Genomic DNA, 41,047 nt, shown 5'->3' on the forward strand with positions numbered 1-41,047 from the left:
ATGGGGATAAACTCGTCGGGCGGGATCAGGCCAAACTCGGGGTCACGCATGCGCACCAGCGCCTCGCAGGTGGCAAAGCGCCCCTTGGGAATGGAGTAAATGGGCTGGTAATGCACCTCAAAGCCGTCGTTTTCGAGGGCGGTGGTGAGCATGGAGCGGATATGGTTCTTGCGCTTAAATTTCTCGTTGAAGATTTCACCGCCCCGCACCACACCGTTTTCGCGGTGCTTGGATTCCTGAATGGCAAAGTCGATGGCGGACACGATCTCGTCGGCGGTCTCGGTGCCGCTCTGGCCCACGGGCACCACGCCCAGGCCGCAGCTCAGGCTGTAGTCAATGCCCTGGTAATGCCAGGGCTTTTTGAACCGCTCCACGATGATGTCCACAGTTTGGTCGGCGCTCGCCGCGCCGCCGGAGGCCGCGAGGCAGAACACGTCGCCGTCGAAGCGGTAGACCCGCCCGGTGCTGGCCAGCTCCTTTAAAAACCCGGCGACTTCCTTGAGCAGGCGGTCACAGGTCTTGACGCCGAACACCTCGTTGGCAAACTTGAAATCCCGCAGGGCAAGGGCGATGACATCGCCCCTTTTCCCCTCCTTGAGATGCATTTCGATCATCTGCAGAAAGACCTGCCGCTTAAAGGTGCCGGTGAGCTCGTCGCTGACCAGGCTGTTGCTCTGGGTGGAGAGGTGCACCAGCAGAATACAGCAGGTGCAGGCCACACCGGTCAGGATATAGCCGGTAAAGACGAACTGGAGCAGGATGGCCGCCAAAGACAGTGCCAGAAAGGCGCAGAGCGCCACAAAAACCGAGTGGGACATCTTTTTGCGGTTGTAGATGGCCACGACTGCGGCGCACAGGATATAGGAGATGGTAATGACATGGCTGAAGGGATTGCCGATGCCGCGGGCATAGCCGTGTTCCAGGTCCAGGGAAAAGTAAAAATGCGTCAGCGGGTTGGACAGGGCCAGCAGCAAGTAAACAAAATACATTGAAAAAACCAGAATGACCAGGGCCCTTTTGTGCCAGAATTCCTGATAAATGATGGAAATCACGTACAGCAGCACCATCATGGGCATGCTGGGCAGAAAAATCAGATACAGGTTGTTGAAGAAAACGGCCAGGCCGAAGTTGTCGGGCGTCAGGTTTTCCAGCAGCAGCGTGGCGGCGATATTGGTGGCGATAAAGGCAAAGGAAATGACAAGGGTCGCACCATAGATACGGTTCTGCCAGGTGGGAACCCGCGGCCCTCTGTAGTAGTAAACCATGATGATACCGATGATTACAGCTGAATAGATTTCAAATTCCAAGTGCCATGTCATTTCTTTTACCTCTATTTTTAAATTACCGTTTCAGCGTCGATGGAAAAGTAATCCTTGCGGATATAAAACTCATTGTAGCTGATAGGCATGCCGTCCTCCACTGACAAAATACATTGGGAGATGAGGAAAACGCTCTCCTCCCGCGGGATTTTCAGATAACCCCGCACCTCGTGGGCCGGTTTTACAATTTCGATGTGCAGCTTTTTCTTGAGCTGGAACTGCAGCTTTGCCTTTTCCATGATGCCGTGGAAATTGGCGAAGTTGATGACGTCCTCCACGATGGGGTTCCCCTTCTGGTAGGGCAGGTAGATGTTGCTGTACTGCACCACGTCCTTGCCCATGTAAAAGGCTTTCTGGACGCGGATAACCTTGTCGAAGGACCCGACCTTGAGCTCGCGCATGAGCCGGCGCCCGGGCGATACCACGCCCACCTTGATGAGCTTGACCTCGTCGATCTGCCCCTTCAGGCTGTCTACCTCGTCAAAGTAGAACTGGTAATGGTTGGAGGTGGGCTCACAGACAAAATTGCCCTTGCCCGGTATGGTGTAGATATAGTTCTCGTTGACCAGCAATGCCAGGCTTTTGCGCAGGGTGGTACGGCTGACGTCATAAAATTCCGACAGCTCGTGCTCGGACGGCAGGATGTCGCCGGGCTTCATCTCACCTTTTTCAATTTTTCCTTTAATGTCGTTTACGATATCGAGGTATAAAATTTTACGCATGGCTTCCTACTCCTGGGTAAGCCATTCTCTGCAGATGGAGACACCCTCGATGGCGTCGCTGGAAAAGGCGTCGGCTCCCACGTATCTGGCGTATTCTTTGCCCGCGATGGCGCCGCCCAGAATGATCCGGATATCCTCCCGGAGGCCGGCGGCAGTGATGGCCTCCACCACCACGCGGATGTTTTCCACCACGGAGGTCAGTATCCCGCTGATGCCCAGTATCTGGGGCTTTTCTTTTTTGATGGCCCGGATAAATTCCTCGGTGGGGACGTCTGTGCCCAGGTCGATGACATCAAGGCCCTCGGAATGCAGCATGCTGACAAATATGTTTTTGCCCACGTCGTGGATATCGTCAAACACGGTACCCACCACGATCTTGCCCGCCGGGGCCTCGCGGCTGGAGCGCTCGGATTCCATGCCGGATATTTTGAGCAGGCTGGACACCAGCTCGCCGGCCATGATGAGGTCTGCGATGTAGTACTCGCCCTTCTCGTACCGGTTGGCCACGCGCTGGAGGGCGAAATTCAGGTCGTTGGATATCTCCTTTGGGTTTTCCCCTGATGCGAGCAGGGTTTTTACCTGGCGGATGGCCAGGGGCTCGTCGATGTTTTCGACCGCTTCGATTAATTTTTTCTCCATGATAACTCCGTCTACAATCAATCTATTTTAGTATGAATCATATCATAAAAACCGGTCTGTGACAATCGTTTAACCACTGGATTTACACCAATTAATAGTTTTTCTTTGATCAACCTTTCGTTAAAGAATTGTCAAGGAATTCTTCTTTATTCTATTGGAATTTTAATGAAAAAGGCGTATAATGGGTATATATATTGCAAAGGTTCCCAGAAATATTGTGAAAATACAGAGAATTTTAAGGAGCATTCTATGGAAAACTTTACAAAAGCCGAGCTTGAAAAGAACAAAAAATACCTGGAGCTGCTGTCCGGTAACTTTCCAAACATCACCACCGCCGTGGGCGAGGTGGTCAACCTGACGGCCATTTTAAACCTGCCCAAAAGCACGGAGCACTTCCTGACCGATATCCACGGTGAGCACGAGGCCTTTAACCACGTGATGCAGAACGCCTCGGGCGCGATCCGCCGCAAGGTCATGGACGAGCTGGGCAGCACGGTCAGCCTTGAGGATCTGGAGGAGCTGACCACGCTCATCTATTACCCCAGCGAAAAGCTGGACTTGATTAAAAAGGAAAAGAAGGGCCCTTACCTGGACAACTGGTATGAGCTTACCATTTACCGCCTGGTCAAGGTCTGCCGGGCCGCCGCCTCCAAATACACCCGTTCCAAGGTGCGCAAGGCCCTGCCCAAGGATTTCGCCTATGTGATGGAGGAGCTTTTGCAGGAGGACGAGCACCGCTTTAACAAAAAGGAATACTATAACCAGATCATCGCGAGCCTGGTGGAATACGGCCGGGCCGAGCACTTTATCATCGAGATCTCCGGCGTCATCAAGCGCCTGACCACCGACCACCTGCACATCATCGGGGATATCTTTGACCGTGGGCCGGGGCCGGACGTGGTCATGGACACCCTCATGAAGCACCACTCCCTGGATATGCAGTGGGGCAATCACGATATTCTGTGGATGGGCGCCGCCGCGGGCAGCGCGGCCTGCATCGCCAACGTGGTGCGTATCGCCCTGCGCTACGCCAACATGGATGCCCTGGAAACCGGCTACGGCATCAACCTGCTGCCGCTGGCCACCTTTGCCAACCGCGTATACCGGGAAGACCCCTGCCAGCAGTTTACCCCCAAGGTGAGTCCGGACGACATCGAGACCGACGCGGAAATCATGCTCATGACCCGCATGCACAAGGCCATCAGCATAATCCAGTTCAAGCTGGAGGACCAGCTGATCTCCCGCCACCCCGAATACGAGATGGACGACCGCCTGGTGCTCAGGGGCATCAGTGAGGACAACAAGACCGTTGAGGTGGACGGCGTGGTCTACGAGCTCAACGACACGAACTTCCCCACCCTGAACCATGAAAAGCCCTGGGAATTGAGCGAGGAGGAGCAGATCGTGGTGGACAAGCTGTGCTACACCTTCCGTCACAGCGAAAAGCTTCAGAAGCATATCCGCTTCATGTACGCCAAGGGCAGCATGTATCTGGTCTACAACAACAACCTGCTGTTCCACGCCTGCGTGCTGCTGAACGAGGACGGCACCTTCAAGGTCAAGAAGATCAACAACAAATATTATTCGGGCCGCTCCCTCATGGATAAATACGACCAGATGGCCCGGGAGGCCTATTTCGGCGACATTGAGGAATGCCCGAACAAGTCGGATTTCCTGTGGTACCTGTGGTGCAACAAGGATTCCCCGCTTTTCGGCAAGGACAAGATGGCCACCTTTGAGCGGTACTTCATCGACGACAAGACCCCGCATAAGGAGCGTTACACGCCTTTCTACACCCGGATCGACGACAATGAGAACATTGCGGTCATGATCCTCAAGGAATTTGGCGTGGACCCGGTGGAGGGCCACCTGATCAACGGCCACGTGCCCGTCAAGGCCGGCTCGGGCGAAAGCCCCATCCGCGCCAACGGCAAGCAGCTGGTCATTGACGGCGGTTTTGCCAAGGCCTATCAGAAAACCACGGGCATTGCCGGCTATACTCTGACCTACAACTCCTACGGCCTCACCCTCATCAGCCACCGCCCCTTTGAATCGGTGGATATGGCGATCCGTGAGGGCGTGGACATCAAATCCACCCGGCAGGTGGTGGAAACCACGCTGGAACGCAAGCGCGTCAAGGACACGGATATCGGCAAAACCATCCAGGCCCAGGTACACGACCTGGAAATGCTGATTTCGGCTTACCGGAAAGGGATTATTAAGGAAAAATCTTATTAAAAAACGGGCTCTGCCCGTTTTTTTAGTTGAGCGTTGCTAAATCCCTTTCCTTATGATAAACTAAAACTACTATTAAACATGCATACTTCAATAACATTCGGAGGGGAAACCATGAGCTTTGAAATTGTAACAGATTCTTCCTGCAACCTGCCTGAGGACATCATTGACCGTTACGGTCTGCACATTCTGTCTTTACGCTTTTTAGTCGGGGAAAAAGAATACTACAGCTATACCAAGGGGGAGATCACCGATCTAGCCCAGTTCTATACTATGATGCGCAACAAGGAGGAAATCACCACCTCACAGATCAGCAGCGACATCTGCACCCGTCTTTTTGAAGGGCTGCTGCAGCAGGGCAAAGATGTTCTGTACATCGGGTTCTCCTCCGCGCTCAGCGGCACTTACCAGGTGGGATACCTGGCCCTTGAGGCGCTGAAAGAAAAATATCCCGACCGCAAGATTTACGCGGTGGATACCCTGGGCGCTTCGCTGGGCGAGGGACTTCTGGTTTACCATGCCGCGAACCTGCGGGATGCCGGAAAGAGCATTGAGGACGTCAATGCCTGGCTTCTGGACAACCGCCTGCACCTCTGCCACTGGTTTACGGTGGACGATCTGTTCTTCCTGCAGCGCGGAGGGCGTGTGTCCGGCACGGTGGCCATCTTCGGCACGCTTTTAAACGTCAAACCCGTTATGCACATGGACAACGAAGGCCGGCTGATCTTTGTGACCAAGGTGCGCGGCCGCAAGCGTTCCCTGGACGCGCTGGTAGAACGGCTGGACCAGACCGCCATCAACCCGTCCGAGCAGTCCATTTTCATCACTCACGGCGACTGTCTGGAGGACGCCCAGTACGTGGCTAAGAAGATCGAGGAAACATACCACCCCAAAGAAATTGTCATCAACTGGGTGGATCCGGTCATCGGCGCACACTCCGGTCCCGGCACCGTGGCGCTGTTCTTTCTGGGAACCGAACGGTAAGGCTTTAACCCGCCCGCTGACACAGCCGGGCGGGTTTCTTTTTTACCGAAACCGTTCCCTTTCTACTGAAAACGTTCTTCTTGCTTTTCTCTCCTGTGGTATACTTTAATTAAACATTTGTTTCGTTTAAAATTGAGCCCGGGAGGTTTTTGTCATGGGAAAATTTGTTATCAAACCGGTTAAGTCCGGTTATACCTTTCATCTGAAAGCCAGAAATGGCGAGGTGATCGCAACGTCTGAGGTGTATTCCAGCCTGACGACCTGCAAGCACGGCGTCGAATCTGTCCGCAAAAACGCGGAAGGCGCGCACCTGGAGGATCAGACCGCCAAGGAGCCTGTCCCCGCGAAAAATCCAAAGTTTGAGATGTACCAGGATAAGGGTGGTAAATACCGCTTCCACCTAAAGGCCAGCAACGGCGAGATCATTGCTGTTTCCGCCGGCTATAAAGAAAAGGGCAGCTGCCTGAAGGGCATCGAATCGGTCCGGCGCAACGCTCCCGAGGCCGAAGTCATTGTTGAAGAAGCCTGATCCTAACCTTTCATATATTTTATAGAAGCCCCCCGGATACTCTTATCCGGGGGGCTTCTTACTGCCTGCCATCAATAGCTGACGGGCGCAAAAAATTCATACTTTTTTCTGATTTATCCAAAAAAACAAGGGAAGCCGTGCGGCTTCCCTTGTTTTTATTTGTTTCTGTTTTTCTCATTTACTGTCTTAACGGTGTTTTTTCCGGAGGACCAGGGTGCCGCAAAGCACGAGCACAGCCACGGCCAGCATGGCCATGATCCCCCAGAAGCCGGAGCTTCCGTTAAAGATACCGGTGGCGGCTCCTGCGGAGCCTTCCGGTGTATTGGGCTGCTGCGGTGTTGTGACGTCTGGCGTCTCTGTCTGCTCAGCTGGTTTATCCTGCATGCGGACAATGTTGCCCTCGCAGGCTTCGCCGCCCACGGTCACGGTGCCGTCTGGCATGAGAGTGAAGGTGATTTCCTCCGCGACCTCGTAGCCGTCCGGCGCGGTGGTTTCCCGCAGAACATAGGTGCCAGTCTTCAAGCCCTCGATCTTTTTCATCTCGGTGCCGGAGGTCCAGCTCAGGCTTTCGCCTGTGATCGTCTGTGCGATGACTTCGTTTCCCGCCTCGTCACGGGCAATGCTGCCATCCTCCTCGGTATTGTAAACCGCCAGAACTGCTCCAGGCAGCTCGTTCGTTTCGTTGATGATGGTTTTGCTGATGTAGAACGCTGTAAGCACATCGGTCATCACCAGCTTGTCGGTGAAGTTTTCACCTGGGCCCACGTCTTTGACTGTTACTTTGAAGGGAATCGGTTCTGCCAGGGTATAGCCGTCCGGCGCTTCGATTTCTTCGAGATAATACTGCTTGTCTGCGTGAAGCTGGTTCTTGATGAGCATGGCCTCACTGCTGGAGGTCCATTCTTTCAAGCCTTCAATGGGCTGGTGGTTTTCATCGGTTATGCGCAGCTTGGCGCCGGACAGCATTTCTTCATTGATATCTTTTTTGGATACCTCTACCATGATCGGCGGCTCATACCAGACAACATTGCCGTCCTTGTCGAGGGCCGCAGTTCCTTCTCCGTTGTCAAAACTTTCAATGTCGGGTTCCAGGCTGCCTCTTTCCAGTTTGAATTTAACTGTAATGGGTTTTTTTGAAACCTGGCTGCCATCCGGGGCTGCTAACTCTTTGACGATGTATTCCACGCCGGTGATCAAACCGTCAAAAAGGATTTCGCCCTTTTCATCGGTCACAGCAGTGGCGACAAGCACCTCCTCGTATTGGGCTGCGGCTCTGAAAAACCGGGCAAAGGTGCTTCTGCTCTGCGGCTCTGTCTTTTCAACTCGTTTGTAGAGCCCGTAGGTGGAGCCTGGAAGCAGTTTGGTAGGATCCTGCTCATCAACCTTGACCAGCTTGATCTGACCGCGCACTGCGTCGTCCAGAACAGTATTGTCTTTCACATCGCTGCCGTCTGCGGTCTTGAGGCCTTGGAACCGGCCGGTTTCATCCACTACTGCCCGATAGACAGTTTCGTCCACTTTGTAGCAGTGCGGAGCTTCCAGCTCTCTCACAAAATAGGTACCTGGGGTAATATGGTCAAATACTACCTGGCCCCCGGCATTGCTGACCGTTTCCTGTACCAGCTGATTATCCTGCGTGTACAGGCCAAATTTTGCTCCCTCGAGCGGTTTGGAAGCGCCTAAAATTTCATCGGCGTTGTCACCGTTCGCGCAAAGCTCACCAGTGTGGCCGGTCTTGTTAAAGACAATCTCAGCCGTTTGGTTGACAAGCGTGTATTGGCTGTTTTCATCAGGCTTCAGCACTTCTCCATTTTGAACAGCGCTGACCTGTACGATATTGTCCTGGCCGACAGTCACGCTGACATCCAGGCTTTCAGCCAGGCGCTCATAGCCTGCGGGCTGTCTGGTTTCAGTCAGAGTGTACGCGCCGGGCGTCAGGCTGTCAAAGACAGCAAGGCCGTCTGTGCCAGTGGTTTTGACAATTGGTGTGATGTCGTCGCCGTAGCGGTTCTTACCTGTCAGCGTAAATTCCGCACCACTCAGCTTCTGGCCATCCGCGTTGGTTTTCACCAGCTTGAGGCTGCCTGTGGCCGGACTGTTATTGATAGCCGCACTGGCCATTATTTCCTGCCCGTTTTCTGTGATACTGATATCAATTGTCTGGCTACCGTTGAGCACATAGCCTTCCGGCGCAGTGATTTCTTTTAAGGTATAGCTGCCATAGGGAATGTTATCGAAACGGTACGCGCCGTTTTCATCGGTGGTGGCTTCGGCTACCTTCTGGCTGTCCTTAAACAGCCCGATGACCGCGCCTTTAACCGGATAAGTGACGCCTTGTTTTGTGTCGGTGTCAATTTTGACACCAGAGATGGTGCCTCGTTTGAGGCGGTTGATAAACTGATTCTGTTTATCGCCGTTGTCCACACTTCCGTCCTCATGGATGGTAATTGTCTGGGCAACCGGCATCACATATGGCTCAGTTAAGCCCTCAACCAAAATCTCAGTGATTTGATACTGTCCAACTGGAACATTGTCAAAAATGGCTTTTCCATCTTCTCCGGTTGTTGCTGTTCCAGTATAACCAAACCGCAGGTCTGCTCCATTCGCTTCCTTTATACGTTCCAGTTTAAACTGATATCCCGCTCCGGCATTCTTGGTTTTTACATCAATCGTGCCGTCAGCTGTGGTTTCAATCTGTTTTTCGATGGATACTGAACTTCGGCGGACTGTGTTTGTAATAACTGCCTGCGTGGTCTCTTCTCCATCGACAGTCGTTATAAGTTCTGCAATATGAAGTGCTGCCACTGCTTCGCCCGGCTGGAGATAACCGCCTGGCGCTGCCGTTTCATAGACGTCATATTCGCCAGCTAACAGCTCTCCCTCGTAAAGGTATGGAATGCCAAAGCGATTCAGTTTTTCTTCGGTGTATCCGTCACCCAGGGCCAGCTGATCGGTGGACTGAAGCCCGTATTCTCCAGAGGCTCCGCTCTTTTCAATAATAGCAGCTACTACGGTTTTAGTACCTTGCAAACACACAGCAAACTGCGCGCCGCTGAGTACAAGATCTGTTTCATTTCCATCCGCGCCTGTTGTCTTAAAGGTGTCGTCTATCTTTTTGAGTGTCATGCTGCCACGGATGGCAGTGTTGATAATGGTTTCGGGTTCAATGCTGTATACTTCACCAGTATTTCCCGGTTTGCTGCCGTCAATATTGGCTTTGTAAACTACTTTATTGGCTTTGTAATATTGCGTTACATCTCCAGCCTGTGTCATTTCCTGGATGTAGTATTCACCTGCCGAAATATCCTTAAATTCGACCTTTCCGTCAGCACCGCTGACCGCAGCCGTTTTAAACTTCTTGCAGTCGGCATCGCTGTATAAACCAAATGTTACGCCTTGCAGATTGGTCGGATTTTGGTCATCGCTGTTATTTACAGCCTGTTTCGTAAAGACAATGCTGCCCAGCTTAAGCTTATTCTGGAAAGTAATAACATTATCCCTAATGCTGATTCCTTCATGGTTCCCAATAATCGTCAATGTTTTTCCATTGTCATTCACATTAATTTCGACTTCTGTTTCATAAACCTGGTATTGCGGCGGCGCAGCTGTTTCTTTGAGTTTATAGGTCTCTCCGGCCACTATCTGGGTATCCAGATTATAGGTCCCGTTATCGCTGGTGAGCGATTTCGTGATCGTTTCACCCGGATTATCCGCAAATTTCCCGGTCAGATTAAAGGTAACGCCGGATAACAGCGCGCCTTTTTCGTCAGTCTTTCTTAATTCCAGTTTAATAGGCGTATCCTTAAAGGTCATTGTTATTTCGTCTGTGTCAATATCTGTCACACCGGGTATGTCCTTTCCTGAAACAAAATGGACTTTAGCCTGAGGACAGATAAAGAATTGGGCTTCGCTTTCCTCCTTTTGATAACCGTCTGCTGCGCGGATTTCCTCCAATTTATAAACATGGTCGGGATTGTCTTTGTTTGAGCTTTCGATCAGGTTCAGAATTTCCGCCGCGCTGTTGGCTGTCGGTTTGACAATCTGTGATGTCTCGACATCAGGTGCATCTTTAAACTTACCGGTGATCTTAAATTCCGCACCGCCTATCAGATTTCCATCCTCATCGGTTTTTTTGATCATTGTCTTGACCAGATCATCCTTGACAGTGATCTGAGTAACTGTATTGTTCTGATCGTTTTGCACAACCGAGACATAGCTTTCTGATCCCTCAGACGGCGTTATTGTACCGTCGATATTGGCGGTGATGGTAAATGGAGCGGCCTTTTTATATCCCTTGGGCGGTGTGGTTTCGGTGACGGTATACTGCCTGCCCGCGACCATTTTGGCGCTGAGGGCAGTGGCCGCGCTGCTGTCTGTAATTTTAACAGAATTTGTTCCATCAGAGAAATTACCTGTGATTTCAAATTCCGCGCCATTCAGCGCAGCTCCGTCCATATCGGTTTTATTAAAGGCAACTTCGATGGGTTGGTTTTTAATGGTCAGGCTAGTTGAGTCATCTCCTGTTTTCACCAGACCATTCTGGGTGTTATCTTCTGTAATGCTTATTTTTCCGTCTGCACCCATCATAATTTTTGCCAGATAACTATTATCGCTGTTTTTAAGCGCCGGGGTTTCATAACCCTCCGGCACGTTTTCTTCATATAAGAAATATTCTGTACCAGCGGTCAGGGCACCTGTAATAGTCCAGGTATCCGCAGCTTGATTTAAAACAGCTTCGGCTGCCGGCGTCCCATCACTCGTTGCAATTTTAAGCTTAGCACCAGACAAAGGCATATTGCCATCCATTGTTGTTTTCTTTAATGTCAGGCTGTTCTGGGCGTTTGTAATGGCCGCATCACTCACCCATTTTACTTCAAGGGCAGTTGCCCCCACGGTAAAAGCTTTAGCGGTATTGTCCGCTGGCAGCTGATAGCCTGCCGGCGGCACGGTCTCGATGATCCAGTAATCGCCCCAGGGCAGATTGTTGAGCGCAAGCTGACCCTCCGTGCCATCAGTTCCTGTTATATTCGTTTGCGAACAGTCATAAGTTTTTCCGGTTTCCGCGGTTAAGACTGGCTTTTTGCCATTGTCGCCTGCAAAATCTTCTGTAGTTTTGGTATAAATTTCAAATTTCGCGCCGCTCAGCTTTGTATCGCCATTCTGGCTGTCGATTTTTTCCAGAATAAAGCTGGCGGGTTTGCGGGTGTTGGCAACTCCTTCAGCGATTACCGCGCTCTGGTTCTCTGTAATGCTTAAGCTAAAGGCATTATCGTTGGCCGCATTCTCCGCGATGGTCAGTGTCTTGTCCTGAACTGCGTCGGTAACGTCAAATTCACACTCAAAGGGTTCTGTTCCGAGGTCATAGCCTTCTGGAGCACCTGTTTCTTTCAGGGTATAGTGTCCTTTTTTCAGGTTTTCTGCTTTGACAGTCCCATTGCTGTCTGAAATGATTGTTTCTGCTTCCGATACCGTATTTCCCGTTCCGTCTTTTACGCGCGTCAGAGTAAACTGCGCGCCTGCAAGACCTGCGGCTTTGCTCTCAGCGTCAACCTTTTTGAGGGTAACCCCAGCGGTCATCGGTGCATTTTTTGCACTTGTCTCAATTGTCTTTTTATCCTGTGATTCTGTTACTTCAAAGCATGTCACGCGCCCGGCCATATCGGCCGGCAGATAATAGCTGTCGGTGGCGTCGGTTTCGAGGAAATAATATTTTCCTATGGCCAGTCCTTCGTTCAGTTTTTGCTTCGTATCCGAATTCTCTGCCGTTTGTTCTGTACTTTTCCAGACGCCAGCGGCATCCAGGGTAAAGGACGTAATCGCACTATCTCCATTGCTGCCATCTTTAAGATCAGGCGCATCTCCAATCTGTTTGTACAGTGTAAACTGCATACCGCCGATTGGCTGATTGCTGGTATCCGTTTTTGCCAGTTGTACATGCGCCATAATACGGTCATCGGTCATCGTGAGGGTTTCACTCAGGGTTCCACTACTGTTGATTTTTCCGTCATCGGTAATGGTAAAATCAATGGCTGCGGCCGTTGTGTAGCCTGCTGGCGTGTTTTCCTCTGTCAAACGGTATTTTTGTCCCATGCTCAGCTTCGTGCTGACCACGTGGCTGTTTTGGTCGGTTGTCCAGGTTTCGATGGCATCGCCCTCTGGATTATCACTGGCACCCAGCTTGTAAATGGCAAGCGTTGCTCCGGTTACCGGCTGCTCATACTGGTCTTTTTTATCAAAAGATACTTCCACTGGATTGTCGCTTAAGTGGTATTGGTTATTATTAACCTTCTGCCAGTTTGTGCCGCCATCTGTGCTGGCGTACAACTGCCCCGACGCGTCGACTTTCAGTTTCACATCCGCGGCTTTTTCGTAGCCTGCGGGCGGGGTTACTTCGGTCAGGGTGTAGACTTCATCGGCAATCAGCTTTCCGGAAAATACTTTAAATTGATCACTGTTGGTCGTCCAGGTAATACCATTAGCTGTATCTACCGAATCCACAAATTTCCCGGTCAGCTTTAATTCTGCACCGGATAAATTTTCGGTCGTTCCCACTTTTATTTTGGCGATTTCGATTTTTGTCTGTTCATCGGTGATAGTTGATGTTGTGTTAAGGTCTATTGTTACTCCTTTGCTGTTATTATCAATGGTAATTGGCCCGATCACTTGATCGCTGATGGTATAGCCCGGCGCTGGTGTGATTTCCTTAATCCAGTACGTTCCTCTGCCCACATCGCAGAACCATGCCTGACCTTCTGCCGTCATTTGATGTGTGTAAGTGGTGCTGTTCGAATCCGTCCATTGAATTGATTCATCTTTTTTCAGCGTGGTGGCTGTTCTGTCTTTTTTATCATTGACTGGGCCGCCTTGGGCTAATGTTGTACAATCTTCATCTGTATAAAGCCCGTAGACCGCACCATTGACTGCAGCTCCAGTCTCCACATCAGTTTTTTCCAGGGTTACGTCGCATTTAATTGGCGTGTTGGTAATCGAGGATAGCGTATTGACAAAATATTCTGTATTGCTTCCAACCGTTGTCCAAGTATATCGGTTACCTTCTGTAATTTTCACAGACGCTGTAATCAAATCTTCCGGCTGGACATAATCGTGAAGCGTTTCAACCTCTTTAAAATAATATGTTCCCTCAAGTATGCCATTTAAAAATTCCATTCCTGTCTGCGGGTTAATTAAGCCGCTACCAACTGTCGTTACCTTACCATCTAGGGCGGAAACAAAGTGATCATTATCCTTATTGATCTTTTTATCTCCATTATCGTACTTACCATCTTGATTTACATCTTCATATAAATCGAAGGTGACCCCTGCAAGTGGTTTTTGATTGCCTTTTTCATCTTTATTTTCGTCTAGTTTTAGGAACTTGACATGGCCTAAAATCCGTTCATCCCGAAGAGTGAAAGTAGTGCCGCTGTTAATATTCTTATATTTATCTGGCGCACTCTCCATGCCCGTATTATTCAGCACTACATTTTTTACACTATTGTCATCACCCATGATAAAGGTGATTTCCTTAGCTGACAGGTAGCCGCTGGGGGCAGTGCCAGTTTCGACAATTTTATATTCTTTATTACGCTGCAGGCCTTCAAAAACAAGATCGTTATCTGCATCTGTGGTGCGAACCCAGCACTCGTTGTCTCTACCATTACTTTTATTATGAGCATCCGGAACAGTATAACTACCGTCATCCTTTTTTTCCTGAAGCTCGATGGTCGCCCCCGGTACACGGCTGTCCAGCTGGTCCAGCTTTTTGATGGTAATTTTGTTAGTTTTGTCAACCATGGTAATGGTATCTTCTGTAATACCCTCACCGGTTGTCAGCTTACCATCTTGTTTTAGCGTAAATAGAATGGCGTTTGCTTTACCAACGGTTGTTACACTTCCCGGCGCGTCAATCTCGCAGAGATAGTAAGTACCTGCAGGAAGGTTTGTGATTTCTTTAACCTCTCCCGCTGAAATCCAGCTATATTCCTGGCCATCAATCGGATTTTTAACAATTTTATCACTGTTTTGTTCCGTAACCGCTTCTGTTGCAATCACTAAATGCGCGCCGGATAAAAACTGGCCTTTTTCGTCTTTCTTTTCAATTAAGATTTTTGTTGAACCGTTAATTACAGGATCCAACTTACCACTCGTTTTATTAAAACCTTCTCCATATTTTATTTCAAAATTTGGGGTGCTGCCTGTTTTTTCTATCACAACAAACTTTCTTTCAGTTGCGTCGGTGACAAAGCCATCAGCCGCTTCCTTTTCGATTAATCCATAAGTTCCCCATGGGAGACCCTCAATTTTCAGGTGGCCATCTTGGGCGTTTTGAATTGCAATACCATTGTCTGCCGTGCCGCCCATTTCAGTTCCGGTGTAGGAATATCCTCCACCATTAGCCGTTACAAATACCTTGGTTTTTTTGGCGGTGTCTCCTTTTTCAGCAAAGGGATACAGATACAGCTCGAAGGTGGACTGTAAATCTTTATTTGTAAATTGATTGTTGTCTGCTTGATTAAACTGCTTTGTAATTTCCATCACACCGCCGGCGTTACGGTCATTTTTTACAGGATCAGAGTCAACTGTCTGCCCACCTTTATCTGCTTCGATACTAACTGTTTTAACACTTGCATCCAGCTGATACCCTTGCGGCGCTTCCAGCTCTTTTGCGTAATAGGTTTCACCTGGCTGCAGTCCAAAGAACTGAACATTTCCATTTTCATCGGAGACATAGATGTTTTTGAGCGTGCTGCAGTTGTTCTCCATATACAGACCAAACTTGGCATTCTGCAGCGGGAAGGTTATTCCTGCGGTAGCGTCGTATTTGACAAAGGTATAGCTGGCAAAGCCTTCCAAATGCGCCCAGGAACTTCTATCTGCACTGGATTCCTGGCTGGAACTGCTGGAGGTCTTTCCGTCTACAATTAGCTCGGCCTTGTTGGTAACTTTTCCGCTATCGATAGGCGCAACAATATTGGTGGTGTATTTTAGCTTATACGCAGATTTAGTATCTGGCAGAGTAATCTGTAAAACTGTACTGCCGCCTTCCATTTTGATGGCAATGTCTTGTGTTTTATCCAAGCTTACAGAACTGTAACTTCCACTTACTTTTTTTTCTAAAACCAACGAGGCAATGTCAAACTCCATACCTGTTGGAATGGTATCCTGAATCACCGCTGTGATAGCGTCGTTGCCATCCTCCTTTACTAGTTGCACAGCGTTGGGGTTAATAACAATCTGCCAGTCATATTGTCCTTTAACGTCTTCTGCTGTAATGTTCTTTTTGTCCGCCAGCTTGTTTTCAATGATCTGTCCCTGTCCGTTTCCAATGGATTCTACCGAAAATTCATTGTCCTCATTAAATTGAGGTGTTTTTGCAGTAACAGTGTTTTTTGTGCTGACGGTACAGTCTGACGCGCCGAGATATTTCTTCTTTGCCTCGTCGGTCAGTTTTAATTTAATGTCAAATTGGTAAGATGAGCTGCTTGCCGCTGTTTTATCAAGCTTGATAGTTCCATTTTCATTTTTAAGTGTTACATTGGCATTTGATAAAGCTTTCTTCTCTCCATCTACCATGATGGTTTCTGGCAGGTTTTCAACTGTCCAAATAGCATTATTCTCTTTATCCGCCAATCCTGTGATTTCTGTTGTTGATCCATCCTCTTTTGTAAAGGTGGTTACCAAATTATTTAAATCGTCGGTGACAGAGAGCGTATCCATGTTCATCTTGCTGTCATTCACCAGAATAGTATAAATCATTGTTCCGGTGTTATCATCGTATGCAGTAGTTTTTTTCAGGAAATTATTGGGGAAGGTAACTTCTGCACTATCTGCGCTGCTAAAGATTGTATTGCCGTCTTGTACAGCCAGATTGACAGTATTAGTATATTTATGATTAGTATAATTTTCTTTGAAATACTTTTTAGCTTTAGTCTGATATTTTATGGTCAGATCATTCAATTTTTTCAGACTTTCACCAGTGATGGTGATCGTAAACTTATTGTCATTTATAGCAGAAGGCTCTACTATCTTCACGCCGTCTACTTCTGCCAATTCCTTATTGCTTTCATCATAAACCTTTAGAGTCCCTGTCTGAAAATCCTGATCTTCTATTGTAATCCTATCGGTAAGTACTGCGCTGTCATTAGTGCCGTTCAAGTGTTCCGACGGCAGATGCGTGCTGGGGTGGATGGTCCAGTCGATAAAACCGGTTTCCTGGTCTGCTTGTACGATTTTATCCACATAAGCCACATTAAAGTCTGAACCGATAGGGCCAAAACCATACTCAATACTTGTCCCTGGCTCCGTACCATGGGGCCAGCTGGCGGTCATATAAGCTTCATTTTTTAAGCTTTCCGGCATATTATCCGGGTCGTAATCTACATCTTTATCTGGCAGTTCTACTTTTGTGTCAAATTCAATTTGATAAGCATTTTTAAGGGTTTCCGGATTTTTAAAATACCAGACGATCCTGCCTCCCTCAGCATCTGAAACAGGCGCCGTGTAAGTGTAGTAGTTCCCTTGCGGTTCCGTACCAGTACCATTCCAATATGTAAAACCGACGGCCTGATTTTTATCAATATTAGTGATCGTAACAGTTCCTGAAGGATCAAACTGTAAACCCGAAGAGAGCTTGTCGGTTACTATAGCCTGATAAATATTATTTCTCGGGTTTCCGTCTCCGGTATCGTTGATGGTGATATACCATTTGATGGTATCACTGCCGATTTGTACGCCATGCTTTTCGATACCGGATTTATAGATAGTGGCCGGCGCACTGGCGGTTCTGTTCTCACCAAGATTAATCCCAGCACCATCATCCATAGCGATCTCAACATCATTGGTCAAAGTTGCGCTGGCCGCTCCCGTGTTATCTTTTAATTGTTCATAAACACTGTCTGCCACCTTTGTCCTGACCGTGATAGTCGCCGGGGCCTTCGGCGCTGTCTTAGTATCGTCTGTTTCCCAAAATGTAAAGGCATAAGTTCCGTCAGATTGCTTGCTAAACTCCAACGGAGTGCCATCTTCCAGAGTTCCGCTTACTATATTGGCCAATGTCAGACCAGCAGGAAACTTTTCAATGATTTTAACATCTGCAAGGCTGGCACCAGCACTTTTTTCCGATGTACCGACAGCTAACTGCCAAACCACTTCACCTGTTTCCGGATCATAAATGCCGCTTTTTTTTACGCCGTCAATCAACGGTGTTTTAGGCGGAAGTGTTATGACTGAGTCGGGATTCGGCGTTCCCTGAATGTCCAACGGTATCGTAACTGGATTTCCATTATCATTTCCACGGTCTGCTAGCTGTAAACCTACAGCAATATTTCCTTCGATGGTGGTATAATTTCCATTGGCGACAATGTCGGTAAAGATTACTTTCAGTTCATATCCGCCATCTGTTTTTCTTGTAATTTTATAATTAGCTATTGGAGTCCCGCCTTGGGCCAGGGTCTGATCCTTATCGATAATATTTTCATCATTGATACTAAAATACTTTGAAATATCATAGATAAAATAATCGCCGCCTTTGATGGAACGGTTTGTATCGCCGGGTTTTAAATCTAAAAATTTGAAATTGACGCCCATGTTAAAATAACCGCCTGCTTCATACTTGACTTTCGACATATCAATAGTCGGCGGAGTTCCTTCAGGTGAAAAGGACTGGGTAATACCATCAGGGGAAATGTAATCAATATAACCAATGTCCAATTTCAAATCATTCTCATTATCCGTCACATCCTGCGGCCCTGCCGGCGCCGCTGCTTTCTGCACGCCAAATAACGCCTTCAACCCATTCATCACCGGATTTTCTTTTTCCGGTTCAGGAGCAGGCGTGGACTCTGGTGTTGGGATTGGCTCCGGTGCAGCTTTTCCGGGCAGCACAAACTGCCACTGTCCGCCTGCTTCTCCCTGGGGCGCAAGGATAGCGTTTGTGGTTTCATCTGCCTTCAGGGCTTCGGCGTTCAGAGCACCGGCAAATTCCAGACTTCCAGTATTCGCTGCTCCCCCTGCCAGAGTAAAGGTCACCGCATTATCCTTAATCTCATAGCTGCCAATTGTATTATTATTTTCATCTGACACTGAAACAGGTTTTTCGGTATCCTCCAAAAGGATATAAGGCATTCCCGTTTCATTTTGAGGCAGACAAATGGTAAAAGTATCGCCCTCTGCGATGTCCTGGTCATTTTCAAACCGATATTGCCAGGTAAAATGAAGCTTTCCGTTATCCCTGGGTAAAAGGGCCGACAGGTCCCATTTATTCTCCACGGGCTCGATGACGGCTGGTTCTTCATCACCTTTCTGATAGGTGATCCCTGCCAGAGTCAGCTTCAAATCATCGGTCTGCTCGGTCTGCTCAGTCCAGTCAGTGGGCTGAGCGGCCTCCTCTTCAGGAATATCTGCCAGAGTCTCCTCTGTGGTTTCTACCGGGTTAATCTCTTCGGGCAGACTGAGCCCGTCATCGTTCAAGGCTTCACTTTCGCCCACCACGGCGTCCTCGCCCTCAGCCCGCACCACATTCCCCGGGCTGTATGAAACCATCTGGAATGTCATGCAGAAAACCAGAAGCAGGGCCAGAAGCCTTGTTTTCATACTTTTTCTACTCTTTTCTCTCATTTTTCCTACCTTTTTATTTTCTTTATATTTGTGGCAAGCGCCAATTTGCCACTATTGATTACCTTTATAATAAGTCTAACAAAACCGAAATTCCATTTCACTTTTTTTACTGATTCTGTCCCGATATTACTGAAGTTGATGCTTAGGCAAACCGAAGGGTTTAAGACGGTATGTGCGCCTGAGTCTTTACCAGAAAAGCCGTTCAGGATACGCTTGCGGATCGGGGTCTGCTCACACTCCAGCCAAAAAGTTCAAAAAAGAAAAAAGACGGCCCGAAGGCCGCCTTTACGGAGGATTTAATGATTTAGTTTTTCAGATTTTCAAAAATTTCTACGATTTCGCTCATCTTCTTTGCGCCAAAGACCACATCCCGCTGGTTGAGGATCATGGCCGGTACGCTCATGAGCTTATACGCTTCCTTGAGTTCTGGGAAAAGGGCCGTGTCGATCATTTCCGCCTGAATGTTCGGGTTCAGTAGAGCGATGCGCTGGCAGGCCGCCACCACATCGGGGCAGAAATGACAGGATAGGGAGATACAGATCTGGACATTCACCGGATGGTCAATGGCTTCGATCCGTTTGACAAGCGCCTCATCCACTGCCTGGCCCGGTCCGGCAAAGTTATAAACCGCCAGAACAAAGGAATTCATTTCATGGCCGCCGGGGATACCGGTAAACTTGACGCCGGAATACTGGCCCTCTGGATCAAACAGGGCCGCTGCCGGCAGGTTATCGAGGTGCATGGCGGCTTCCAGCTCTGGCTTTTCACCTTTTGGATAAGCCTCCACCCGGATATGGTCGCTGAGGGCTGCCACTTCTTCTAAGAAGCCCTGCATTTCCAGAGTCTTTGGCACAGCCGGGTCGATGATGGTCACCACCCGGGCGGTGCGCTCGAGCTTCGCGAAGATTTCCTTGAGCTGGCCCTTCATGGCGGCTGGAATAAAGCCATCGTCCGGGCCCTGGGGCGCTTCCGCTTCCGGCTCTGGTGCTGCCGGCGTTTTAGCTGCCTTAGGCTCCGGCGCTGCCAGGCCCAGGCGTTCCCGCTCTGCCGCCACGTATTTTTCCGCCGCGGTGGCCGCGATGGCGCCGTCGGCCACCGCGGTGACGATCTGTCGCAGCTCCTTAGGCCTTAAGTCGCCCGCGGCGTACACGCCGGGAACACTGGTTTCCATGCGGTCATTGGTGGGAATATAGCCCTCTGCGTCAATGTCCACCTGACCCTTAAAAATCTGGGTGGCCGGCTCATAGCCTGCAAACACAAACATGCCAAAGGGTTTGCCGTCCTTGCTTTCATAGGTAAAGGCCGCGCCGGTTTTGTTGTTGAAGAACTCAGCCTTTTTCAGAAAGTCGTCGCCGCTCACTTCCTTCACCTCAGTGTTGTACCACACCTCAATGCCCGGATGCTCACGCACCTTGTCCGCCACCATCTGGGCGCAGGTAAAGTCGTCTTCGCGCACCACAATGGTCACGCTTCGGCCATAGCGGGTCAGGAACACAGCCTCCTCAGCCGCGGCAAAGCCGCCGCCCAGCACAAAGATGTCAAGGCCGCTGAAAAATTCGCCGTCACAGGTCGCGCAGTAGGCTATGCCGCGTCCGGTATATTCCTTCTCGCCGGCAAAGCCGATCTTGCGCGGAGAGGCCCCGGTGGCGATGATGACCGCCCGGCTTTTATAGGTGCCCCGGCTGGTGTGCAGTGCCTTTACTTCCCCGTCAAGGTCCACACGCTCGATTTCGGCCACGGTAAACTCTGCGCCGAAATCCATGGCGTGCTTGTGCATTTCGTCCATGAGCCTGGGGCCGGTGGTACGGCGGATACCGGGATAGTTCACCACCTCCGCCGTATTCACAGCCTGGCCGCCCGGCTGGTTTTTCTCAATAATCAATGTGTCGAGCATGGCCCGGGCAGCATAGATACCAGCCGAGAGTCCGGCGGAACCGCCGCCGATGATAATCAAGTCATAAATCTTATCCATGGCGCCCTCCTGCTTCCTACAGCTTGCCGACTAAGTCCAGGCTTGGTGTCAGTGTGTCTTCGCCTGGCTTCCATTTTGCCGGGCAGACCTGGTCGCCGTGTTCTCTTACAAACTGAGCGGCCTGAACCTTACGCAGGAGCTCTTCCGCGTTACGTCCGATACCCATGTCATGAATTTCATAAACCTTGATCACGCCGTCCGGATCCACCACAAAGGTGCCGCGCAGCGCCTGTCCTTCTTCCTTGACCAGCACGCCGAAGAATTTTGCCAGCACGCCGGCCGGGTCGCCTAACATCGGGTATGGCAATCCCTTGATGGTGTCGGTGGTGTCCGCCCACGCTTTATGTACAAAATGGGTATCCTCAGAAACCGAATAAATTTCGCAGCCGATCTTTTTAAATTCTTCGTAATTGTCCGCTACGTCCGCCAGCTCTGTGGGGCACACAAAGGTAAAATCTGCCGGATAAAAGAAGAACACGCCCCATTTGCCCAGGACATCTTCCTTTGTGACGGTTTTAAAATCACCGTTATGATAAGCCTGCACTTCAAAATCGATCAATTCTTTGCCAATTAAATTTTTCATATTGATACCTCTTTTCAATAAAATTTATTTTTGTTAGTTTTTTCTAACTATTTGATGAGTGTATCTTAACACGATGAAAAGAGCTTGTCAAGAATAATTCTAAATTAAAATGCGTTTTTAACCTGAAAAAAGCCACAGAGAATTTAAGGGTTTCTCTGTGGCTTCAAAATTCAGACTTTATAAAACAGGCTAGGAACGGCCCTGTTCCGCGCTTAAGGACACTGGCTTTTTTTCCTTGCGCGTAAACGCCGGCAGCAGATTGGTCATGGAACCGGCCAGGATCAGAAGTACCCCAATGACCATGTTAAACGGCACGGCCTCGTGCAGGATCAGCACCGCCAGAATGGGTGACAGCACCGGCTTAAAGAAAAATACCAGCGACGCCGTACTGGCTGAGGTTTCCTCAATGGCCATGAAATAAAAGGCGTAGCCGCCGCCTGTCACGCCGATACAGATATACAGCATGGTGAGGATATTGGACGCCGTATAGCCCGTAAACAGCGGAATATTGGCAAACAGGGAAAGACCATTGCCAGCCAGCAGCTCCGCCACTGGCCCCACATGGCTGAGGCCGATGAGCGCCAGCATTTCCAGACTGGCAAACAGAAAACTGCCACAGGTCACCACCACGCCGCCGTAGCGGTTACACTGCTTCTTGCCAAAAACCGAGTACAAAGCAAAGGCCGCGGCCGCCAGAATGGCCATGACCACCCCCGCGATGTTCAGCGAAGTGGAAAACGGATTGACAATGACCAGAATCCCAAGGATTTCCAGCACCATGGCCGCCACATGGTTTTTCTGAATGACCTCGTGCAGGATAATGCCCGAGAAAAACAGCACAAACACCGGATTGCTGGAAAACAGCACTGCCACCACCGAGGCGTTGGCGTTTTCCACCGCCAGCTGATAAAAGGTCATGCTGACGACCACGCCCAGAAAGCCCAGTCCCGCAAAATGCAGCAGGCTTTTTCCATCCAGATGCTCCGCCCTTTTCCGAAGCATCCGCAGCGCAAAGGGAATTAAAACAAGACCGCCGATCAGAAAGCGGGTCAGGTTCATCTGCACAGCGTTAAACTGGCCTGACACACTCTTGAGGGCGATCTCCATGGAACTGAAAAACAACGTCGCGACGACAATATATAAATAGCCTTTTTTCAAAATCAAATCATCCTTTCATTTTTCGTACAGTAACGATTTTACCCCTTGCGTTACCATAAGTAAAATGAAATATTCTTATGCGTATTATAACCATCAGTTATGGCAGAATAATGTCCAGAAAGGCCTCCGCCGCCTTGGAAATTCGGCCTTTTTTGCGCCTGATCACACAGATCTGCCGCTTCGGCATCTGGATTTTCGTATTGATCTCCACCAGGGTTCCCTGCTCAAGGCGTTCCTGCGCCACATCGCGGACCGCAATGCCGATGCCCAGGTTTCTTTCCGCATAAGGCATGATCAGCTCCATGGTGCCCAACTCAAAGGCCGGCTCCAGGTGTATCTTATGTTTGAGAAAAAACGAATCCAGATAATGGCGGCTGGCCGTGTTCCGTTCTGTACAGATAATGGGGTGCTCCATGACCGCCTCAAAGCTCAGCACCTTCTCGGCAAGAGGCGCGTAATCCAGCCCGGCCACAAAAACGTCCTGAATCTCCCGGATGGGGTGAATCTCAATATCGTCCGAGGCCGCCACCGGCGAGGATACCACCCCGATCTCAATGTGCTCCTCCTTCAGGGCGGCGCGGGTGCCCGGCGTGGTACCGCTCTGCATATTGATACGGATTTCCGGGTACAGGCTGTGAAATTTTTCAAGGTAAGGCAGCAAAAAAAAACGGGCGATCATATCACTGGTGCCCAGACGCACCACCCCGTTGTTCAGGTTCAGCATCTCCCAGAGCTTTTTTTCGCCCAGCGCCAGCTGTTCATAGGCCTTTACCACATGGCCGTACAGCATTTCGCCCTCCGGTGTCAGGGTCATTCCCTTCTGATTCCGGTAAAAAAGCTCGCAGGACAGCTCCTTTTCCAGCAGATGAATGGATTTGCTTACTGCCGGCTGTGAGATATACAACGCCTGCGCCGCCTGGGTGATGCTCCCGTGACGGGCCACGTAATAAAAGACCTTATAATGTTCAAAATTTACATTCATAAAAATACGTCCTTTTTCCGTTAATCCGTTTCATTATATCACACTTTGAATTTTATGCAACCTCGCTATTCTAGACTTTCTGTCCTGATTCATTTAACTAAAAGTATCAAATTTTTTCAACTTAAAATATTTCAGACAAACAAAAAAATCCCCTCAAGTCCGTCTTTGGGAGATTCTGTCCGTCTTTTTACCCGTTCCTTTCAGTTTTCTTACAGAGACTTGAAATTACTGGTAAAAGCGGATATAATTAAGAAGTCTACTGCGGTCCTATTAAAATGCGCAAAAGTGTTCGGTTATCAATAAACCGTCGGCTTATACCATAGCGGTATCAGTCAGCAACTAAAAGCGTAAATACTATTTTTAGGGGGAATTGTATGCAAGAGCTAGATCATAAGGCGATTGGCCTTCGTATTCGTAAACAAAGAACATTTCTGAACATGTCCCGTGATGAACTGGCAAGAAAAATTGGTATCACGCCAACCTTCCTTGCCGATATAGAACTGGGGACAAAGGGCTTTTCATTAAAAAGCCTGAACCGTTTCTGTGACATTTTAAAAATGTCCGCCGACGCAATTCTCTACGGCCCCAAGGAATACATGGGGACGAAGTACGCAGCGCTGCTGGAGCTTTTGGAACGCTGTCCAGCAGACAAAGGAAAATACGCAGAAGAAATTCTGACTCTGTATTTACTCAGCCACGACCCAGTAGAATAAAAAAATGCGGGTGTCCAAATTGCAGTTGGGCACCTGTTATTTTTTTATACTCTTAAACATAACACCAGCGCCCTGCGTCTCCTCCGCCCGGTTCCGAACCGCTTCCCGGATCAGTTTTGAGCCGATTTCCCGCATTTCGCCAGCTGTATACCAGGGCTTCGCGTAAAGCTTGTAGTCAATATCGGTGCGGTAGCCCTGCAAAATCGCCCGGATCTGCTCCGGACCCATGCCCTGCCGCACATACTCCGATACATCCAGCCCTTCCTCTAAACCCATCCGGATCAGATACATCTTTTTCCAATCCAGATTCTTATCCGCATAGACCGATACATCTACCTTTCCTGTTAGACCTTCCCGTATTTGCCACATCTGGCAATTTGAATACTCAGGATCGTTATAAAAGGTCACATCCACACCGGTCATCAATCCCCAGAAAATTTCCCGTATCTGGTCTGGCGTAAAGGCCTCCGTAATATACGGCGACACATCGAAACCACATTCCATCGCTTCCCGAATCACACTCTGCTGTTCTCTTGAATATTTTGGCTTAACGCCCATTTTTCCACAACCCCAGCAGCATCATCAGCGCCTCAAGGCCCAGGCATTCTGCGGCGACCAGTCCAAACCGGCTGTTAAAGGCCAGTCCGGCAAGCAGCGCGCAGGCACTGATAACCACCAGTATTCTCCTCGCCCGTTTCCGGTAATGGGTGCACTCGACGTCGTCCAGCGGCTTCGCGCTGTTTTCAACCGGCGCCCATCTGAAGATCACCGGAAAAGCACACAGCGTAAGCGACGCGGTAACCACCGCAACCGCCCCCGCCGGGCAGAACCGAGCAACGAGTAAAACAGAAAGTATTGTGATCCATGACAGCAGATAGCAGACCCCGCGTGTGTCGGCGTGGTAACCGCCAGCGTAGGCGCGGATGGCCGCATAAACAATTAAAAAGAGAATGGTCTCCGGCAGCATGCCCAGAATAAGGCCCACCAGCAGCATAGATGCGTAGTGAGTTGCTTTGAGCATGGCTGATTCCAGCCCAAACTGGTAAATTTCCACATCATCTAAATCGATGATCCGGTGCGCGACCAGACGGTTAACCGTCCATTTTGCACCCCGACCAATCATTAGAACTTACGCAGATCCTTAACTTTTTCGGGAAGTTTGTCTTGGTGGTTGAAAAGCCAGCATGCGGTATTGGCATTTTTAATGGCTTCCTGGCGGGCCGTTTTTTCGACGACCTTAAACAGTTTATCTTTTAAGCTATTTTTTTTCATAATAGACACCTCAAATTTAATAAACAAATACATCAGCTGATTACACTTATTTTAGCGTCTTCTTGTAAGAGCTTCAATCCGTTTTATCTGAAGTGTCTTTTTCCTTGTCTATTTAATCATACCTATGTCTGAAGTAAAAAATCATGTGTCTATTTTACGCTGAAGGAGACAATAAAATTTTCACCTCGAAAAATTCATCATTACTTTTTCGTTGTATTGTACCATCATATTTTTCCACGGCTGATTCGACGTTTTTAAGTCCTAATCCCATATGCTTACCACCTTTTGTAGATACAAGGGTATCTTTATCCCAAGCCAACTCTCCATTATATTGATTGCGGATACTGATAGTCACAAATTGATTGAATTTAAAGACTCTTAAAACAATCATTCTTCTTTCTATGGGAATTTTAGTGCATGCTTCAATCGCATTATCCAGCAAATTCGAGAAAATTGTGGTCATATCAAAAGGATCAATAAAGTTAAAATCGATATCTTCCACTTCAATATTTAACTCAATTCTTAATTCATCACATTTTAGTATTTTATCATTAACAATAATTGTCAATATACGGTTTTTACATTTAAAACGGCCTGAAAGAGCGTCCATACTCTCTAAAATTGTTTGCGCATAATACTTAGCTTCAATACCACTTCCTGAAATATATAATTCCTCTAAGGTTTGCATGTGATTCTTCATATCATGAATCAATCGCCTAGAATGATCATATTGGGCTTCAATATTATGATAATAGTTATTTTGCATAGACAATTGCTGATCTCTTAGTTTCATTTCATTTTCCAAAGTATATTTTTGAGAAATAGCTTCAAAAAGATAAATCAAGTAAATATCTAATCCTAAAAATCCAACACTCAAAATAGTTAAAACAACACTTGTAATGGAAGTGTCAATGATAATAGAAATATAATCTATTATTAAAATTTCAAAAAGTGCTAAGATTATTAAAAAGATATTTTGTTGTGTTGCTATTTTACCAAATTCATGCTTTTTCATTATTACAATAAGAGGTCTATAAAAACACAAAAGCATCACTTGACTTGCCAAACCTGAAAAAAATAACGCGGCACTATTTCCCATAATAATTTCCATTGTTCTACCGCTAAGAACAGAAAAAGCTAACACAGAAATGGTGTCCATAATAAACATATATAAATAAAACAACAAACTTGCACCAACAATTTTTCTTTTCATTGGTGCATCAAACAAACAAATTCCAACTAAGCAGGTCGCTAATAATCCATAAAAACTTTTCAGCAAAGGAATTCTCAATTGATTAACTATAATCGCAAAAGATACAAACATAAAATAAGAAAGCACATAAATTGACATAGTGTATTTTTTCTTAAATAGTTTAAACATAAATTTAAACAGAACATATCCTGATATACTGTACCACAATATCAAATTTCCCCAATAAAACACATTATCCATACTTTTCCTCGAACGTATCTCTTAAGCCAATCCGCTACAGCAGCTTAAAATTCTCCTCAATATAATCAAACAGACGCGCCTTAAATTCCACGGCGCGTTTCTGGGCAATGGGTAGGGTTTCGCCGTTATCCAGGAACAGGTCGGCCCCGGCGATGCGCTTGCAGTGGAACAGGTTCACAATCACGCTTTTATGGCAGTACTCAAAATCAAAGTCCCCGACCTTTTCCATGATCTCTGACAGGACGCCGTTAAATTCAAAATCGCCCTGGGTGGTGCTCATTTTGATCTTTCTCCGGACGCGCTCAAAATAATAAATATCGTTGCTGGCAAAGACTTTCAGCTCGCCGCCCATCATCAGCGAGACGTCGTGGCTCTTGTTTTCCTTCTCGATAAAATCAAAAACCTCGGTCAGCACCATGTTAACCTTGGCGGTGTTAAAGGGCTTGACCAGATACTCAAACGCGTGCACGGCAAAGGCGTTGCGCATGTAATGGGTATAGCTGGTGATAAAGATAAGCTTTACCCGGGCGTCCCATTTGCGGATCTGCTTGGCCGTGTCGATTCCGTCGGTGCCGGGCATCTCCACGTCAAGAAAAAGGATATCAAACTGGATACGGTCCTCAAGCACTTCACTGCCGTCATGATAAACATACGTCTCCACATCAATACTGTGTTCCTCACCATATTTGATGATGAGCGCCTCAAGCTTTTCCGCAATTAAAGCATTGTCATCGCAAATTCCAATTCTAATCATCCCATTTTCTGCCTTTCCGATATTTCTTTCATTATATCATATTTTCTTCTAACACCCTATAAAAAGGCGTGATGAAGTTCATTCCTACCAAATATTCTATACCATATAATGACGCTTTGAAAACCAGAATTTTAACATTTTTTTCAAAAAAAGAAAAGCCCCGGCGTTTGGGACTTTTCTAAAAAAGGGAGGGTTTTTCAGCCTCGCTGACTGAAAAGAGGATTTAATGACACCTGTCTGATGGAACAGGCATTATGAGATCTAATTAAATACGAATGATAAGGCGACCGTCCTTAAATTCCATAAAAAAATCCCTCTCGGATTCAGAGAGGGATGAACGAACACAGTTATACTGGATGGTAAAGGTTTTGTTTCGTTTCTTAAGCACTCTAAATCGGAGTCTTTTAAGAACCAATCACTATGTCGGTCTTCTGGCTCAGCAATATCGTCTTTCCGCCTTCCCATCATCATTGACAGTGGCTTTTCAGAAAGCATTTTGCATTACAGCTGCGATTACAGCAAGGGATTTACACCCTTTTCCCACTACATAGGATCATTCAATATTTAATTAACTTCATCATACGCTCTTTGGGCGGATTTGTCAACAGCTTCTTTTTAATTCTTTACGATTTTTCAGGCGGACCCTTTCCGTCCGCCAGCCGCCTCTATAATAATAGAGCACAAGCACTGCCCCGGTCACGATCCAGGTCAGCGGATAGCTCAGGTAGATCATGCGCGCGTCGTGTACAAACCGCAGAGTGGTAAAAATCCAGCCCAGCCGCAGGCCGCACATGCACACCAGAGTAATGACCATGGGGATGACCGTGGCTCCGGCACCCCGCAAAACACCCACAAACACCTGATCGGCGGCGTAGATGCCGTAAAGGGGCACCACGGTGTACAGCTGGCGCATACCGTTTAAAACCACTGCCTCGTCCGAGGTAAACATGCCCAGGATCAACCGGGCGTTCAGGATAATCATTACGCCCAGGCCAAGGGTCACGCCAACGCACAGCAGCAGGCAGACGTTCTTGCCCTTCACCACCCGCTCCCAGTGTCCCGCGCCCATATTTTGGCCCACGAAGTTGGAGATGGCCAGACAGAAGGCGTCAATGGGCATAAAAAGAAACCCGTCGATCTTCATATAAGCGGTAAAGCCGGCCATTACCTCCAGCCCAAAGGTATTGATCTGGGACTGGACCACCACATTGGAAAAGCAGACCAGCACAGACTGCAGGCCGGCGGGCAGGCCGATGCGCACAATATCCCTGAGTGTCTGAGCGTGAAACCGGATTCTCGCTGGCCGCAGCCGGTAGATGGGGTCGGCCCTCAGCAGGATAATGACAATGAGCACAGCGGCGGCCAGCTGGGCCAGGGCAGTAGCCAGCGCAGCGCCGGCAACACCCATGCCCAGCGGACCCACAAAGAGCAGGTCAAGCCCGATGTTCAGCACCACCGTGACCACCAGACAGGCCAGCGGGGTTTTGGAATCACCCACAGCGCGCAGGACACCGCTGCCAATGTTGTAAAGGGTCATGGGGATCATGCCCAGAAAATAGATGCGGATATAGGGTACGGCGTATGCCAGCCCGGCCTCGGGAATGTTCATCATCTGCAGCATGGCCGGCGCAAAGGCCAGCCCCAGAACAGTGAGGACAAGGCCGGACACCAGGCTCAGGGCTACGGCGGTGTGTACAGCCTCCTGCACCTTATCGTATTTTCGGCTGCCAAAAAACTGTGAAATCAGCACGCTGGCCCCGATAGACAGGCCGATAAAAAAATAGATCATAAAGGTGATGAGCAGGCTGCTTGCGCCTACGGCTGCCAGCGCGTCTGCTCCCACCAAACGGCCGACGATCACGGCATCCGCGGTGTTGTACAGCTGTTGGCAGAGGTTGGAGAACATGAGGGGCAGGGCGAACAGCAGCAGCTGCCGCCCGATCCTGCCCTCGGTCATCTGGCCCTTTAACGGGATTTCACGGGTTTCTTCCATATGGGTTTCCTTAATTAATAGAGATGGCAGGCCACCTGGTGGCCTGGCGCCACATCCTTCAGGACAGGCTTGTTCGTTTTGCAGACCGGCATACATTTTTGACACCGCCCGGCAAAGGGACAGCCCGGCGGTAAATCCAGCGGGCTCGGCGGGTCGCCGTCAATGGTTTCGATCTTTTGACAGCAGTCCATATGCAGTGAGAACACAGACCCCAGCAGCGCCTGAGTATAGGGGTGCATGGCGGCTTCACACAGCTGCCCGCCCGGCACAGTCTCCACGATATTGCCCAGATACATGACGGCCAGCCGGTGGCTCAGGCTCTGGACCAGGGCCATATCGTGACAGATAAAGAGCATGGCAATGTTTTTTTCCCGCTGAAGCCGGGTGAGCAGTGCCACGATTTTCTTCTGAATGGAAACATCCAAGGCCGAGGTGGCCTCGTCGCAGACCAGCACCTCCGGGTTCAGGGCCAGAGCTCTGGCAATGCCCACCCGCTGGAGCTGGCCCCCGCTCATGTTGTGGGGGTAGCGGCTCATAAAATCCGCGTCCAGCTCGACCATCTCAAGCAGCTCCAAGGCCTTTTCAGCCCGTTGTTTCCGGGTAATCATGCCAAAATTCATGAGGGGCTCGGTAATGATGTCCCCCACCCGCATCTTTGGGCTGAAGGAGGCGGCGGGATCCTGAAACACCATCTGGATATGCCGGCGGTTCTGCCGGGCCGCCTCTCCCGAGAATCCGGCGATATCCTTTCCTCTAAAGTATATCGCACCCGAGGTGGGCTTTTCAAGCTGAACCAGCATTTTAACAAAGGTGCTTTTTCCGCAGCCGCTCTCCCCCACAATGCCCAGGGTCTCGCCGCGCCGCGCTGCCAGGCTGACACTGTCGCAGGCCTTGAGCATGCGCCCGCCCGGGGCATGGAAGCATTTGGTCAGCTCTTTGGTTTCCAGGACAATTTCATGTTTTTCAGACAAAGCGCGCACCTCCCAGCTCGGGCACTGCGGCCACCAGCTCTTTCGTATAATTTTGTTTTGGGTGAAAGATCACCTCTTCCCGGGTGCCGCTCTCCACGATCTGTCCGGCCCGCATGACGATGATCCGGTCTGCCATATACGCGGCCACGCCCAGATTATGTGTGACGATCATGATTCCTGTGCCAAAGTCCTGGCGCAGGGCCATCATCTGGCGCACGATCTGGGCCTGGGTGGTCACGTCCAGGGCGCTGGTGGGCTCGTCGGCCAGCAGCAGATCGGGCTCAAACACCATGGCCATGGCAATGCCCACCCGCTGGCGCATGCCGCCGCTCAGCTGAAAGGGATAGCTGTCCATGATGTTTTCCGCGTCGGGCAGGCGCATGCGCGCCAGCATTTCAACGGCGCGGGCCCGGGCAGCGTCCTTTGAGACAGCCTTGTGGGTCTGGATATAATCCACGAACTGCCGGCCAATTCTGCGGATGGGGTTGAGCATGCTGCCGCTGTCCTGAAAAATCATGGCGATGCGGCTGCCCCGCAGGTCCCGCCAGGCTTCCGGACTTTTTTCCAGCAGGGGCTCCTCCTCAAAAAGCAGCTCCCCGCCGGTGATCCGGCCGCCTCCCGGCAGCAGGCCGAGAATGGAGCGGATCACCGTGGTTTTTCCGCTGCCGCTCTCTCCCACAACGCTGATGATCTCATGCTTTTTCATGTGCAGGTCAAAGTGCGCCACGGCCGGCGGCTTTTCACCGTACTGGACGCTCATGTCCCGGATTTTCAGCATCTTTTTCTCCTCTCGTTATCGTGTTTTTCGCCTACTGGGCCGGCTTGATTTCCTTGGTCAGCCAGTAGTAATCCGCTGGCAGCATCTCGACGCCGGTAATCTTCTTGCTGGAAATAATGTTGGTTTCCGGATAAGCGTAGAAGATGCTGGCCGCGTCATTCATGATGAGCTGCTGGGCCTGGATAACCAGCTCCCGCCGTTTGGCGGTGTCAAACTCGGTGGACAGCTGGTCTAAGACTGCATCGACCTCAGGGTTGCTGTAGCCCGCTGTGTTGGCATTCTTGTTCTCATCGGTATGGGTTTTCCAATATTCCTTCAGGTAGTTTTCCGGATCGCCGGTGTTGGCGGTGATGACATTCCAGATCAGCAGGTCGTACTCGCCGTTTTCCTGCATATCCAGCAGAGTGGTGTACTCGTAGGTCTCGACCTTGACGTCAATGCCGATTTCCTTCAGGTTGGCCTGGGTGGCGGTGGCCAGGATGGGCAGCTCGGCGCGGCTGTCGTAAATCACATACTGGAGCGTCAGGTTCTGGCCGTCCTTCTCCACAATGCCGTCGCCGTTGGTGTCGGCATAGCCTGCCTCGGCCAGCAGCTGTCTGGCGCTTTCCAGGTTATAGGTGTTTTCATCCTTCAAGCTGTCAAAGCCGTAATCCAGTGACGGGGGAATCGGCGCTTTTCCGGCCTCAAAGGTGCCGTGGAGCAGGTTATCTGCGTAGGTCTGGCGGTCCATGGCGCGGATTACTGCCTGGCGTACCTTCAGGTCGGCCAGGGCTCCCCGCTGGTTCATAAAGGAAAGCACCGTCCGCAGCGATGCGATGCTGTTGATGTCAAACTGGTCGTTGCCCTCAAACAGGGATAAATCGCTGCTGCTGATGTTAACAGCCATATCTACCTCGCCGGACTGGAGCGCCATGGCGCGGGTGTTGGCGTCGTCGATGACCTGGATGTTCACTTCATTGTATGGTACCTCACCGTCCCAGTAATTTTCATTCTTTACCACCACGCATTTTTCCTTGTCAAAGGACTTGACCGCGTAAGGCCCTGTACAGATTGGCCCGTCTGTGGCAAAGGCGGTGGTATCCACAGTGGTGTCCACGATCAAAAACAGCGGATCGGCCAGGCAGCCAGGCAGCCCCGGTGTCGGACTTTTGGTCTTGATCACCAGGTTTGAGCCGTCCACCGTCATGGCGTCGTACTGGAAAAAGTCCGAGCTGGCGCGCTTGCTCATCTCAAAAGTCCGTTCCAGCGACGCCTTGACCAGGTCAGCCGTCAGCGGGGTGCCGTTTGAGAACTTGACGCCGTCGCGGATTTTAAAGGTCCAGGTCAGGTTGTCGCTGCCCAGCTCCCAGCTCTCCGCCAGCCAGGGCTCTGCGCCCATCTCCTCGTTGAACTTTACCAGGGTTTCACCCACGCCGTAGCGCATGACCACCCAGCTGAAATACTGCTCGGTCGGCTCCAGCGTATCCGCGAAGCTCGTCACCCCGATGTTCAGCTGATCTGAGGATCCCGAAGAACCTCCGCTGCCTCCGCAGCCCGATAATCCTGTCGCCGTCATGGCCAGAATCGCCACTGCTAATACCAGTTTCTTAAATTTACTCATTTTGTCTCCTCTCATATTCATATGAAAATTAAAATAAAAACCTTGTTTATTTTGCAGACCCGCTGCTCTAATCCTGACGCGGGTCCAGTATATCCCGGAGTCCGTCCCCCATCAGGTTAAACACCGAAACCACCATAAAAATGGCGATGCCCGGGAACAGCATAAGCCAGGGCGCGGTCTGCAGGTACTGCCGCCCTTCATTGAGCATCAAGCCCCATTCCGGTGTGGGCGGCTGTGCCCCCAGTCCCAGAAAGGAGAGCGCCGCCAGCTCAAGCATCATGGTACCCACGTCCATGGCCGCGGTTACGATCATGGTCGGAATGATGTTTGGCACCACATAACCGCCCAGTACCCGGCCGGTCCGCGCTCCTGTGACCACCGCCGCGGAAATGTACGCGCTGTTTTTAATCTTGAGCACCAGGCTGCGGCTCAGCCGGGCGTATTTTGTCCAGCTCACCACCGCCAGGGCGATGACTGTGTTAAACAGGCTCGGCCCCAGCATCCCGGCAATGGCAATGGCCAGGACCATGCCCGGAAAAGAGATCATCATGTCCGAGATCCGCATGATTACCGCGTCCACCGCGCCGCCGAAATAGCCGGCGACCATACCGAGAAATGTCCCGACCCCAAAGACAATAACCACCAGCGTCAGCGTCATTTCCAGCGACGCCCGCGTCCCGTAGATGATCCTGGACAGCTCACAGCGTCCCAGCTGGTCTGTACCACAGGGGTATTCAGCCGACGGCGGTCTGAGCGCGTTCTGCATAATGGTCTCATAGGGATCGTGGGGCGCGATCCACGGCGCAAACACCGCGATCAGAACAATCACCGCCGCCAGCATCCCGCAGATGGCAAAAAGCCTGTTCTGCCTGAAAAAAGCTTTCATTTACGCCTTCACCGCCTTTCTTTTTACTTCCCGGTGCAGCTCCCGCAGCCTCGGGTCCAGATAGCCGTAGGAGAAATCCACCAGCAGATTGATGACCATGTAAATCAGGGCGATCCAGATCACATAACCCTGAACCAGCGGATAGTCCCGGGCGGCGATGGCATTCACAGCCATTTTTCCCAGGCCGGGCCAAGAGAAAATAATCTCCACTACCGCCGTGCCGCCCAGCAGCGAGCCCAGGGACAGGCCCAGCAGGGTTACCAGCGGCAGCATGGCGTTTGGCAGCACCTCCCGCCACAGTATGGCCGATTCCTTAAGGCCGCGGGCCCGGGCCCCGGCCACGTAATCCTGGCGCAGCTCCTCCAGCACCGCGGTGCGCACCTGTCTTGTATATTTGGCCGACATGGCAATGGCCAGCGTGACCGCAGGCAGCACCAGCTTCATAAAGCCCGTGCCCGAGGTGGCGATGGGAAACCAGTTCAGCTTGAGGCCAAACACGTACAGCAGCACCAGGCCGATCCAGAAGCCTGGAAAGGATACGCCAATAAAGGACAATCCCCGCACCAGGTAATCCGGAAAGCGATTCTGGTACACGGCTGCCAGAATCCCCAGGGGAATGGAGATCACAAGCATCAGAATGAGCGACGCGGCCGCCAGCTCCAGGGTCGGTCCAAGGCAGTCAAGCAGCACTGCGCTCACCGGCGTTTTCGAGGAATAGGATGTCCCCATATCCCCAGTCACAAAGCCCTTAAGCCAGTTGCCATACTGCACCAGAAACGGGTCGTTGAGGCCCATTTCCTCCCGGGTTTCCGCCAGCAGCTCCTCAGACGGCGGTGTGCCGCCGGCCACCAGCATCAGCTCGGCCGGGTCACCGGGGGATAAATAAGTCAGGCAAAAGGTCAGAAAGCTGATGCCAAAAAGCACCAGTACGATTTGCAGCAAACGGTTAACAAGCTGTTTCGTGTTCAATAAAGAAATCCTCCTCTGTCAAAATGGCAATACGGGTAACAATCCGAAACGGAGAATAAAAGGGAAAGGGCATGAAAATCATTAAAAAAACAGCCCAGACGGCTGAATGAAAACAAAGCCCTCCTATCTACCGTAAGATTACTAAAAACAACAATACAAGCAGGTCTCCTGACTTAAGTTCTTCGTATGTCCACGCCTTCCCAAGGCTGTGCCTCAGTGACATCTTGCGGACTACTCCCTATTACAGTGACGGGATCGTACCGGATTTGCACCGGTTTCTCTTTTAATCCCCGATCGGGAACTTGTATTTGGCATGATTAAATTTTAAAAACGGATATTTCACTATGGTAAACTGTGAAATTGCTTAAATTATACTGAACTTTCGTGCATTTGTCCAGTCTTTTTTAAAAATAAAAGCAATAAATTTAAGCAGATACCCCCACCCGGTATATTTTTTGCTTTTATTTTTTTCTGCTTGACATTGGTTTTCGCCATGCCTTATACTCAAGGCAATCGGCTTAAATCAAAATTATTTCAAAAACGAAAGGAGTCCGCAATGAAAAAAAACCTATCCATCGGCACACTGACAGCCGCCCCCGGCGAGAAAGTCCAGGGCATGCTGCCCATCCCACACACAGAAATCGAGGTTCCCGTCACCCTGGTCAACGGCGCGGGCAGCGGAAAAACCGTGCTCATCACCAGCGGTATCCACAGCTGCGAGTACGTGGGCATCGAGGCCGCCATCCAGCTGGCCGGCGAAATTGCCCCCGGGCATCTGAAGGGAAATCTTATCCTCATCCACCCTGTTAATATTCCGGGCTTTGAGTCCCGCTACCCCACACTCATGCCGCAGGACAATAAAAATCTCAATCGGGTCTTTCCCGGAACCCACGAGGGCACTCTGGCCGACCGCGTCGCCCATTTCTTTGAGTACAGCCTTTATTCTCAGATTGATTTCTACATCGACCTGCACTGCGGCGAAATTTTTGAGGACCTGACGCCTTATGTATACTACGTGGGCGCGGCAGACCCCGCGGTTTCCGAAGCCGCCCGGCAGGCCGCCCTTCATGTCGACGTGCCCTATATGGTCAAATCCACCGCCACCACCGGAGCCTACAATTATGCCGGCGTGCTCGGCATCCCCAGCATCCTGCTGGAACGCGGCTGCGCGGGCCGTTTTACCCAGGCAGAGGTCGACGCAGATAAGAAGGATGTCATCAATATTCTCAAGCACCTCGGCCTGCTGGCCGGCGATCCCGAGCAGCGGCACCGCCCTGTGGACCTGATTGATCTGGTATACCTTATGCCCACACATCACGGCCTCTGGTATCCCGAGGTAAAGGTGGGCGAGCTCATCGCCAAGGGCCAGCGCCTCGGTGAGGTCAGGGATTATTTCGGCAAAATCCTCGACACCTACCACGCCGAATACGACGGCGTGGTCCTCTACCAGTCCGCCACCCTCTGGACCGATGATTTCTGCGAGCTTATCACCTACGGCAAATTTGCGGAAACCACAGGAATGACCCGTTAATTTTTGCTATTACCCCTTGACAAACAACCTCCGGACAGTTAATATTAACATATGAACAATGATTCATATGTTTTATTCATCATATTTTAATCCAACTTTCCGAGGAGGCCATTATGGCAACAAAGACTTATATATTAGAGCACCTGGGCTGCGCCAACTGCGCTTCAAAAATCGAGCGCAAAATCGCAACCCTGCCCGGTGTCAGCGAGGCTAACATCGTCTATGCGACCAAGCAGCTCCGCCTCACCGCCGAAGACCCGGACGGGCTTTTGCCGGAAATGCAAAAAATCGCGGTTTCCTACGAGCCGGACATTCGCATTACCGAGCGAAAACGCCGTTCCCTGAAAAAAGCGCCGGCACCCGCCGTCCACAGCCACAGCGAAGAATCTCATCGCCATGACGAGGCCTGCGGCTGCGGGCATGATCACCACGAGCACGAGGAGCATCACCACCATGACGATGACTGCGGCTGCGGGCTCGATCACCACGAGCATGAGGCGCATCACCACCATGACGAAGCCTGCGGCTGCGGGCTCGATCACCACGAGCATGAGGAGCATCACCATCATGACGACGATTGTGGATGCGGGCTCGATCATCACGAGCACGAGGAGCATCACCATCATGACGAGGCCTGCGGCTGCGGGCACGATCACCACGAGCACGAGGAGCATCACCATCATGACGAGGCCTGCGGCTGCGGGCACGATCACCATGAGCATGAGGAGCATCATCACCATGTCCCCGGCCATCCGGCGGACTGCCAGTGTGAGCTCTGCCGCCACGGCGAGGAATACTGCGATATCTGCGGCGAGAGTCTGGCCAACTGCACCTGTAAGATGCCCGACGCAGACGTGGAAAAAGCGGTTTTCATTCTTGAAAACCTGGGCTGTGCCAACTGCGCGGCCAAAATGGAGCACAAAATCAAAGAGCTGCCCGGAGTCGAGTACGCTACCATCACCTATGCTACCAAGCAGCTGCGCCTGTCCGCCGACAACGCGGCTGCCCTGCTGCCCGATATTCAGCAGATCTGCGCGGCCATCGAGCCGGACGTCAGGGTCATTCCCCGCAAAAAAACCGTGGGCAAAGGCCTCACAAGGGTTTATACTCTCGAAAATCTTGGCTGCGCCAACTGCGCGGCCAAGATGGAAGCCAGGATCAATGCCCTGGACGGCGTCACCAGCGCCACCATCACCTATGCCACCAAGCAGCTCAAGGTTACCGGAAAAGACCCGGACCGCCTGCTTTCTCAGTTCCGTGACATCTGCCAGTCCATCGAGTCGGACGTGCAGGTCATTCCCCGGGAAAGCCGCCCAAAAGCTGTAATCCCAGAGGCTCAGGCCGTTTCCGGCAAACCCGCGAAGAAAAAAATGTCGGCTGAGACCAAAACCCTCATCGGCATTATCATCGGCGCGGCCCTGTTCATCGCCGGCGAGATCATGGAGCGTACCCTGCCCCCGGTTTACAACATTCCGGTTTTCGTGCTGGCTTACATCATCCTCGGCGGCCGTATTGTCATCACAGCGGTCAAGAACCTGATGAAGGGCCAGGTCTTTGATGAAAATTTCCTGATGAGTGTAGCTACGCTGGCGGCCTTCGCCATTCAGGATTATCCCGAGGCTGTGGGCGTCATGCTGTTCTACCGTGTCGGCGAATACTTTGAAGACCGCGCGGTCGAAAAAAGCCGCACCCAGATCATGGACGCGGTGGACATGCGCCCCGAAGTCGTCAACCTGCTGGTCGGCGACGAGGTGCGGGTCATCGACGCCGAGGAAGCCGCCATCGGCGACATCCTGCTGGTGCGCCCCGGCGACCGCATTCCTCTGGACGGCGTCATCGTCGAGGGCGAAAGCCGCATCGATACCTCCCCGGTAACCGGCGAGCCTGTTCCGGTCAAGGCCGGCTACGGCGACGAGGTCGTCTCGGGCTGTGTCAACACCTCCGGCCTCTTAAAAATGCGGGTCGAAAAGGTTCTGGAAGAATCCATGGTCACCCGTATTCTGGACTCTGTGGAAAACGCAGCGGCCAGCAAACCGAAAATCGACCGGTTCATTACCCGCTTCTCACGGATCTATACCCCCTTCGTGGTCGGCCTGGCTGTTCTGACTGCCGTAGTACCGTCTCTGGTGACTGGCGACTGGTATTACTGGATTTACACAGCCATCACCTTCCTGGTCATCAGCTGTCCCTGTGCACTTGTGCTCAGTGTGCCCCTGGCCTTTTTCTCCGGCATCGGCGCCGGCTCCAAACGCGGTATTCTGTTTAAGGGCGGCGTGTCCATCGAAGGGATCAAAAACATCGCGGCCGTGGTTATGGATAAAACCGGCACCATCACCGAGGGCAATTTCGTGGTGCAGCAGGCCATTCCCACCGACAGTGTGGATGAGGCCCGGCTTCTGGCCCTGGCGGCCAGCTGTGAGCTGACCTCCACTCACCCCATCGGCAACAGTATTGTGACTGCCGCCGAGGAACGGGGCCTGTCTGTGGAACGCCCGGCTTCTGCTAAGGAAATTGCCGGCAAGGGCGTCCAGGCGGTTTTAAGTGACGGTACAGTGCTCTGCGGAAACCGCTCGCTGCTGGAATCCCAGAACGTTGATCTGGATGGCTATAAAAATGACCATTACGGCACCGAGGTGCTCCTGGCTCTGGACGGCAGATTCATCGGTTATCTGGTCATTTCTGACACCATCAAGCCTGACGCCGTGGACGCCATCGCCAAGATCAAGCGTCTGGGCATCCGCACTGCCATGCTGACCGGCGACGCTCAGGAAAGCGCTGAGGCGGTTGCCAAAGCCACAGGCATCGACGAGGTTCACGCCAAACTCCTGCCGGAGGATAAGCTGAGTGAGCTTCAGGCCATCCGAAAGGCTCAGGGCGGCGTCATGTTTGTCGGCGACGGCATCAACGACGCGCCGGTACTGGCCGGGGCGGATGTGGGCGCGGCCATGGGCAGCGGCGCGGATGCCGCCATCGAGGCTGCAGACGTTGTGTTCATGAACTCCAGCGTTGAAGCCATACCCCAGGCCATCGAGATCGGCCGCAAAACCAGCCGGATCGCCTGGCAGAACGTGGTCTTTGCCCTGATCATCAAGGCGCTGGTCATGGTTCTGGGCCTGCTTGGCTTTGCCAACATGTGGATGGCGGTCTTTGCCGATACCGGCGTTGCTATCCTCTGCGTGCTCAACTCCATCCGTATTTTATATAAGAAATAAGCAGCATAAAAAACCCCGGCTTTCTAAAAATGAAAGCCGGGGTTTTGCCGTTTGTTTTATTTCAGTAAAACGCCGCCGCAGTAGGGGCACTGGTTTTTATCCGCTGGTGAAAACTCGCCGCAGATAATGCATAAAATCTCATCGTCCTCTGATTTGTCATATTTTTCAGGTATTTCATAGCCGGCATGGTGGCGGACTGGCTCACCTTCTTTAAAATAGCCGGTAAAATCCATTTCCGGATGGCCTTTAAACACATAAGTCATTTCACGGCTGCCCTTTTTTATGACAAAGGTATGATAGGAATATTGTTTTTTGCTCTCCGGGTCCTCCGCGCTTTTGCGGACTACCCGTCTGAGGGATTTAAGCTCGCCATCAAAGGTTTTATCCCTGGAAAACAGACTGCCTTTTCTAAAATAAGTCTTTGCCCGGGTGGAAAAGCCTTCCTCCAAAGCGTTTTTTGTGCCGCTCATTCGCCTGACACCTCCCAACAGACACTCCAATGTCTCATCTAATTCAATTTATCAGTTCACCTGTTTTTGGTATTTTACCACTTTATTTTTCCTGTTACAAGCGGCTTTAAAAATTTTAATTATCATTAAAGCTTCCTTGCCTTCATCATTCCTTTAAAATTAATAAAAGATACCCTCTCAGAGATAAAGGGTATCTTTTGCTGTCCGCTAATATTAAAAGGCCCTTATCTTTCAAAGGGCCCTTTTCAGAGGCCGGATTAATGGGTAAACCGGATTCTGTGATGGTTTTATTCTTCTACCGCAGGGGCTGCTCCTGCTTCCTCTTTCGGGTACTTCTTTTTCATGTAAATCTGAGTCGCGATACAGCCGCCGATGGCGATGACCGCGCTGACGGTCAGACAAATGAAAATGTAGGTGTAGCCCTTGAGCGCATAATTGTCAATGAAGCTGCCAAACAGCTGATGCATAAAGCTTTCCGGCAAAAAGCCGATCACGGAAAGCAGGCCCGAGGCCGCGCCGAAGATATGGGCCGGCACATGGGTTTCTGTCAGAACAGAGGACGCAACACCGTAAGCGCCGTTGGCCAAAAATCCCAAAACCAGGGTAATGACAATGGCAACCATCATAAAACCTGCGGTCTGCGGCAGAATCAAATAAGCAAAACAGCAGACCGCGCAGGCGGCCATCACCACCAAAATGGTTTTGGA

The 41,047-nt window shown here is 50.6% G+C and carries 26 protein-coding genes, 1 pseudogene and 2 riboswitches (1 of these 29 running past the window's edge); of the genes and pseudogenes, 6 read left to right on the plus strand and 21 right to left on the minus strand.

All coding sequences use genetic code 11. From position 1 onward, the window contains the following. The 3 genes in view from I2B62_RS17725 to I2B62_RS17735 are tightly spaced (at most 17 nt apart) and all read right to left on the minus strand, a layout consistent with a single transcriptional unit that may run on beyond the window. Positions 1–1,319, minus strand: the 5' portion of a protein-coding gene (locus tag I2B62_RS17725) for an EAL domain-containing protein (protein ID WP_195270367.1). 604 nt of this gene lie to the left of the window's left edge; 1,319 of the gene's 1,923 nt are visible here — the first part of the coding sequence; the start codon lies at positions 1,317–1,319; its stop codon lies off the left edge, out of view. A 17-nt stretch (positions 1,320–1,336) separates the two neighbouring features. Then, positions 1,337–2,041: a GntR family transcriptional regulator gene (locus I2B62_RS17730; RefSeq protein ID WP_195270368.1), complete on the minus strand. Its 705-nt coding sequence runs from the start codon at positions 2,039–2,041 to the stop codon at positions 1,337–1,339. Positions 2,042–2,047: 6 nt separating this feature from the next. Then, positions 2,048–2,680 carry a cobalamin-dependent protein gene (locus I2B62_RS17735; protein ID WP_195270369.1) on the minus strand — a complete coding sequence of 211 codons (633 nt, stop codon included), beginning with the start codon at positions 2,678–2,680 and terminating at the stop codon, positions 2,048–2,050. A 249-nt stretch (positions 2,681–2,929) separates the two neighbouring features. Here I2B62_RS17735 and I2B62_RS17740 point away from each other — a divergent pair, with 249 nt between their 5' ends. The 3 genes from I2B62_RS17740 (at position 2,930) to I2B62_RS17750 (ending at position 6,428) form a co-directional block, all read left to right on the plus strand. Then, complete coding sequence (locus tag I2B62_RS17740; RefSeq protein WP_195270370.1) at positions 2,930–4,918, plus strand: fructose-1,6-bisphosphatase; 1,989 nt, start codon at positions 2,930–2,932, stop codon at positions 4,916–4,918. A 111-nt stretch (positions 4,919–5,029) separates the two neighbouring features. Then, the gene (locus tag I2B62_RS17745) at positions 5,030–5,899 is read left to right on the plus strand and encodes a DegV family protein (RefSeq protein WP_195270371.1); all 870 of its coding nucleotides are present in this window, start codon (positions 5,030–5,032) and stop codon (positions 5,897–5,899) included. A 154-nt stretch (positions 5,900–6,053) separates the two neighbouring features. Next, positions 6,054–6,428, plus strand: a complete 375-nt coding sequence (locus tag I2B62_RS17750; protein ID WP_195270372.1) for a YegP family protein — start codon at positions 6,054–6,056, stop codon at positions 6,426–6,428. Positions 6,429–6,614: 186 nt separating this feature from the next. Here the strand turns inward: I2B62_RS17750 and I2B62_RS17755 are convergent, their stop codons facing one another. The 5 genes from I2B62_RS17755 to I2B62_RS17775 all read right to left on the minus strand — a co-directional run bounded on the left by I2B62_RS17755 (position 6,615) and on the right by I2B62_RS17775 (position 23,738). Further along, positions 6,615–19,019, minus strand: coding sequence for a SpaA isopeptide-forming pilin-related protein (locus I2B62_RS17755; protein ID WP_195270373.1), 12,405 nt, complete (start codon positions 19,017–19,019; stop codon positions 6,615–6,617). Positions 19,020–19,347: 328 nt separating this feature from the next. Next, positions 19,348–21,015 (minus strand): FAD-dependent oxidoreductase, encoded by a 1,668-nt coding sequence (locus I2B62_RS17760; RefSeq protein ID WP_195270374.1) that lies wholly within the window; start codon positions 21,013–21,015, stop codon positions 19,348–19,350. A 16-nt stretch (positions 21,016–21,031) separates the two neighbouring features. Further along, positions 21,032–21,598, minus strand: a complete 567-nt coding sequence (gene ahpC, locus I2B62_RS17765) for an alkyl hydroperoxide reductase subunit C (RefSeq protein ID WP_195270375.1) — start codon at positions 21,596–21,598, stop codon at positions 21,032–21,034. Between the two features lie 189 nt (positions 21,599–21,787). Further along, positions 21,788–22,756, minus strand: a complete 969-nt coding sequence (locus I2B62_RS17770; protein WP_195270376.1) for a DMT family transporter — start codon at positions 22,754–22,756, stop codon at positions 21,788–21,790. A 97-nt stretch (positions 22,757–22,853) separates the two neighbouring features. Next, on the minus strand, positions 22,854–23,738 hold the full coding sequence (locus I2B62_RS17775; RefSeq protein WP_195270377.1) for a LysR family transcriptional regulator: 885 nt from the start codon (positions 23,736–23,738) through the stop codon (positions 22,854–22,856). Between the two features lie 374 nt (positions 23,739–24,112). On the opposite strand from I2B62_RS17775, the gene I2B62_RS17780 reads away from it, so the two are divergent. Further along, entirely contained in the window at positions 24,113–24,451 is a 339-nt protein-coding gene (locus tag I2B62_RS17780) for a helix-turn-helix transcriptional regulator (protein ID WP_195270378.1), read from the plus strand. A gap of 36 nt (positions 24,452–24,487) precedes the next feature. Here I2B62_RS17780 and I2B62_RS17785 read toward each other — a convergent pair whose 3' ends face one another. From I2B62_RS17785 to nikB, 11 genes are all read right to left on the minus strand, one after another. Next, complete coding sequence (locus I2B62_RS17785) at positions 24,488–25,009, minus strand: hypothetical protein (protein WP_195270379.1); 522 nt, start codon at positions 25,007–25,009, stop codon at positions 24,488–24,490. Next, complete coding sequence (locus I2B62_RS17790; protein ID WP_195270380.1) at positions 24,999–25,574, minus strand: accessory gene regulator B family protein; 576 nt, start codon at positions 25,572–25,574, stop codon at positions 24,999–25,001. Before I2B62_RS17790 ends, I2B62_RS17785 begins: the two co-directional genes overlap by 11 nt. Further along, positions 25,574–25,723, minus strand: coding sequence for a cyclic lactone autoinducer peptide (locus I2B62_RS17795; protein WP_195270381.1), 150 nt, complete (start codon positions 25,721–25,723; stop codon positions 25,574–25,576). The genes I2B62_RS17790 and I2B62_RS17795 overlap by 1 nt, the downstream gene beginning before the upstream one ends. 154 nt (positions 25,724–25,877) lie before the next feature. Further along, complete coding sequence (locus I2B62_RS17800; RefSeq protein ID WP_195270382.1) at positions 25,878–27,176, minus strand: ATP-binding protein; 1,299 nt, start codon at positions 27,174–27,176, stop codon at positions 25,878–25,880. Positions 27,177–27,210: 34 nt separating this feature from the next. Next, entirely contained in the window at positions 27,211–27,930 is a 720-nt protein-coding gene (locus I2B62_RS17805) for a LytTR family DNA-binding domain-containing protein (protein ID WP_195270383.1), read from the minus strand. 403 nt (positions 27,931–28,333) lie between these two features. After that, a riboswitch (cobalamin riboswitch) is annotated at positions 28,334–28,496 on the minus strand. Positions 28,497–28,531: 35 nt separating this feature from the next. Beyond that, positions 28,532–29,923 (minus strand): MATE family efflux transporter, encoded by a 1,392-nt coding sequence (locus tag I2B62_RS17810; RefSeq protein ID WP_195270384.1) that lies wholly within the window; start codon positions 29,921–29,923, stop codon positions 28,532–28,534. Positions 29,924–29,937: 14 nt separating this feature from the next. After that, complete coding sequence (locus I2B62_RS17815; protein ID WP_347707837.1) at positions 29,938–30,903, minus strand: ABC transporter ATP-binding protein; 966 nt, start codon at positions 30,901–30,903, stop codon at positions 29,938–29,940. Continuing rightward, positions 30,887–31,672, minus strand: coding sequence for an ABC transporter ATP-binding protein (locus tag I2B62_RS17820; RefSeq protein ID WP_195270386.1), 786 nt, complete (start codon positions 31,670–31,672; stop codon positions 30,887–30,889). Before I2B62_RS17820 ends, I2B62_RS17815 begins: the two co-directional genes overlap by 17 nt. Before the next feature lie 31 nt (positions 31,673–31,703). Beyond that, entirely contained in the window at positions 31,704–33,272 is a 1,569-nt protein-coding gene (locus I2B62_RS17825) for an ABC transporter substrate-binding protein (protein ID WP_195270387.1), read from the minus strand. Positions 33,273–33,339: 67 nt separating this feature from the next. Continuing rightward, on the minus strand, positions 33,340–34,158 hold the full coding sequence (gene nikC / locus I2B62_RS17830) for a nickel transporter permease (RefSeq protein WP_195270388.1): 819 nt from the start codon (positions 34,156–34,158) through the stop codon (positions 33,340–33,342). Further along, positions 34,159–35,127 carry a nickel ABC transporter permease gene (gene nikB / locus I2B62_RS17835; protein ID WP_195270389.1) on the minus strand — a complete coding sequence of 323 codons (969 nt, stop codon included), beginning with the start codon at positions 35,125–35,127 and terminating at the stop codon, positions 34,159–34,161. Between the two features lie 140 nt (positions 35,128–35,267). Next, a riboswitch (cobalamin riboswitch) is annotated at positions 35,268–35,448 on the minus strand. 235 nt (positions 35,449–35,683) lie between these two features. Between nikB and I2B62_RS17840 the strand changes: the two genes are divergently transcribed. Further along, positions 35,684–36,658 (plus strand): M14 family metallopeptidase, encoded by a 975-nt coding sequence (locus I2B62_RS17840; RefSeq protein ID WP_195270390.1) that lies wholly within the window; start codon positions 35,684–35,686, stop codon positions 36,656–36,658. A 113-nt stretch (positions 36,659–36,771) separates the two neighbouring features. Next, complete coding sequence (locus I2B62_RS17845; protein ID WP_195270391.1) at positions 36,772–39,870, plus strand: heavy metal translocating P-type ATPase; 3,099 nt, start codon at positions 36,772–36,774, stop codon at positions 39,868–39,870. Between the two features lie 56 nt (positions 39,871–39,926). Here the strand turns inward: I2B62_RS17845 and I2B62_RS17850 are convergent, their stop codons facing one another. Further along, positions 39,927–40,340 (minus strand): hypothetical protein, encoded by a 414-nt coding sequence (locus I2B62_RS17850; RefSeq protein WP_195270392.1) that lies wholly within the window; start codon positions 40,338–40,340, stop codon positions 39,927–39,929. Positions 40,341–40,627: 287 nt separating this feature from the next. Beyond that, positions 40,628–41,047 (minus strand): annotated as a pseudogene (locus I2B62_RS17855) (MFS transporter); the annotation flags it as partial.

The organism is Eubacterium sp. 1001713B170207_170306_E7 (assembly GCF_015547515.1).
GTDB lineage: Bacteria > Bacillota > Clostridia > Eubacteriales > Eubacteriaceae > Eubacterium.

Bases quoted from the DNA above. Each gene is read 5' to 3' on its own strand.
- I2B62_RS17730 (WP_195270368.1), bottom strand. From the start codon at position 2,041: ATGCGTAAAATTTTATACCTCGATATCGTAAACGACATTAAAGGAAAA.
- I2B62_RS17735 (WP_195270369.1), bottom strand. From the start codon at position 2,680: ATGGAGAAAAAATTAATCGAAGCGGTCGAAAACATCGACGAGCCCCTG.
- I2B62_RS17740 (WP_195270370.1), top strand. From the start codon at position 2,930: ATGGAAAACTTTACAAAAGCCGAGCTTGAAAAGAACAAAAAATACCTG.
- I2B62_RS17745 (WP_195270371.1), top strand. From the start codon at position 5,030: ATGAGCTTTGAAATTGTAACAGATTCTTCCTGCAACCTGCCTGAGGAC.
- I2B62_RS17750 (WP_195270372.1), top strand. From the start codon at position 6,054: ATGGGAAAATTTGTTATCAAACCGGTTAAGTCCGGTTATACCTTTCAT.
- I2B62_RS17755 (WP_195270373.1), bottom strand. From the start codon at position 19,019: ATGAAAACAAGGCTTCTGGCCCTGCTTCTGGTTTTCTGCATGACATTC.
- I2B62_RS17760 (WP_195270374.1), bottom strand. From the start codon at position 21,015: ATGGATAAGATTTATGACTTGATTATCATCGGCGGCGGTTCCGCCGGA.
- ahpC (WP_195270375.1), bottom strand. From the start codon at position 21,598: ATGAAAAATTTAATTGGCAAAGAATTGATCGATTTTGAAGTGCAGGCT.
- I2B62_RS17775 (WP_195270377.1), bottom strand. From the start codon at position 23,738: ATGAATGTAAATTTTGAACATTATAAGGTCTTTTATTACGTGGCCCGT.
- I2B62_RS17780 (WP_195270378.1), top strand. From the start codon at position 24,113: ATGCAAGAGCTAGATCATAAGGCGATTGGCCTTCGTATTCGTAAACAA.
- I2B62_RS17785 (WP_195270379.1), bottom strand. From the start codon at position 25,009: ATGGGCGTTAAGCCAAAATATTCAAGAGAACAGCAGAGTGTGATTCGG.
- I2B62_RS17790 (WP_195270380.1), bottom strand. From the start codon at position 25,574: ATGATTGGTCGGGGTGCAAAATGGACGGTTAACCGTCTGGTCGCGCAC.
- I2B62_RS17795 (WP_195270381.1), bottom strand. From the start codon at position 25,723: ATGAAAAAAAATAGCTTAAAAGATAAACTGTTTAAGGTCGTCGAAAAA.
- I2B62_RS17800 (WP_195270382.1), bottom strand. From the start codon at position 27,176: ATGGATAATGTGTTTTATTGGGGAAATTTGATATTGTGGTACAGTATA.
- I2B62_RS17805 (WP_195270383.1), bottom strand. From the start codon at position 27,930: ATGATTAGAATTGGAATTTGCGATGACAATGCTTTAATTGCGGAAAAG.
- I2B62_RS17810 (WP_195270384.1), bottom strand. From the start codon at position 29,923: ATGGAAGAAACCCGTGAAATCCCGTTAAAGGGCCAGATGACCGAGGGC.
- I2B62_RS17820 (WP_195270386.1), bottom strand. From the start codon at position 31,672: ATGCTGAAAATCCGGGACATGAGCGTCCAGTACGGTGAAAAGCCGCCG.
- I2B62_RS17825 (WP_195270387.1), bottom strand. From the start codon at position 33,272: ATGAGTAAATTTAAGAAACTGGTATTAGCAGTGGCGATTCTGGCCATG.
- nikC (WP_195270388.1), bottom strand. From the start codon at position 34,158: ATGAAAGCTTTTTTCAGGCAGAACAGGCTTTTTGCCATCTGCGGGATG.
- I2B62_RS17840 (WP_195270390.1), top strand. From the start codon at position 35,684: ATGAAAAAAAACCTATCCATCGGCACACTGACAGCCGCCCCCGGCGAG.
- I2B62_RS17845 (WP_195270391.1), top strand. From the start codon at position 36,772: ATGGCAACAAAGACTTATATATTAGAGCACCTGGGCTGCGCCAACTGC.
- I2B62_RS17850 (WP_195270392.1), bottom strand. From the start codon at position 40,340: ATGAGCGGCACAAAAAACGCTTTGGAGGAAGGCTTTTCCACCCGGGCA.